This is a genomic window from Streptococcus sp. 2100 (assembly GCF_013276335.1).
Taxonomy (GTDB): domain Bacteria; phylum Bacillota; class Bacilli; order Lactobacillales; family Streptococcaceae; genus Streptococcus; species Streptococcus pseudopneumoniae.
In genome coordinates this window covers 1-42,905 of sequence record NZ_VMKV01000041.1, presented here as the reverse complement: position 1 = coordinate 42,905, position 42,905 = coordinate 1, and the positions used below count along the sequence as shown (strand labels likewise).

Sequence of the window (42,905 nt, the reverse complement as noted above, 5' to 3'; positions counted from 1 at the left end):
TGCTTTGAGCAGCCTGCAGATCGCTTCCTAGTTTGCTCTTTGATTTTTGTTGATAAAAAGAAATGCTCCTCCAAGACGGAAGAGCATTTTTTATTGTGATTTTGATTCGGTTTCAGCCGACTCTGGGTGGAGTTCTTGGTAACTTGGTGCCTTGAAAAGGTCAGTACTAGTTTTGCCTTGTCGTTGGCTAAAGAGGCTGGTTGACTGACTTCCTTTTTCTTGCTCAATCTTTTGCAGAATGGGCAAGGAATTGAGGTAAGAAATACTTTCTGTATCAACTTTTCCAAGATGATCTGCTTGGTAGAAACGGATCAAATCGCCAGTTTGAATCTGGTCGCTGATTTTCAGCTGTTGACTAGCTGCTTGACGAACAATTTCTAGTTCAGTCTGAGTTTGTTCATCAAGATTGCTGATTTCAAGACCACTTTCAGTGTAGTAGGTTCGTCCGTCGTAGCTGGTATATTTGGGTGTGACGAAGGAATTGGCAGTTCGAAAGGCAACGATTTCTTGATGGTCTGGAGACAGAAGGTCTTGCCCAACTTGAAGGAAGGAACTGGACTCAATACCAAGGAGGTGTTCGAGAGTCGGTAAGATATCGATTTGTCCACCGTAGGTATTGATGATTTGTCCTTTTTCATAGCCAGGCATGACCACCATAAAAGGCACTCGTTGCAACATGGCATTGTCGTAATTCGACCAGTTCTCAGAAGTCTTGCTAATCAAGGGTGCCAGGTCAGGATTGCGGGAGTTGGAAATACCATAATGGTCTCCGTAAATGACGATGATGGATTTTTCATAGAGGCCACTTTCTTTGAGATAGTCAAAGAAGGCTTTAATGGCACTGTCCAGATAGTTGGCTGTTTGGAAGTAGCCATTGATTGTTTCATCTTTGGTTTTAGCCAGTGGGAAACCAAGCTCATCGCCAGTCAGATTGCTAGCATAGGGATAGTGATTGGACACCGTGATATACTTGGCATAAAAAGGCTGCTGCAAATGCTCCAGATACTGAATAGAATCTTTCATCATGATTTTATCATTTAAACCATATTGGAAAGAATTGCTACTGTCTTGCTTGGTGAAGTAGGATGCATCAAAGAAGTATTGATAGCCCCATTGTTTGTAGGTCGTATTTCGGTTCCAGAAGGTCCCAATATTGCCGTGAAAGACAGCACTGGATTGGTAGCCATTTTTTGATAGGATAAAAGGCGCAGCTTGCTGGGTATTGGTACCTCCATAGTTGACCATAAAGGAACCTTGGTCAAGTCCAAACAAACCAGTCTCCAGCATGGTTTCTGCATCTGAGGTCTTACCAGCCTTGACTTGGTTAAAGATATTCGAAAAGGCTAGGGTTGATTGCGAATGGTAGAGGGAGTTGAGGAAGGGAGTGACTTCATGCTCAGTTCCATCTATGTTGAGTTTATAGTCCAGCAGGAACTGTTGGAAACTCTCCAAGTGGAGATAAATCACATTTTTCCCTTTGGCTAAGCCGAAATAGTCTGGATTAGGTTTAGCCGAATGTTCTTGAATATAATCTGTAATAGGTTGCAGGTCGGTCTCAGAGGCCTTGGCACGTTCCTTGTTGGCACTGTATGATTGGTTGGCACTATAGCCTAAAAAGGCGGGTAAACTAAGGGCGCGAACAACATAATAATTCGAAAATCCTCGCGATAGGAGATCGGGACGCTCAATTTCAGCCAAGAAAAGGTTAGCTGAAAAGAGCAGGGCAGAGAGAGCAGTGATGGCAACACTGGAGCGGAATTTGAAAGGTCTCCTATCCAGCTGGATGAATTTTTTATAGAAAAGGAAAGCCAGCAGTGGGAAATCCATAAAATAGATGAAATCCCAAAAGCGCAGTAACTCTAATTCTGCAGTACCAACAGACACCTTGCTGACCACCTTCATGGTATTAGCCGTGATAAAGTCACTAAATTCTCGATAGTAAAAGACGTTGGAATAAAGCCAAATGAATAACAGGCTATAAATAGCTATACTCAGACCATAAAAGATTTTGGTTGACCGAGCATAGAGGGCTAGAGCTAGCAGGAGTAATCCCAAGGGAAGGGGATTGAAAAAGGCGATAAAGGCAAGGTAATTTCCCTGCAACTTGCCCACTTGAATATCTAAATTAAAGTCAACGGCATAGGCTAATAAGGTTTTGAGCCAATAGAGGATTAAAAGGGTTAGGACAAAACCCAGTCTGGTACCCATGGCTTTTTGGATTTTGTTAAAATTAATTCTCACACATTTACTTCCTAAATTTTTATTAGTATTAGTATACCATTTTTTAAAAGAAGAGTAAAAAAGCAAGGGTAGTTTCTTTTTTGAGAATTGGCTAAAAGTTTGATATAATGGTAGTTATGAATAGAATAAGAGTTAGCAAAAGGGTTGAAAAGAAGCTTGCTAAGGGGCTAGTTTTACTAGAAGCCAGTGATCTTGAGAATGTCAATCTTAAGGATCAGGAAGTAGAAGTGCAGGGTCAAGAAGGAACCTTTCTTGGGACTGCCTACCTTTCTCAGCAAAACAAGGGCTTGGGCTGGTTTGTTAGTAAGGACAAGGTGGCCTTCAATCAAGCTTTCTTTGAAATGCTGTTTAGACAAGCCAAAGAAAAGAGAAGCGCCTACTATCAAGATGATTTGACAACTGCCTTTCGTCTCTTCAACCAAGAGGGAGATGGCTTTGGGGGTCTGACAGTGGACCTTTATGGCGACTATGCTGTCTTTTCTTGGTATAACTCTTATGTTTATCAGATTCGTCAGACCATCTCAGAAGCCTTTAGACAGGTTTTTCCTGAGGTTTTAGGGGCCTATGAGAAGATCCGCTTTAAGGGTTTGGACTATGAATCTACCCATGTTTATGGTCAAGAAGCACCTGACTTTTTCACTGTTTTGGAAAATGGTGTCTTGTATCAAGTCTTTATGAATGATGGCTTGATGACAGGGATTTTCCTAGACCAGCACGAGGTTCGTGGTAGCTTGGTGGATGGATTGGCTATGGGTAAATCCTTGCTCAATATGTTTTCTTATACAGCAGCTTTTTCAGTAGCTGCGGCCATGGGAGGAGCAAACCAGACAACTTCGGTTGATTTAGCCAAACGTTCACGAGAATTGTCTCAAGCGCATTTTCAGGCAAATGGAATCAGCACAGACGACCATCGTTTTGTGGTCATGGATGTCTTTGAATATTTCAAGTATGCCAAACGAAAAGGCTTGACCTACGATGTGATTGTCCTAGATCCGCCTAGCTTTGCTCGGAACAAAAAACAAACCTTCTCTGTGGCCAAGGATTATCACAAGTTGATTTCCCAGAGTCTTGAGATTTTAAATCCTGGAGGGATTATCATTGCCAGTACCAATGCTGCCAATGTTTCCCGTCAGAAATTTACAGAACAAATTGATAAAGGCTTTGCAGGAAGAAGTTACCAGATTTTAAATAAATACGGTCTTCCAGCAGACTTCGCCTATAATAAAAAAGATGAAAGTAGTAATTACCTCAAGGTGATTAGTATGAAGGTTAGTAAATGAAATTAATCGTTTCAGTAATGCCAAGAAGTTTAGAGGAGGCCCAGGCTCTGGATGCCACGAGGTACCTGGATGCCGACATCATTGAATGGCGTGCCGACTATCTGCCTAAAGAAGCGATTTTGCAGGTGGCTCCAGCTATTTTTGAAAAATTCGCAGGTCGTGAGTTGGTTTTCACGCTACGAACTCGCTCTGAAGGGGGAGAAATTGACCTTTCTTCAGAAGAATATATCCATTTAATCAAGGAAGTGGTGCAACTCTATCAACCAGACTATATTGATTTTGAGTACTATAGCTACAAGGATGTTTTTGAGGAAATGCTGGACTTCCCAAATCTCGTTTTGAGTTACCACAATTTCCAAGAAACACCTGAAAATATGATGGAAATCTTGTCAGAGTTGACGAGCCTAAATCCAAAACTTGTCAAGGTTGCGGTGATGGCTCATACGGAGCAGGATGTGCTAGACTTGATGAACTATACACGGGGCTTTAAAACTCTCAATCCTGAGCAGGAATATGTAACTATTTCTATGGGTAAGGTGGGCAAGGTTTCTCGTATCACTGCGGATGTGACTGGTTCGAGTTGGTCTTTTGCCAGTCTGGATGAGGCTAGTGCCCCTGGTCAGATTTCTCTAGCTAGCATGAAAAAAATCAGGGAGATTTTGGATGAAGCTTGATGGCTATACACGTTTAGCTGCAGTTGTTGCCAATCCTATTAAACATTCTATTTCTCCCTTCATCCACAATAGGGCCTTTGAGGCGACAGCTACCAATGGTGTTTATGTTGCTTGGGAGATTGAAGCGGGTGATTTGGCAGAAACAGTAGCCAATATTTGTCGCTACCAGATGTTTGGCATCAATCTGTCCATGCCCTATAAGGAGCAGGTGATTCCTTATTTGGACGGGCTGAGCGATGAGGTGCGCTTGATTGGTGCGGTCAATACGGTTGTCAATGAGAATGGGAATTTGATTGGATATAATACAGATGGCAAGGGATTCTTTAAGAGTTTGCCTTCTTTTACAATTACAGGTAAGAAGATGACCCTGCTGGGTGCAGGTGGTGCGGCCAAGTCCATTATAGCGCAAGCCATTTTGGATGGTGTCAGTCAGATTTCGGTCTTTGTTCGTTCCGTTTCTATGGAAAAAACAAGACCTCACCTAGACAAGTTACAGGAGCAGACAGGCTTTAAAGTGGACTTGTATGCTTTAGAAGATGTTTCGGAACTGCAAGCAAGGATTGCCGATTCGGGCTTACTGGTCAATGCGACTAGTGTGGGCATGGATGGTCAATCATCCCCAGTTCCAGAAAACATCAATCTGACAGAGACTCTCTTGGTCGCAGATATCATTTACCAACCCTTTGAAACGCCATTTTTGAAATGGGCTAGAAGTCAGGGCAATCCAGCAGTCAATGGTCTGGGAATGTTGCTCTATCAAGCTGCAGAAGCTTTTCAACTGTGGACAGGCAAGGAAATGCCGACAGAAGAGATTTGGCAGTCTTTAACAGAAAAATACCAATAAAGAAAGGGAGACTCTCCTATGAAAATCAGAATCGATATTCCTCATCATCCTTATGATATTCAGATTGAAAAAGGTTGTCTGGCTCAGGCTGGTCAATGGTTGCGAGAACTATGGCAACCACAAAAAGTGCTCATCGTAACAGACAACCATGTAGCTTCTCTTTATGCTGAGAAGGTCAAACTCAGCCTAGAAGATGCTGGTTTTCAGGTAGCTGTTTTTGACTTTTTAGAAGGGGAAGAAAGAAAGAATTTAACTACTGTTCAGAAAGTATATGAATTTCTAGTTAAGCAGGGGTTGACTCGTAGCGATGGAATCGTGGCTCTCGGCGGTGGTGTCGTTGGGGACCTGGCTGGTTTTGTAGCCTCTACCTATATGCGGGGTATTCACTTTGTTCAGATTCCGACCAGTTTAACTGCCCAGGTGGATTCGTCTATCGGTGGAAAGACAGGCGTTAACACTCCATTTGCTAAGAATATGGTGGGTACCTTTGCCCAACCAGATGGGGTTCTGATTGACCCGCTTGTCCTTGAAACGCTTGGAAAAAGAGAGTTGATTGAAGGGATGGGGGAGGTCATCAAGTATGGCTTGATTGAGGATCCAGAACTGTGGGCTCTTTTGACGGAGCTGGATGGTTCTGTTGAGAGCATTCTGGAACATGCAGAGACCTTGATTGAACATTCTTGTCAGGTCAAGCGCAAGATGGTAGTTGAGGATGAGTTGGACAATGGTGTTCGCCTTTACCTCAATTTTGGCCACACCATTGGTCATGCCATTGAAGCGACGGCTGGGTATGGGAAAGTCATGCATGGTGAAGCTGTTGCCATGGGAATGGTGCAGATTTCCAAGGTGGCTGAGGAAAAAGGCCTTATGCCAGAAGGAATAACTCAGTCCATTACAGCTATGTGTCAGAAATTTGGCTTGCCTGTTGACTATGAAAACTGGGATGTTGACAAGCTTTATCAGGCTTTGACTCATGACAAGAAAGCGCGTGGCAACATCTTGAAATTGGTCTTGGTGCCAGAGCTTGGTTCAGCGACCATTCACCCAGTTTCTCTGGAAGAGATGAAAGACTACTTGGTAAAATAAGGAGAGTGTATGAGATATTTAACTGCAGGAGAATCACACGGGCCCCGTCTGACAGCTATCATTGAAGGAATTCCAGCTGGACTTCCTTTGATAGCTAAGGATATCAATGGGGACCTTAAACGCCGTCAGGGTGGCTATGGTCGTGGTGGTCGTATGAAGATTGAGAGCGACCAAGTTGTCTTTACTTCGGGTGTTCGCCATGGGAAGACGACAGGGGCTCCTATTACCATGGATGTCGTCAATAAGGACCACCAAAAATGGCTGGATATTATGTCTGCGGAAGACATTGAAGATCGCCTTAAAAGTAAACGAAAAATCACCCATCCTCGCCCAGGTCATGCCGACTTAGTTGGGGGTATCAAGTACCGCTTTGATGATTTGCGAAATTCTTTAGAACGTTCATCAGCTCGTGAAACCACCATGCGGGTGGCAGTTGGGGCAGTAGCTAAACGCCTCTTGGCTGAGCTGGATATGGAGATTGCCAACCATGTCGTTGTCTTTGGTGGCAAGGAAATCAATGTTCCTGAGAATCTCACAGTTGCTGAGATTAAGGAAAGAGCTGCCCAGTCTGAAGTTTCTATTGTCAACCAAGAAAGAGAACAGGAAATCAAGGATTATATTGACCAAATCAAACGTGACGGTGATACCATCGGTGGGGTTGTGGAGACAGTCGTTGGAGGTGTTCCAGTTGGTCTTGGTTCCTATGTCCAATGGGACAGAAAATTAGATGCCAGACTTGCCCAAGCAGTTGTCTCTATCAATGCCTTTAAAGGGGTGGAATTTGGTCTTGGCTTTGAAGCTGGTTACCGTAAAGGTAGCCAGGTCATGGATGAAATTCTCTGGTCTAAAGAAGATGGTTATACTCGCCGCACCAATAATCTAGGTGGCTTTGAAGGTGGTATGACCAATGGGCAACCCATCGTTGTTCGTGGCGTCATGAAACCCATTCCTACTCTTTATAAACCTCTTATGAGTGTGGATATCGAAACCCACGAACCTTATAAGGCAACTGTGGAAAGAAGTGATCCGACCGCCCTTCCAGCTGCAGGAGTGGTTATGGAAGCTGTTGTGGCAACGGTTTTGGCACAAGAAATCCTCGAAAAATTCTCATCAGATAATCTTGAGGAACTAAAAGAAGCGGTGACCAAACACCGAGACTATACAAAGAACTATTAAGGAGTTCCTATGGCAAAAACAATCTATATCGCAGGTCTTGGTTTGATTGGTGCCTCTATGGCCCTTGGTATCAAACGCAATCATCCAGATTATGAAATTTTAGGTTATAATCGCAGTCAAGCTTCGAGAGATATCGCCTTGAAAGAAGGCATGATTGACCGTGCAACGGATGATTTTGCCAGTTTTGCTCCTTTGGCAGATATCATCATTCTCAGCTTGCCAATAAAGCAAACCATTTCCTTTATTAAGGAGTTGGCCAACTTGGACTTGAAAGAAGGCGTTATTATTTCAGATGCTGGTTCGACCAAGTCAGCCATTGTGGATGCGGCGGAGCAATATTTGGCTGGCAAACCTGTTCGCTTTGTCGGAGCCCATCCTATGGCTGGTAGTCACAAGACAGGGGCTGCTTCTGCGGATGTCAATCTTTTTGAAAATGCCTATTATATCTTCACGCCTTCGAGTCTGACAGGTCAGGATACGCTTGAGGAAATGAAGGATCTGCTTTCAGGTCTTCATGCGCGCTTTATCGAGATTGATGCCAAGGAGCATGACCGTGTCACTTCTCAGATTAGCCATTTTCCTCATATTCTGGCTTCTAGTCTCATGGAACAGACCGCGGTTTATGCTCAAGAACATGAGATGGCAAGGCGCTTTGCGGCAGGTGGTTTTCGAGATATGACTCGGATTGCGGAAAGCGAGCCGGGAATGTGGACCTCCATTCTCTTGTCCAATCGTGAGACAATCCTAGAGAGAATTGAGGATTTTAAGGAACGTTTGGATGAGGTTGGTCAGGCTATCAGCAAGGGAGATGAAAACCAAATCTGGAACTTTTTCAACCAAGCGCGTGAGCAACGTCAGGCTATGGAAATCCATAAGCGTGGTGGAGTGGATAGCTCTTATGACCTCTATGTCGACGTTCCCGATGAAGAAGATGTCATCCTGCGGATTTTGGAATTGCTGCGAGGAACTTCCTTGGTTAACATCCACATCAACGAGGAAAACCGTGAGGATATTCACGGGATCCTACAAATTTCATTTAAAAACGCTCAAGACTTGGAAAGAGCCGAGCACCTCATAACAGAAAATACCGACTACACAGTCGTTGTCAAATAAGGAGAAAATTATGCCTAAAATAGAGCTTAAATTCATATTTGGTGTTATCTTTATTTCTTTTATCTTACTTAGAGCTTACGCTGTTAAAAAAGATGTGAAAACTACTTCAGAAGCCAGTGTTGAGACAAAAAATGAACCATCCAACAAGGAAATAAGTTAAGAGAAAACCAATTCAAAGTATGTAGACGATAGAATTATTAATGAGTTTATCAATAGCTATAATCAAAATTCTAATAGCCCATTAGAAAATATCAAAAAAGGAAATATAAAAATAAAATATAAAAGTAAATATTTCGCATCAAGCTACGGATACTACTTGGAGCTTTTACATGCAAATGATACTGATAAAATCAATGTAACAATAAATCAGACAAATGAAAATAGTGAATCTGGTGTTGCAGGAATGAAAGAAGTATTTCATGATATTGTTAAATCGATTGAATCATCCTTATCTGATGATGAGATAGAGAACTATTTTGATAATCTTATGTCAAATGAAATAAAAACAGATTCTAATTTAGGAACTTTGAAGATAGAGTATATACCAGATAAGGAATTAAGCAATGGACATTCAAGAGGTCATATAAAAGTGATTGCACAATAATAAAGACCACAGAGTGACTAGTAATTTAAAAAGAAATGAATAAGGAGAAAATCATGTCAAATATTTACGATAGTGCAAACGAACTCAGTCGCGGTCTACGCGAATTACCAGAATACAAGGCTGTTAAAGCAGCTAAAGATGCGATTGCAGCAGATGCTGAGGCAAGTAAAATCTTTACAGAATATGTTGCCTTCCAAGAAGAAATTCAAAGACTAGCCCAGACAGGGCAAATGCCAGACGCATCCTTCCAAGCGAAAATGGAAGGCTTTGGTAAACAGATTCAAGGGAACAGCCTCTTGTCAGAATTCTTTACCAAGCAACAACAATTGGCCATTTACCTTTCTGACATTGAAAAAATTGTTTTCGAACCAGTTTCAGAATTGCTAAAATAAGAAAAGAACTATCCTAAAGTCAGAATTTTTAAGGAATTTCTGGCTTTTTATGATAAAATAGGTAAAAGTATTGCAAGTATGAGGTCCAGTATGAAACTAAAAACAAACATTCGCCACTTACATGGCAGTATCCGCGTTCCAGGTGACAAGTCTATCAGCCACCGTTCCATTATCTTTGGAAGTTTGGCTGAGGGTGAGACCAAGGTTTATGATATTCTGCGAGGTGAAGACGTTCTTTCGACCATGCAGGTTTTTCGTGACCTTGGTGTTGAAATTGAGGACAAAGATGGGGTTATTACCATTCAAGGTGTGGGTATGGAAGGCTTAAAAGCTCCGCAAAATGCCCTTGATATGGGAAATTCTGGTACCTCGATTCGCCTGATTTCAGGTGTCCTTGCAGGTGCAGATTTTGAAGTAGAAATGTTTGGAGACGACAGTCTTTCCAAACGTCCTATGGATCGTGTGACGATTCCTCTGAAAAAAATGGGCGTTAGCATTTCGGGACAAACTGAGCGAGACCTGCCTCCTCTTCACTTAAAAGGGACGAAAACCCTAAGACCTATTCAGTATGAGTTGCCAATTGCCTCTGCCCAAGTCAAGTCAGCCTTGATCTTTGCGGCCTTGCAGGCTCAGGGGGAGTCAGTGATTATCGAAAAAGAGTGCACCCGTAATCATACTGAAGATATGTTGCAACAATTTGGTGGCCATTTAAGTGTGGAGGGCAAGAAAATCACAGTCCAAGGGCCACAAAAATTGACAGGACAGAAGGTGGTCGTACCAGGAGATATTTCCAGTGCAGCCTTTTGGTTAGTCGCAGGTTTGATTGTTCCAAACTCTCGTCTAGTGCTGCAGAATGTGGGTATCAACGAAACGCGCACCGGTATTATTGATGTCATTCGCGCCATGGGTGGAAAATTGGAAATGACTGAAATTGACCCAGTCGCTAAATCTGCTACCTTGACTGTTGAGTCTTCAGACTTGAAAGGAACAGAGATTGGCGGTGCCTTGATTCCACGTTTGATTGATGAATTGCCCATTATCGCTCTACTTGCGACCCAAGCCCAAGGTGTAACAGTTATCAAGGATGCTGAGGAACTTAAGGTCAAGGAAACAGACCGCATTCAGGTGGTGGCAGACGCCCTGAATAGTATGGGAGCAGATATCACACCTACAGCAGATGGAATGATTATCAAAGGAAAATCCGCTCTTTACGGTGCTAGAGTCAATACGTTTGGAGACCACCGAATTGGCATGATGACAGCCATCGCAGCTCTCTTGGTTGCAGATGGAGAAGTGGAACTTGATCGGGCAGAAGCCATCAATACCAGCTATCCTAGCTTCTTTGATGATTTGGAGAACTTGACTCATGGCTAAGGTGTTACTAGGCTTTATGGGTGCTGGCAAATCGACTATTGCAAGAGGTTTAGACCCAGACTACCTTGATATGGATGCTCTGATAGAGAAGCGTTTAGGTATGTCCATTGCGGAATTTTTCGCGGAAAAGGGCGAAGCGGCCTTTCGTCAGGTAGAGTCAGAAGTCCTAGCTAATTTACTACAAACAGACCAAGTCGTGTCAACTGGAGGAGGAGTGGTTATTTCTCAGAGAAATCGTGACTTACTCAAGACTAATACAGATAACATCTACCTGAAAGCAGATTTTGAAACCCTCTACCAACGTATCGCAGCTGATAAGGATAATCAGCGCCCGCTTTTTCTAAATAATAGCAAGGAAGAACTTGCAGCTATTTTCCAAGAAAGACAGGTTTGGTATGAGGAAGTGGCTAGTCGGATTTTGGATGTGACCAAGCTAAGTCCGGAGGAAATTATAGAGGAACTAAGATGAAAATTGCTTATCTAGGTCCCAAGGGATCATTTTCACACCATGTTGTGCAGACAGCTTTTCCTAATGAGGAATTGCAGGCTTTTGCCAACATTACAGATGTCATCAAGGCTTATGAGCAAGGATTAGTGGACTATTCTGTGGTGCCAGTTGAAAACTCTATTGAGGGTAGTGTTCATGAAACCTTGGACTATCTTTTTCATCAGGCTCACATCCAAGCAGTAGCAGAAATCGTTCAGCCTATTCATCAGCAGTTGATGGTGGTTCCAGGCCATACTAAGATTGAAAAGATTTTTTCACATCCACAGGCCTTGGCTCAAGGAAAGAAATTCATCGATGAACAATATCCAGAGGCTCAAATCGAGGTAACAGCTAGTACAGCTTATGCGGCCCGTTTTATTTCCGAACATCCAGACCAGCCCTTTGCAGCAGTTGCACCTAGAAGTTCTGCTGAAGAATATGGATTGGAACTGATTGCCGAGGATATTCAGGAAATGGAAGCCAATTTCACACGTTTCTGGGTTCTAGGAGCTGAAAAGCCTTCTATTCCCTTGCAAGCACAAACTGAAAAGATGAGTTTGGCCTTGACATTACCTGACAACCTTCCAGGTGCACTTTATAAGGCCCTGTCGACCTTTGCTTGGCGAGGAATTGACTTGACAAAAATTGAAAGTCGTCCACTCAAGACAGCACTGGGTGAATACTTTTTCATTATCGATGTGGATTATACCGATAAGGACTTGGTCCACTTTGCCCAAAAAGAATTAGAAGCGATTGGAATCCAGTATAAAATTCTGGGTGCCTATCCTATTTATCCAATATCAGACCATGGAAAGGAGAGAAGATGAGTAAAGAAAATCCCTTAAGTCATCATGAGCAGTTGCGTTATGATTATTTGCTAAAAAATATTCATTATCTCAATGAGAGAGAAAAAAATGAGTTTGCCTATTTGCAAGAAAAGCTAACTCTTGCTAGGGGAAATAGTAGCTCTAGCTTGGAACAAGAAAGAGAAGAGCAGGTTGACTTACCAAGCTATGCGAACCGGAGTCGCTCACAATCCAAATCACAAGCACTCTCTTTCCCTCCAAAAAAGAAAAGACGGAAGCTCCGTCTTAAACGAATTTTTATGGTGATTTTTTCACTTTTGGTCTGTGTGGCTTTGGCCATGGTATTCATGTTTTTGCGTGGTTACCAAGATGCTAGCGCAAAGAAAACTGCTGATGCTAAGGCAGCACAGGTTCAAGTCTTTAATGGTCAGGACACTAGAGATGGAGTTAATATTTTGATCATGGGGACAGACGGTCGAATCGGTCAAAATAGTGTTGAGACACGAACTGACTCTATTATGGTATTAAATGTCGGGGGCTCAGATAAGAAAATGAAGCTAGTCAGTTTCATGCGTGATAATTTGGTCTATATAGATGGTTATAGTCAAGTGATTAATGGTAGAAAACAGACAGATAACAAGTTAAACGTAGCCTACGAGTTAGGAGAACAAGAGGGGCAAAAAGGGGCAGAAATGGTTCGCCAAGTCTTGAAAGATAATTTTGACTTGGACATTAAGTACTACGCCTTGGTTGATTTCCAGGCCTTTGCCACAGCGATTGACACGCTTTTCCCTGATGGGGTGACGATTGATGCTCAATTTTCAACATTGAATGGGCGTCCCCTAACAGAAGCTACAGTCGGAGATGATTTATATGCTACCGAGACTGAGTCTCCAACCCAAACCATTAAAGTCGGAAAACAGCAGATGAATGGCTCGACCCTGCTCAATTATGCTCGTTTCCGTGATGATGATGAGGCGGATTACGGCCGTACAAAAAGACAGCAACAAGTTTTAACAGCAATTTTAGAGCAAATTAAAGATCCCACTAAACTTTTCACTGGTTCTGAAGCTCTTGGAAAGGTTTTTGCTATGACCTCAACCAACGTACCCTATACTTTCCTCCTAACAAACGGTTTATCTGTTTTGGATGGAGCAAAAAATGGTATTGAAAAATTGACGATTCCAGAACTGGGTGACTGGGTAGATGCCTATGATGTTTATGGAGGCTTGGGCTTGCTGGTTGATCAAAACAAATATCAAACCAAGCTCGCTCAAATGGGCTTGAGATAAGATAATACTCAATGAAAATTAAAGTGCAAACTAGGAAGCTAGCCGCAGGCTGCTAAAAACACAGTTTTGAGGTTGNNATACCTACGGCAAGGTGAAGCTGACGTGGTTTGAAGAGATTTTCGAAGAGTATAAGACAGAAAAATCAAAGTTTGATAGCTATTTGGATAGCAGTCAGGCTTTGATTTTTTACAGTCTGCAATAGATTTTCACCCCTTGTTTGTGGTATAATGAAACGATACGATAGAAAGAATAATGAACAATATGACTGATTTAAAAGCAATTCAGGCTCGTAGTCTGGAGATGGCTGAATATTTTGTGGCCTTTTGTAAAGAACATGATTTGCTCTGTTATCTCTGTGGCGGAGGCGCTATTGGTACCCTTCGAAACAAGGGATTTATTCCTTGGGACGACGACCTAGACTTTTTTATGCCTCGTAAAGATTATGAGAAATTAGCAGAATTATGGCCTCGTTATGCAGATGAACGTTATTTCTTGTCAAAGAGTTACAAGGATTTTGTTGATCGTAATCTTTTTATTACCATTCGTGACAAGGAAACCACCTGTATCAAGCCTTATCAGCAGGATTTGGATTTGCCACATGGTCTGGCCTTGGATGTTTTGCCTTTGGATTATTATCCGAAAGATCCAGCTGAGCGGAAAAAACAGGTTCGTTGGGCCTTGATTTATTCACTCTTTTGTGCGCAAACTATTCCAGAAAAGCATGGTGCTCTCATGAAATGGGGAAGTCGCATTTTACTGGGTTTGACTCCAAAATCTCTCCGTTATCGCATCTGGAAAAAAGCTGAGAAAGAAATGACTAAGTATGATTTGGCTGAGAGCGATGGAATCACGGAACTATGCTCAGGTCCTGGCTACATGAGAAACAAGTACCTAATCGAATCTTTTGAAGATAATCTTTTCTTGCCATTTGAAGGAACAGAGATGCCTATTCCAGTTGGCTATGATGCTTATCTCAGCACTGCTTTTGGAGATTATATGACGCCTCCGCCAGCAGACAAGCAGCTACCGCATCATGATGCTGTCATCGCTGATATGGATAAGTCTTATACAGAATACAAGGGAGAATATGGTGGCTAAGAAAAAAATCTTATTTTTTATGTGGTCTTTTTCTCTCGGAGGCGGTGCAGAAAAGATTCTGTCTACCATTGTTTCAAATCTGGATCCAGAAAAGTATGATATTGATATTCTTGAAATGGAGCACTTTGACAAGGGATACGAATCTGTTCCCAAGCATGTAGGCATTTTAAAATCTCTTCAAGATTATCGCCAAGCTAGATGGTTACGAGCTTTTTTGTGGAGAATGAGAATTTATTTTCCAAGGCTGACTCGTCGCTTGCTTGTAAAAGATGACTATGATGTTGAAGTTTCCTTTACCATTATGAATCCACCACTGTTGTTCTCTAAAAGAAAAGAAGTCAAGAAAATCTCTTGGATTCATGGAAGTATCGAAGAATTTCTTAAGGATAGCTCCAAAAGAGAATCACATAGACGCCAGTTGGATGCTGCGAATACCATTGTAGGAATTTCAAAAAAGACCAGCAATTCTATCAAGGAAGTCTATCCAGATTATGCTTCTAAATTACAGACAGTCTACAATGGATATGATTTTAAGACTATTTTAGAAAAATCTCAAGAGAAGATCGATATCGAGATTGCTCCTCAAAGTATCTGTACCATCGGACGGATTGAGGAAAATAAGGGTTCTGACCGTGTGGTGGAAGTGATACGGTTATTGCACCAAGAGGGGAAAAACTATCATCTCTATTTTATCGGGGCTGGTGATATGGAAGAGGAACTGAAAAAACGAGTTAAAGAGTATGAGCTTGAAGACTATGTGCATTTCCTTGGTTATCAAAAAAATCCATACCAGTATTTGTCTCAGATGAAGATCCTCTTGTCTATGTCTAAACAAGAAGGTTTTCCTGGTGTTTATGTGGAATCCTTGAGCCTTGGAATCCCTTTTGTCTCTACGGATGTCGGAGGGGCTGAGGAATTATCCCAAGAAGGACGATTTGGACAAATCATTGAGAGCAATCAAGAGGCAGCTAAGGCAATTACGAACTACATGACCTCTACCTCAAACTTCGATGTCAATGAGGCTAGCCAATTCATTCAACAATTTACAATTGCCAAACAAATCGAACAAGTAGAAAAACTATTAGAGGAGTAGCATGGAAACTGCATTAATTAGTGTCATTGTGCCAGTCTATAATGTGGCGCAGTACCTAGAAAAATCGATAGCTTCCATTCAGAAGCAGACTTATCAAAATCTGGAAATCATTCTTGTTGATGATGGAGCAACGGATGAAAGTGGTCGCTTGTGTGATTCAATCGCTGAACTAGATGATAGGGTGTCAGTGCTTCATAAAAAGAATGAAGGTTTGTCACAAGCACGAAATGATGGAATGAAGCAGGCTCACGGAGATTATCTGATTTTTATTGACTCAGATGATTATATCCATCCAGAAATGATTCAGAGCTTATATGAGCAATTAATTCAAGAAGATGCGGATGTTTCAAGCTGTGGTGTCATGAATGTCTATGCTAATGATGAAAGTCCACAGTCAGCCAATCAGGATGATTATTTTGTCTGTGATTCCCAAACATTTCTGAGGGAATACCTCATAGGTGAAAAAATACCTGGAACAATCTGCAATAAGCTAATCAAGAGAGAGATTGCAACTGCCCTATCCTTTCCAAAGGGATTGATTTATGAAGATGCTTATTATCATTTTGATTTAATCAAGTTGGCTAAAAAGTACGTTGTTAATACCAAACCCTATTATTACTATTTCCATAGAGGGGATAGTATTACAACTAAACCCTATGCAGAGAAGGATTTAGCCTATATTGATATCTACCAAAAGTTTTACAATGAAGTTGTGAAAAACTATTCTGACTTGAAAGAGGTTGCTTTTTTCAGATTGGCCTATGCTAACTTCTTTATTCTGGATAAGATGTTGCTAGATGATCAGTATAAACAGTTTGAAGCCTATTCTCAGATTCATCGTTTTTTAAAAGGCCATGCCCTTGCTATTTCTAGGAATCCAATTTTCCGTAAGGGGAGAAGAATTAGTGCTTTGGCTCTATTCATAAATATTTCCTTATATCGATTCTTATTACTAAAAAATATTGAAAAATCTAAAAAATTACATTAGAACGGGGGTGAGCAAGTGATTGATGGAAAACGATTGTTATTTAGTTTGACCATAGTCAGCTATGCTTTGACGCTAGTAAGTGGAATTGTATATCTGTTTAATAATAACAATGTTAGCTTGCTTTCTACTTTATTGTTCTTACTGGTTAGTAGCTTAATTGCCTGCTGGAATAACATCAAGTATTACTTAATCCATTTTATTTTCTATTTAACCATTTTTGTATTTCTGGTATCAAGACCGACCATTGATTATTTTAGGGATGGTGCTTTGGATACCTATCATCCAATAGCCTATCGTTTTGCCTTTATAGTTGTCATGGTTTCGATTCTGGGCTTGACCATAGGAGGCATTCTGGCTCGTTACTTCATAGCTAGGAAGAAAATAAAAGTAGCAAATATAGGAAATTCTCTAAAAGAGGTTTATATCAAGCGGTTACGCTTTGTATCACTAGGAGTTTTTCTTCTAACCTATCCTTTCTATTTCATTCGGTTATTCGAACGGCTCCTGTATCGCTTGCAGACTTCCTACTATGCCTACTATGCAAACTTTGAAAGTAAACTGCCCTATTTTACCTATATCTTATCAACATTTACGGTCTATGCAATGTGTATGTATTTGGCAACCAAGCCAAAGAAATTGCAGGCAACAGCAGTGCTTGTCTCCTTTATTGCAGCTAATACTATTCATTTGGCAATTGGGACACGAAATCCCTTTATTTTAAGTATTTTATTTGCTTTTGTTTATTACTTTATGCGAGAGCAAACTGAAAAAGGAAAATGGATTGGGTTTAAAGAAAAGTTAGCGATTTTTGTAGGTTCTCCTATTCTCATGTTAGCAATGGGAGTGCTCAATTATGTACGGGATAATGTCCAGGTTTCCCATACAGGTTTCTGGGATATCTTGCTTGACTTTATCTATAAACAAGGAACCAGTTTTGGCGTTCTGGCTCGAGGTTTTCTATTTAACAGTAGCCTCCCTTACCGAGATTTCCGTAATTTTACATTTGGTCCTGTCCTTGATTATTTTGCAAGGGGAAGCTTGGGGGCTATTTTCGGAGGAAAAGCCTTTGAACATACAACCAATAGTGTGGAGCTAGCTATTGATAGTAATAGTTATGCCCACAATTTGTCCTATCTTGTTTTGAACAAGGAATATTTAAAAGGACATGGTATCGGAAGTAGTTATATCATGGAGTTGTATACAGACTATGGTATGATAGGAGTCTTTCTACTTAGTCTCTTACTCGGTATGCTATTTATAGCCATGCTGCAAGTAGCCTATCGTTCAAGAACAATCCTATTTGCCTTGTCTTTACTCATCTTGAATAATCTATTCTTTATGCCTAGAAGTAGCTTTTCAGAAAGTTTCTTCAATTTATTTACAATGCAATTCTGGGGAATTGTTCTTGTGATTATATTTGTAGCAAAAATGCTTACAAAAGAGAACCAGTATCTACTAAACAAAGGAGAAAAAAATCATGTTTGAACATTATTCAGTAGCTGATTTATTTGCAAATCTTTACAAAAAACGAAAAGCAAATATTTTAGCTCTCATCGCTTTATTTGCTCTCATTGCTGTACCATTTACAATTAAAGCAGTTAGGAATAAAAACACTGTCAAAGATACAACAAGTTATTCAACTTATCTTAGCTATAAAATCACTCCTCCAGAAGACTCAGCTAAAACAATTTTGAATCATCAAATTGGTGGTTATAGTGATTTTTATGGGAAATTGATTGATGGGAATTTGAATGGAGCTTATCTTTTCAATGATGTAGAACCCAGTGAGTTGAAAAAAATTGCCAGTGAATTAGACACGACAGAAACAACCTTGAAAAATTCAACGAATGATTATTGGTGGAAAAAATTGACCGTCTACTATATGATTGACGATGCAGGGGTTGGTGTGAAAATTTTGACATCAAGTAAAGATGCTAATGATTTGTTAGAGCGAAAAATTGATGGATTGATTGAGAAATTTAAACACACTTTTGCAAATGTAAAAATTGAAAAATTGGAAACCATCAACTCTAAAGAATTGAATGCAAATGGTGAGACAGCACTTGGATTGAATGTGAAAAACTTGATTCTCCGTTTAGCTGTTATTGGAGTAGTTTGTGTGATTTTGGTTGTGATGGGGAATGTATTGATTTATCTCTTTAATCCAACAATCAATAGAGCAGGTGATTTTTCTCAGTATCAAATTGATTTTGTAACAGAGATTACAACAATTGCTAACCTAGCAGATGTCTTGTCATACAAAAATGCTGGACAAGAATTAACAATCGTTAGCTCAAATAAAGCTATCCTAGATAAATTGAAACAGAGTCAAGAGGCTTTAAAAGGAATGCATTTTGTAGATTTACAGGATGTATCATCTCTTTTGGAAAGAGATACAGTCCTTCTTGTTGAAGAGTACGGAGTGACTCGTTATAAGAAATTTGAACAAAGTCTTCAAATTCTTAGAAACTTAAATCGTTCTATCCTCGGTGTAGCAACCTTTAAACTATAAGCTTTCTGATGTATTAGGTCTTCAAAGTCGAACAAGAAGTTTGATTTTGAAGGCTTTTTCTATCTGTCTGCAGAAATTTTCTCTTGGAGTCTCCTATAGAAAGACCCTAGGGAAAATCTATCCGTATAGAGGAGCCTTCTTTTGATAAAATCGTAAAAATCTAGTATAATAGATAGAACTGAAAGTATGAGGTTACTAGCAATGAAAATGAAACAAATTAGTGATACAACTTTGAAAATCACGATGTCTTTAGAGGATTTGATGGATCGTGGCATGGAGATTGCTGACTTTCTTGTCCCTCAAGAAAAAACAGAAGAGTTTTTTTATGCTATCTTGGATGAGTTAGAGATGCCTGATAGCTTTCTAGATACAGGTATGTTGAGCTTCCGTGTGACTCCAAAACCTGATAAGGTTGATGTCTTTGTAACCAAATCAAAGATTGACCAAAATCTAGATTTTGAAGATTTATCGGATTTACCAGATATGGAAGAATTGGCTCAAATGTCGCCAGATGAGTTTATTAAAACCTTAGAAAAGAGCATCGCAGACAAAACTAAGGATGATATCGAAGCGATTCAATCTTTAGAGCAAGTCGAAGCCAAGGAAGAAGAGCAGGAGCAGGCTGAACAAGAAGCTGAGAGTAAGAAAGAACCTTACATCTACTACATCCTTTCTTTTGCTAAGTTGGCTGACTTGGTGGCTTTTGCTAAGACAGTGACTTTTGAGATGGAAACTTCTGAACTCTACAAGATGAATGAGCGCTATTATTTGACCATTTTAGTGGATATTGAAAATCATCCAAGTCCATATCCAGCTTGGCTGTTGGCCCGTATGCGCGAGTTTGCGGACGATAGTGACATCAGTCGTTCAGTCTTGCAGGAGTATGGCCAAGTCTTGATGAATCACGATGCAGTGACCAATCTGCAAAAGATTGGATAATCACTTCTGGAAAATTATTTCTAGATTTTAGGAAGAGCGAATCATCAGATTCGTTTTTTTCTTTTCTAGACTGAAATAGTGATTTACTATGATAGGAATTTTCACAAAATTCTGTTATAATGGCTATATTAGAAAATTTCGAGGAGATAAAGATGACAGTTAAAATTGCTTTACTAGGATTTGGTACCGTTGCAAGTGGTGTGCCTTTCCTCCTAAAGGAAAATGGAGAAAAAATCAATCAATCAGCACATTCAGAGATTGAAGTTGCTAAGGTATTGGTCAAGGATGAAGATGAAAAGAATCGCTTACTTGCAGCAGGGAATGACTTTAACTTTGTAACCAATGTGGATGATATTTTATCAGATCAAGACATTACAATCGTAGTGGAATTGATGGGGCGTATCGAACCTGCTAAAACCTTTATCACTCGTGCCTTGGAAGCTGGAAAACACGTTGTTACTGCTAACAAGGACCTTTTGGCTGTCCATGGCGCAGAATTGCTAGAAATCGCTCAAGCTAACAAGGTAGCACTTTACTACGAAGCAGCAGTTGCTGGTGGGATTCCAATTCTTCGTACTTTAGCAAATTCCTTGGCTTCTGATAAAATTACGCGCGTGCTTGGAGTAGTCAACGGAACTTCCAACTTCATGGTGACCAAGATGGTGGAAGAAGGCTGGTCTTACGATGATGCTCTTGCGGAAGCACAACGTCTAGGATTTGCAGAAAGCGATCCGACGAATGACGTAGATGGGATTGATGCAGCCTACAAGATGGTTATTTTGAGCCAATTTGCCTTTGGCATGAAGATTGCCTTTGATGATGTAGCCCACAAGGGAATCCGCAATATCACACCAGAAGACGTAGCTGTAGCTCAAGAGCTTGGTTACGTAGTGAAATTGGTTGGTTCTATTGAGGAAACTTCTTCAGGTATTGCTGCAGAAGTGACTCCAACCTTCCTACCTAAAGCGCACCCACTTGCTAGTGTGAATGGCGTAATGAACGCTGTCTTTGTAGAATCTATCGGTATTGGTGAGTCTATGTACTACGGACCAGGTGCGGGTCAAAAACCAACTGCAACAAGTGTTGTAGCTGATATTGTCCGTATCGTTCGTCGTTTGAATGATGGTACTATTGGCAAAGACTTCAACGAATATAGCCGTGACTTGGTCTTGGCAAATCCTGAAGATGTCAAAGCAAACTACTATTTCTCAATCTTGGCTCCAGACTCAAAAGGTCAGGTCTTGAAGTTGGCTGAAATCTTCAATGCTCAAGATATTTCCTTTAAGCAAATCCTTCAAGATGGCAAAGAGGGTGACAAGGCGCGTGTCGTTATCATCACACACAAGATTAATAAAGCCCAGCTTGAAAATGTCTCAGCTGAATTGAAGAAGGTTTCAGAATTCGACCTCTTGAATACCTTCAAGGTGCTAGGAGAATAAGATGAAGATTATTGTACCTGCAACCAGTGCCAATATCGGGCCAGGTTTTGACTCGGTCGGTGTAGCTGTAACCAAGTATCTTCAAATTGAGGTCTGCGAAGAAGGAGATGAGTGGTTGATTGAACACCAGATTGGCAAATGGATTCCACATGATGAGCGTAATCTCTTGCTCAAAATCGCTTTGCAAATTGTACCAGATTTGAAACCTAGACGCTTGAAAATGACCAGTGATGTTCCCTTGGCGCGTGGTTTGGGTTCTTCCAGCTCAGTTATTGTGGCTGGGATTGAACTAGCCAACCAATTGGGGCAACTCGACTTGTCTGATCATGAAAAATTGCAGTTAGCGACCAAGATTGAAGGACACCCTGATAATGTGGCTCCAGCCATTTATGGTAATCTCGTTATTGCAAGTTCTGTTGAAGGGCAAGTCTCTGCTATCGTAGCAGACTTTCCAGAGTGTGATTTTCTAGCTTACATTCCAAACTATGAATTACGTACTCGCGACAGCCGTAGTGTCTTGCCTAAAAAATTGTCTTATAAGGAAGCTGTTGCTGCAAGTTCTATCGCCAATGTAGCGGTTGCTGCCTTGTTGGCAGGAGACATGGTGACCGCTGGGCAAGCAATCGAGGGAGACCTCTTCCATGAGCGCTATCGTCAGGACTTGGTAAGAGAATTTGCGATGATTAAGCAAGTGACCAAAGAAAATGGGGCCTATGCAACCTACCTTTCTGGTGCTGGGCCGACAGTTATGGTTCTGGCTTCTCATGACAAGATGCCAAGGATTAAGGCAGAATTGGAAAAGCAACCTTTCAAAGGAAAACTGCATGACTTGAGAGTTGATACCCAAGGTGTCCGTGTAGAAGCAAAATAAAGAATAGAAGATAGGATGGGGAAACTCTTGACCAGAGGGTTTCATATCCTTTTTGTGAAAAGAAGTTTATACTCAATGAAAATCAAAGAGCAAACTAGGAAGCTAGCCGCAGGCTGCTNNTGTGGATAGAACTGACGAAGTTAGCTCAAAATACTGTTTTGAGGTTGCAGATGTGAGCTGACGTGGTTTGAAGAGATTTTCGAAGAGTATTAGTTAAAAACGTGATAAAGGAGAAATAAAGATGGCAGAAATTTATCTAGCAGGTGGTTGTTTTTGGGGCCTAGAGGAATATTTTTCACGCATTTCTGGAGTGCTAGAAACCAGTGTTGGCTACGCTAATGGTCAAGTCGAAACGACCAATTACCAGTTGATCAAGGAAACAGACCATGCAGAAACGGTCCAAGTGATTTACGATGAGAAGGAAGTGTCACTCAGAGAGATTTTACTTTATTATTTCCGAGTTATCGATCCTCTATCTATCAATCAACAAGGGAATGACCGTGGTCGCCAATATCGAACTGGGATTTATTATCAGGATGAAGCAGATTTGCCAGCTATCTACACAGTGGTACAGGAGCAGGAACGCATGCTGGGTCGAAAGATTGCAGTAGAAGTGGAGCAATTACGCCACTACATTCTGGCTGAAGACTACCACCAAGATTATCTCAGGAAGAATCCTTCAGGTTACTGTCATATCGATGTGACCGATGCTGATAAGCCATTGATTGATGCAGCAAACTATGAAAAGCCTAGTCAAGAGGTGTTGAAGGCCAGTCTATCTGAAGAGTCTTATCGTGTCACACAAGAAGCTGCTACAGAGGCTCCATTTACCAATGCCTATGACCAAACCTTTGAAGAGGGGATTTATGTAGATATTACGACGGGTGAGCCACTCTTTTTTGCCAAGGATAAGTTTGCTTCAGGTTGTGGTTGGCCAAGTTTTAGCCGTCCGATTTCCAAAGAGTTGATTCATTATTACAAGGATCTGAGCCATGGAATGGAGCGAATTGAAGTTCGTTCTCGTTCAGGCAGCGCTCACTTGGGTCATGTTTTCACAGATGGACCGCGGGAGTTAGGCGGCCTCCGTTACTGTATCAATTCTGCTTCTTTACGCTTTGTGGCCAAGGATGAGATGGAAAAAGCAGGATATGGCTATCTATTGCCTTACTTAAACAAATAAAACAGAGAGTGGGGCTTCCCACTTTCTTCATTTCTAGAATATGAATAGAAGGGATTTATGAAACACCTATTATCTTACTTCAAACCCTACATCAAGGAATCAATTTTAGCCCCCTTGTTCAAGCTGTTAGAAGCTGTTTTTGAGCTCTTGGTTCCCATGGTGATTGCTGGGATTGTTGACCAATCTTTACCTCAGGGAGATCAAGGTCATCTCTGGATGCAGATTGGCCTGCTCCTTATCTTTGCAGTAATTGGCGTTTTAGTGGCCTTGATAGCTCAATTTTACTCAGCAAAGGCAGCAGTAGGCTTTGCTAAGGAATTGACAAACGATCTTTATCGTCATATTCTTTCCTTGTCCAAGGACAGCAGAGACCGTCTGACAACTTCTAGTTTGGTCACTCGCTTGACTTCGGATACCTACCAGATTCAGACTGGTATCAATCAATTCCTGCGTCTCTTTTTGCGAGCGCCCATTATCGTTTTTGGTGCCATTTTTATGGCTTATCGAATCTCAGCTGAGTTGACTTTCTGGTTCTTAGTCATGGTTGCCATTTTGACCATTGTCATTGTAGGGTTATCTCGATTGGTCAATCCTCTCTACAGTAGTCTCAGAAAGAAAACGGACCAACTGGTTCAGGAAACGCGCCAGCAATTGCAAGGGATGCGGGTTATTCGTGCTTTTGGTCAAGAAAAACGAGAGTTACAGATTTTTCAAACCCTTAACCAAGTTTATGCTAGATTACAAGAAAAGACAGGTTTCTGGTCTAGTTTATTAACACCTCTGACCTATCTGATTGTCAATGGAACTCTTCTCGTTATTATCTGGCAAGGCTATATTTCAATTCAAGGAGGAGTGCTCAGTCAAGGTGCTCTCATTGCTCTTATCAATTACCTCTTACAGATTTTGGTGGAATTGGTCAAGCTAGCCATGCTGATCAATTCCCTCAACCAGTCCTACATCTCAGCTAAGCGAATCGAGGAAGTTTTTGCTGAGGCTCCAGAAGATATTCATTCAGAATTAGAACAAAAGCAAGCTAGCAGTGATCAGGTTTTACAAGTTCAAGAACTGACCTTTACCTATCCTGATGCGGCCCAGCCTTCTCTGAGAGACATTTCCTTTAATATGAAGCAAGGGCAAATCCTTGGTATCATCGGAGGAACTGGTTCTGGTAAATCAAGCTTGGTGCAAGTCTTACTTGGACTTTATCCAGCAGACAAGGGGAGTATAGACCTTTATCGAAATGGACGTAGTCCTCTTAATTTGGAGCAGTGGCGGTCTTGGATTGCCTATGTGCCCCAAAAAGTCGAACTCTTTAAGGGAACCATTCGTTCTAACTTGACTCTAGGTTTACATCAAGAAGTATCTGACCAGGAACTCTGGCAGGCCTTGGAGATTGCGCAAGCTAAGGATTTTGTTAGTGAAAAGGAAGGGCTCTTGGATGCCACTGTTGAGGCAGGAGGTCGAAATTTCTCAGGTGGACAAAAACAAAGGCTGTCTATTGCTCGCGCAGTCTTGCGCCAAGCTCCATTTCTCATCCTAGATGATGCGACCTCGGCCCTCGACACCATTACCGAGTCTAAGCTCTTGAAAGCTATCCGAGAAAATTTGCTAAATACGAGCTTAATCTTGATCTCTCAACGAACCTCGACTTTACAGATGGCTGACCAGATTCTCCTCTTAGAAAAAGGAGAGCTCCTAGCTATCGGCAAGCACGAGAACTTGATGAAATCTAGTCAAGTTTATCGCGAAATCAATGCATCCCAACATGGAAAGGAGGACTAGCATGAGACGACAAACTGCAAACCAGACGCTCACACGCTTGGCAAAAGATTTAGCAAGCAATCCCTTCCTCCTTTTCCTAGCCTTTCTAGGAACTATTACCCAGGTTGGCTTATCAATCTACCTACCTATCTTGATTGGGCAGGTCATCGACCAAGTCCTAGTGGCTGGTTCTTCACCAGTTTTTTGGCAGATTTTTCTCCAGATGATCTTGGTAGTTATAGGAAATACTCTGGTACAATGGGCCAATCCTCTTCTTTATAATCGCCTAATCTTCTCTTATACCAGAGACTTGCGAGAGCGAATCATCTATAAGCTCCATCGTTTACCGATTGCTTTTGTGGAGCGGCAAGGAAGTGGAGAGATGGTCAGTCGGGTAACCACGGACATCGAACAGTTAGCAGCTGGCTTGACCATGATTTTTAACCAATTTTTCATTGGTGTCTTGATGATTTTGGTTAGCATTCTAGCCATGCTGCAAATTCACCTCCTCATGACTCTCTTAGTCTTGCTGTTGACGCCACTTTCCATGGTGGTTTCACGCTTTATTGCCAAACGCTCCTATCATCTCTTCCAGAAGCAAACAGAGACAAGGGGAATTCAGACTCAGTTGATTGAAGAATCGCTTAGCCAGCAGACTATTATTCAATCTTTTAATGCTCAGGTAGAGTTTATCAAAAGACTGTGTGAGGCTAATGACAACTACGCAGGCTATTCGCAGTCGGCCATCTTTTATTCTTCAACGGTCAATCCTTCGACTCGCTTTGTCAATGCGCTCATTTATGCGATTCTAGCTGGAGTAGGAGCTTATCGTATCATGATGGGGTCAACCTTGACCATTGGGCGTTTAGTGACTTTTTTGAACTATGTCCAACAGTATACCAAGCCCTTTAACGATATTTCTTCAGTGCTAGCTGAGTTGCAAAGTGCTCTGGCTTGCGCAGAGCGCGTCTATGCTGTCTTAGAAAGTCCTGAGGTTGCTGAAACAGGCAAGGAAGTCTTGACCAGTGACCAAGTTAAGGGAGCTATTTCCTTTAAACATGTCTCTTTTGGTTACCATCCTGAAAAGATTTTGATTAAGGATTTATCTATTGATATTCCAGCTGGTAGCAAGGTAGCCATCGTTGGTCCGACAGGTACAGGAAAATCAACCCTTATCAATCTTCTTATGCGTTTCTATCCTATTAACTCAGGAGATATCTTGCTGGATGGGCAATCCATTTATGATTATACCCTAGTATCATTGAGACAGCAGTTTGGCATGGTGCTCCAAGAAACCTGGCTCAAGCAAGGAACCATTCATGACAATATTGCTTTTGGAAATCCTGAAGCCAGTCGGGAGCAGGTGATTGCTGCTGCCAAAGCAGCCAATGCAGATTTTTTCATCCAACAGTTGCCACAGGGATACGATACCAAGTTAGAAAATGCAGGAGAATCTCTCTCTGTCGGTCAGACCCAGCTCTTGACTATAGCGCGAGTCTTTTTGGCTATTCCAAAGATTCTTATCTTAGACGAGGCAACTTCCTCCATCGATACACGGACAGAAGTGCTAGTACAGGATGCCTTTGCAAAACTCATGAAGGGGCGCACAAGCTTTATCATCGCCCACCGTTTGTCAACCATTCAGGATGCGGATTTGATTCTTGTCTTGGTAGATGGCGACATCGTGGAGCATGGCAATCATCAGGATCTCATGGCTAGAAAGGGTAAGTATTACCAAATGCAGCAAGCAGCAGCTTTTAGCTCTGAATAAGCCATTCTCTTTTGAAAGTTTATGGACGAAAAAAGTTGCCTTCGGGTGACTTTTTTGTTACAATAGCTAGAAAAATTGTTCACTGTAATACTTAATGAAAATCAAAGAGCAAACTAGGAAGCTAGCCGCAGGTTNNGTCAGTAACCACACCTACGGCAAAGTGAATCTGAAGTAGTTTGAAGAGAGTATAACTTGTCTTTTAGAAAAGGAGCCTATAATGAAAGTCTTTCAGAATGTAAATATCGTGACTTGTGATCAAGATTTCCATGTTTATCTTGATGGAATCTTAGCAGTCAAGGATTCTCAAATCGTCTATGTCGGTCAAGATAAGCCAGCGTTTTTAGAGCAAGCTGAGCAGATTATAGACTATCAGGGAGCTTGGATTATGCCTGGGTTGGTCAATTGCCACACCCATTCTGCTATGACAGGTTTGAGAGGAATTCGGGATGATAGCAATCTCCATGAATGGCTCAATGACTATATCTGGCCAGCAGAAGCTGAGTTTACTCCCGACATGACTACTAAGGCGGTCAAAGAAGCTCTGACAGAGATACTCCAGTCAGGAACAACAACCTTTAATGATATGTATAATCCCAATGGTGTGAATATTGAGCAGATTTATCAGGCAGTGAAAGATTCCAAGATGCGTTGTTATTTTTCTCCGACTCTTTTTTCTTCAGAGACAGAAACAACTGCTGAGACTATAAGCAGAACTCGATCCATCATAGACGAAATCTTAAAATATAAAAATCCAAATTTCAAGGTTATGGTAGCACCTCATTCTCCCTATAGCTGCAGTAGAGACTTGCTGGAAGCGAGTTTGGAAATGGCAAAAGAGCTTGCTATTCCAATCCATATCCATGTGGCGGAGACCAAGGAAGAATCAGGCATTATCCTGAAACGATACGGCAAACGCCCCCTCGCCTTTCTAGAAGAACTGGGTTACTTAGATCATCCGTCTGTCTTTGCTCATGGGGTCGAATTAAACGAGCGAGAAATTGAACGCTTGGCAACTTCTCAAGTGGCTATTGCTCACAATCCTATCAGTAATCTCAAACTGGCATCAGGAATTGCTCCAATTATCCAGCTCCAAAAAGCAGGAGTAGCAGTCGGAATTGCGACTGACTCGGTCGCTTCCAATAACAATCTTGATATGTTTGAGGAGGGACGGACTGCAGCCCTTCTTCAGAAGATGAAAAGTGGAGATGCCAGCCAATTTCCTATCGAAACAGCTCTAAAGGCACTGACAATCGAAGGGGCTAAGGTTCTAGGAATGGAAAATCAGATAGGAAGTCTAGAAGTCGGCAAGCAGGCAGATTTTCTCGTTATTCAACCACAAGGCAAAATCCATCTCCAACCTCAAGAAAATATGCTCTCTCACCTAGTTTATGCTGTCAAATCCAGTGATGTTGATGATGTCTATATTGCTGGAGAACAGGTTGTTAAGCAAGGTCAAGTTCTGACAGTAGAACTTTAGAAGAAAAATCACGAAAAATTTTAAAAAAAGTTTGTAAAAATCTTGCATTCTTTTTTTGACTATGCTATACTTATATACGGTTTGAAAAAACTGCCTAAGACAGTAGGGGAGCTCGACTCATAAATATCCTACCGAGGACAAAACGTATCATGTAAAAAGAAGCGTATTGTACTTTCGTGTCTAGGTTTGGGCGCGTTTTTCTTTTGGAAAAATTCCCCAAGCAAAATAATTACGGAGGTGAACACACTAATGAGTGAAGCAATTATTGCTAAAAAAGCGGAACTAGTTGACGTAGTAGCTGAAAAAATGAAAGCTGCTGCATCTATCGTCGTTGTAGACGCTCGTGGTTTGACAGTTGAGCAAGATACAGTTCTTCGTCGTGAGCTTCGTGGAAGCGAAGTTGAGTATAAAGTCATTAAAAACTCAATCTTGCGTCGTGCAGCTGAAAAAGCTGGTCTTGAAGATCTTGCATCAGTATTCGTTGGACCATCTGCAGTAGCATTTTCTAACGAAGATGTTATTGCACCAGCGAAAATCTTGAACGACTTTTCTAAAAACGCTGAAGCACTTGAAATCAAAGGTGGTGCAATCGAAGGCGCTGTCGCATCTAAAGAAGAGATTCTTGCACTTGCAACTCTTCCAAACCGCGAAGGACTTCTTTCTATGCTCCTTTCTGTACTTCAAGCGCCAGTGCGCAACGTTGCTCTTGCAGTCAAAGCGGTTGCAGAAAGCAAAGAAGACGCAGCTTAATCTTAAGCTACGTAGCGTAGCCTAGCTACGAAAATCTATTATAAATTTAAAACATATTTGGAGGAAATAACAATGGCATTGAACATTGAAAACATTATTGCTGAAATTAAAGAAGCTTCAATCCTTGAATTGAACGACCTTGTAAAAGCTATCGAAGAAGAATTTGGTGTAACTGCAGCTGCTCCTGTAGCTGTTGCTGCAGCTGGTGCTGCTGACGCTGGTGCTGCTAAAGATTCATTCGACGTTGAATTGACATCTGCAGGCGACAAAAAAGTTGGCGTTATCAAAGTTGTACGTGAAATCACAGGTCTTGGTCTTAAAGAAGCTAAAGAACTTGTTGACGGTGCACCAGCACTTGTTAAAGAAGGCGTTGCAACTGCAGAAGCTGAAGAAATCAAAGCTAAATTGGAAGAAGCTGGAGCTTCAGTTACTCTTAAATAATAGAGCGACTACATTAGTAGCTTAAAAACATGATTAAATCGCTATTCTTAGGAGTAGTGGTTTTTCTTTTTGTTTAAGAAGTTGGCGAGTAAGTAATACTCAATGAAAANNGACGAAGTCAGTAACATATCTACGGTAAGGCGACGCTGACGTGGTTTGAAGAGATTTTCGAAAAGTATAAAATAGATTGAATTTAGAATAGTCCACTGAGTTTTATAAAACATTGTTAGAAATTGGTTTGAATTCCGCAATCAATTTGTTCGGTTTTTATTTCATTTAATTTAATTAAATTAGAATTTCCCAACCGTTTAACTCAAGATAAAAATCCCCAATCGAAGCGATTGAGGATTAAGCAAATGAATCTTAAACAATACCTTGGGCAATCATAGCGTTTGCTACATTTTCAAATGCAGCAATGTTTGCTCCTGCAAGATAGTCTTTATCAAGACCATATGTTTCTGAAGTTGTTTTAGCTGTGTTGAAGATGTTTGTCATGATGTCTTTGAGACGTCCATCAACTTCCTCACGAGTCCATGAGAGGCGAAGACTGTTTTGGCTCATTTCAAGGGCTGAAACGGCTACACCACCAGCGTTGGCAGCTTTGGCAGGTCCGTAGAAGATACCATTTTCTTTGTAGATTTTGATGGCATCAAGGTCGCTCGGCATGTTGGCACCTTCAGATACACAGATAACGCCTTGAGCAACCAAACGTTTAGCTGCTTCACCGTTGATTTCGTTTTGAGTAGCACATGGAAGCGCAATATCATAGTTTCCAGCGTAAGTCCATACAGAACCTTCGTGATATGTTGCAGTTGCTTTCTCAGCTGCATACTCAGTCAAACGAGCACGACGTTTCTCTTTAACATCAACCAAAAGATCGAAGTCGATACCATTTTCATCGATGACATAACCGTTTGAGTCAGATACAGAGATGACAGTAGCGCCAAGTTCAGTCGCTTTTTGAAGAGCGTATTGAGCAACGTTCCCAGAACCTGAAATAACCACTTTCTTACCAGCAAAGCTATTACCGTTAGCTTTCAGCATTTCTTCAGTATAGTAAACCAAACCGTAACCAGTTGCTTCTGGACGAATCAAGCTACCACCAAATTCAAGAGGCTTACCAGTCAAGACACCAGCATCAAATTGGTTAAGACGCTTGTATTGACCATAAAGGTAACCAATTTCACGTCCACCTACGCCGATATCACCAGCAGGTACGTCAAGTGATGGTCCGATGTGTTTTTGCAACTCAGTCATGAAGCTTTGGCAGAAGCGCATCACTTCAGCATCTGTTTTACCTTTAGGATCGAAGTCTGATCCACCTTTACCTCCACCGATTGGAAGTCCAGTCAAGACGTTTTTGAAGATTTGTTCAAATCCGAGGAATTTCAAAATCCCTTGGTTTACAGTTGGGTGGAAACGAAGTCCTCCTTTGTATGGTCCAACAGCTGAGTTGAATTGAACACGGTAACCACGGTTTACTTGAATTTTTCCATCACGGTCAACCCAAGGAACACGGAAAGAAATTACGCGCTCAGGCTCAGTAATACGTGCCAAGATATTTTCTTCGATATACTCAGGGTGTTTTTCAAATACAGGTTCCAAAGTGTTGAAAAATTCTTCAACAGCTTGGAGGAATTCAGCCTCGTGCCCATTACGAGCTTTTACAGTTTCAAACACGCTTTGGATATATTCTTTAGCAGATGTCATATCGTTCTCCTTTTGTTGTCATATTTTATTACATGAGCTATTATAGCAGAATTTTTTTAAACTGTAAAGAGAAAAACAAAAATTTTCTAAAAATTCTTTCAATTTAGTTTTAAGACTTTTTGAAAATAGACAAAAAACGAACCTTTTTCTTGTAAATATCTTTCTCAAAGAGAAAATCTGAAAATATGCTATAAGAAAAGAAAATGTTTAGCAATTCAGAAATCACTTGTTAATTTATCCATGATATGTTAGATTTGCCAGCAAAACTATGACCATTTTGGAGGAAAGAAATATTTACATCTCCTTATTCAGGGCAGGATTTTCTATACAAGTATAGATGTCTTGCTGGAGTTGGATCATGGAACCCAAGCGGTTATTGAGATTTAGAACTATCATCAGAATTTTTTCATTAGACTTGTTCGGTAACCATAAAGTACTATACTATCTATGAACAAGACCCAGAAAAAGTAGCCTTATTTCTTAAGAATTTTAATAGTTTAAAGCACTTAGCACCTGTTTATATTGATGAAACAGGATTCGATACTTACTTTTATCGAGAATATGGTCGCTCATCAAAGGGTCAGTTAATAGGAGGTAAAGTCTCTGGAAGAAGATATCAGGGGATTTCTTTGGTTGCAGGTCTAACAAATGGTGACTTAATCGCTCCAATGACCTACGAAGAGACGATGACGAGCGACTTTTTTGAAGCATGGTTTCAGAAATTTCTCTTACCAACATTAACCACACCCTCAGTTATTATTATGGATAATGCAAGATTCCAATAGAATAGCTAGGATAGAATTCTTGTGTGAAGAGTTTGGGCATAAACTTTTACCCCTTCCTCCCTACTCACCTGAGTACAATCCTATTGAGAAGACATGTGCTCATATCAAAAAGCACCTCAAAAAGGTATTACCAAGTTGCAATACCTTTTACGAGGCTCTTTTGTCCCACTCTTGTTTCAGTTTGTTATAAACACCTAAGATAAGAGCTATACTAGGTAAATAAAAATCTCTATACTATTTGAAAGTGAAGACTACTCACTGTGAGATAGTATAGAGTATTTTTGTTGTAGTTAAACCATCCTACCCATTCCCCATTGTAATTAACACGGTAACCGTCTGGTGTAGTCGTATTGATTGCTAGAGCACCAGAGCTATAAGCATAGTACCATTTGCCAGATACCTTCATCCAGCCTGTTTTCATAGCACCTGAACCGTCGAGATAGTACCAAGTCTCACCGTCTTTCAACCAACCTGCTTGCATCCAGACTGAACTATCGAAGCGATACCAGATATTATCTAATTTTGCCCACTGATTGTAAGGGTAAGATCCCATCAAGTTGCATAAACTACCAACGCGAGCCAGCTTGTCGCCAAAAACCCATACTTTTACCTACTTCTTGCATTTGGTTAAAGAAATTGTAGGAATTATTCGTTGTACTCTTATTTTCATTTTTGATTTTATGAGTTCCGATAGCCTTCAAATTTTTGTCAAAAAGATTCGCCTTAGTCGCAAATGTTTGAATCTGAGAAGAGTAGGCTTCTATGTATTGAATGGCTTTTCCATAACCACCAGCTAATTCTTCAGAGCCACCAGATGATGTTCCGAAACTTTGTGCAACGGTAATCCATCCATTTTGAGTAACAGGGTTTTCAAAGGCTGCCAAACCCATATAGGTCAATTCTGGATTGATTAAGGATTCGTAGTGTCCAGTTTGATCAGAGACATTTGCTCCGCTACGAGATTTATAGAATATATTTCTCAATGGTACGCGCAACACCGTCTTCTTCGTTGCTTGCTGTAACGGCATCCGCAAGAGATTTGACATAATCGCTTGCATTTCCCATTGCAATGCCCATCCCTGCAAACTGGAGCATTTCGATATCGTTATTAGCATCGCCCATGGCCATAATCTCTGAGGAATCAATCTTCAAAATCTCTGCTAATCGTGAAAGAGCGGTAGCCTTGGTCGTTCCAAGTGGCATAGCTTCATAAATGACAGGCTGCGAACGAACTCCACTGAATCGTTGGCAGAGTTCCTCAGCAAAACGCTGCTCAAAATCGTCTGTTTGTTCTTCGTTGCCCAAAAACATGCCTTGGAACATACGATATTTACCACTAGTCGCTTCCTCAAGGGAAATTTCAGTCAAGTCTGAAAAGACTAGGTCGGCATCATTCTGGATGACTTGATTAGGCTTGCCACCGAGGACGAAATAATGTTTCTCATCAAAAAGAGTCAACTGAACATCACTTTTTTCAGCTAGATCATAGAGGTATTCGATGTCTGCTGGACTAAGTTCTTGCCAGTCAACTAGTCCCCAGTCACTTGTCTGGTGAGTTGAGCAACCATTGTTAACAATCACATACTCATTCTGGAGGCCAAGCCCCAGTTTTTTGTAGTAGGGGAGGACACCGAAAAGCGGGCGACCCGTACAAAGAACCAATTTGACACCTTTTTCAATAGCTTGGTGAATAGCAGTAATGTGAGCTTGTGGAATTTCCTTGGCTTCATCGAGGAGGGTTCCGTCCATATCCAAGGCTAGTAGTTTAATCATAGGTCTTCCTTCTTTATCTTTTGGTATTATTATAACATATTTTGGAGAAGATGACGGTCAAAGGGACAGGAGCTAATTGATTTTGCAGTTTAGGACGTTTTGATGACAATTCATGATTTGAAGAGGATATTTGGCCAAGATATGTTATACTAAACTTGTCAACGTTGCAACTAGACAAATTAAAAAACCAACTTAATATAATAGTTTTTTGTAAGTAGGTATGAGTATCAGATTACTCAACTAATCTAAACAATAACGGAGGAAATATATCATGATTTTAATGACAAAAAATATAAATCTAACAAATGAAGAATTAGAGCTGATACAAGGTGGAGCAGATCCCTATGGAAAAGAACCTAATGGTTATTTTCCTTGGCAAATAGAGCCGGTATTAACTATGCCGGTTCATGGATTTTGTCCCAGAGGAACCTATGATTTAGGATATATTGGAGGAGGCAATCATCTTTGCAAAGGAAGTCCTGCGAGATTTTAAGTAAAATTTATTAGGAATATGGAGAAAACAGAGGATTTAATATGAAAAAACGGATTATTCAGATTTTACTAGCATTATCCTTAATTTTTTACAAATCAACTTGGTTTTGGGGAATTTTCAATCACCTCGCAAAGCCCTATCTACCAGCAAGTCGTGAATTTTTTCAGATTCTGCTTTGGATGGAGAGTGGAGGTCTTTTATTAGCGGTCATCTATCTACTAGTTTTTGCAGGAAAGAAGACTTTTCATTTCAAATGGCAGCTGAGGCACTTTATCTACCTTTTACTGGGTTACATCATTTTGTATATGTCTGACGTCCTCTTGTCTTATTTCATACCCTCGTCTTCAAATCAAATTTCTTTGAATGAAACGATAGAAATGATAGGGAGACAGGAATTACCCTATTTCTTGCTCATGGCTTGCTTCATCGGCCCTATTGCTGAGGAATTGATTTATCGCGGTGTGCTTATGACAACCTTTTTCAAAAACTCGCCTTGGTACGGAGATGTCTTGCTTTCTGCTATTATTTTCGGTTATATTCATATCAATTTTGCTTTAACTCCTCTTGCTTTTTTCATTTATGCTAGTGGAGGTCTCATTTTAGCTCTACTGTATCGCATGACAAAAAATCTCTACTATCCAATACTAGTTCATATTCTCATCAATATCACTGCCTTCTGGAATGTATGGTTACTCCTATTTTCAGGAAGTTAGCTTACTAAAAAAATGTCGGAACTTTCCGGCATTTTCTTTTTTCACAAATAGTCAACGTTTTTCTTTTCGATATTGGAGTGGTGTGTATCCAGTTATTTTTTGAATTGATTTTGAAAATAAGGTTGGCTTGAGAAAGGCAGATAGTGAAGATAGTTAAGAAGGTTAAGAAGAATAGGATGTTCTTTTTTCCTTTTTGGAAAACTTCTAAAATATGGTATAATGAAAAGATAAAGAAGTTGGAGGTAGAAGATGAACATTCAACAATTACGCTATGTTGTGGCCATTGCCAATAGCGGTACTTTTCGTGAAGCTGCTGAAAAGATGTATGTTAGTCAGCCGAGTCTGTCTATTTCTGTTCGTGATTTGGAAAAAGAATTGGGTTTTAAGATTTTCCGTCGGACCAGCTCAGGGACTTTCTTGACTCGTCGTGGTATGGAATTCTATGAAAAAGCGCAAGAATTGGTTAAAGGATTTGATATTTTTCAAAATCAGTATGCCCATCCTGAGGAAGAAAAGGATGAATTTTCCATTGCCAGTCAGCACTATGACTTCTTGCCACCAACCATTACGGCCTTTTCAGAGCGCTATCCTGATTATAAGAACTTCCGTATTTTTGAATCAACTACTGTTCAAATTTTAGACGAAGTAGCGCAAGGTCACAGTGAGATTGGGATTATCTACCTCAATAATCAAAATAAAAAAGGGATTATGCAACGGGTTGAAAAGTTAGGCCTAGAGGTTATTGAACTAATTCCCTTCCATACCCATATTTATCTCCGTGAGGGGCATCCTTTAGCTCAGAAAGAGGAATTGGTCATGGAGGATTTAGCGGATCTACCAACGGTTCGTTTCACGCAAGAGAAAGACGAGTATCTTTATTATTCAGAGAACTTTGTTGATACCAGCGCGAGCTCGCAGATGTTTAATGTGACAGACCGTGCTACTTTGAATGGTATTTTGGAGCGGACGGACGCTTATGCGACAGGTTCTGGATTTTTAGATAGTGACAGTGTGAATGGCATCACAGTTATTCGTCTCAAGGATAACCTAGATAACCGCATGGTCTATGTTAAACGTGAAGAAGTGGAGCTGAGTCAAGCTGGAACTCTTTTCGTAGAAGTCATGCAAGAATATTTTAATCAGAAGAGGAAATCATGAAAAAAAGAGGAATAGTGGCAGTCATTGTACTGCTTTTGATTGCGCTGGATCAGTTAGTTAAATCCTATATCGTCCAACAGATTCCACTGGGTGAAGTGCGCTCCTGGATTCCCAATTTCGTTAGCTTGACCTACCTGCAAAATCGAGGGGCAGCCTTTTCTATCTTACAAGATCAGCAGTTGTTATTCGCTGTCATTACCCTGGTCGTCGTGGTAGGTGCCATTTGGTATCTACATAAGCACATGGAGGACTCATTCTGGATGGTCTTGGGTTTGACTCTGATAATCGCGGGTGGTCTTGGAAACTTTATTGACAGGGTCAGTCAGGGCTTTGTTGTGGATATGTTTCACCTTGACTTTATCAATTTTGCAATTTTCAATGTGGCAGATAGCTATCTGACTGTTGGAGTGATTATTTTATTGATTGCAATGCTAAAAGAGGAAATAAATGGAAATTAAAATTGAAACTGGTGGCCTGCGTTTAGATAAGGCTTTGTCAGATTTGACAGAATTATCACGTAGTCTCGCGAATGAACAAATCAAATCAGGCCAGGTCTTGGTCAATGGCCAAGTCAAGAAAGCTAAATACACTGTCCAAGAGAGCGATGTCGTCACTTACCATGTGCCAGAACCAGAGGTTTTAGAGTATGTGGCTGAGGATCTTCCGCTAGAAATCATCTACCAAGATGAGGATGTGGCTGTTGTCAACAAACCTCAGGGAATGGTTGTGCATCCGAGTGCTGGTCATACTAGTGGAACCCTAGTAAATGCCCTTATGTATCATATTAAGGACTTGTCGGGTATCAATGGGGTTCTGCGTCCAGGAATTGTTCATCGTATTGATAAGGATACGTCAGGTCTTCTTATGATTGCTAAAAATGATGAGGCGCATCTAGCACTTGCCCAAGAACTCAAGGATAAAAAGTCTCTCCGCAAATATTGGGCGATTGTTCATGGAAATTTGCCCAATGATCGCGGTGTGATTGAAGCACCGATTGGCCGGAGTGAAAAAGATCGTAAGAAACAGGCTGTGACTGCTAAAGGGAAACCTGCAGTAACTCGTTTCCACGTCTTGGAACGCTTTGGCGATTATAGCTTAGTGGAGTTGCAACTAGAGACAGGGCGTACCCATCAGATTCGTGTCCACATGGCTTATATCGGTCATCCAGTTGCTGGGGATGAAGTCTATGGTCCTCGTAAGACACTTAAGGGGCATGGACAATTTCTTCATGCCAAGACTCTAGGTTTTACTCATCCGAGAACAGGTGAGACCTTAGAATTTACAGCAGATATCCCAGCAATTTTTAAGGAAACATTGGAGAGATTGAGGAAGTAAGAATGAAAAAGAAATTAACTAGTTTAGCACTTGCAGGCGCTTTTTTAGGCTTGTCATGGTATGGAAATGTTCAAGCTCAAGAAAGTTCAGGAAATAAAATCCACTTTATAAATGTTCATGAAGGTGGCAGTGATGCGATTATTCTTGAAAGCAATGGACATTTTGCCATGGTGGATACAGGAGAAGATTATGATTTCCCAGATGGAAGTGATTCTCGTTATCCATGGAGACAGGGTATCAATACAACTTATAAGCATGTTCTAACAGACCGTGTCTTTCGTCGTTTGAAGGAATTGGGTGTCCAAAAACTTGATTTTATTTTGGTAACCCATACCCACAGTGACCATATTGGAAATGTTGATGAATTACTGTCTACCTATCCAGTTGACCGAGTCTATCTTAAGAAATATAGTGATAATCGTATTACTAAGCCTGAACGTCTTTGGGATAATCTGTATGGCTATGATAAGGTTTTAAAGACTGCTGCTGAAAAAGGTGTTTCAGTTATTCAAAATATCACACAAGGAGATGCTCATTTTCAGTTTGGAGACATGGATATTCAACTATATAATTATGAAAATGAAACAGATTCATCAGGTGAATTAAAGAAAATTTGGGATGATAATTCCAATTCCTTGATTAGCGTAGTAAAAGTCAATGGTAAGAAAATTTACCTTGGGGGCGACTTAGATAATGTGCATGGAGCGGAAGATAAGTATGGACCTCTCATTGGAAAAGTTGATTTGATGAAGTTTAATCATCACCATGATACCAACAAATCAAATACCAAGGATTTTATTAAAAATTTGAGTCCGAGTTTGATTGTTCAAACTTCGGATAGTCTACCTTGGAAAAATGGTGTTGATAGTGAGTATGTTAATTGGCTCAAAGAACGAGGAATTGAGAGAATCAACGCAGCCAGCAAAGACTATGATGCAACAGTTTTTGATATTCGACAAGACGGTTTAGTAAACATTTCAACTTCCTACAAGCCTATTCCAAGTTTTCAAGCTGGTTGGCATAAGAGTTCATATGGAAACTGGTGGTATCAAGCGCCTGATTCTACAGGAGAATATGCTGTCGGTTGGAATGAAATTAAGGGTGAATGGTATTACTTTAACCAAACGGGTATCTTATTACAGAATCAATGGAAAAAATGGAACAATCGTTGGTTCTATTTGACAAACTCTGGTGTTGCTGCTAAAAATTGGAAGAAAATCGCTGGAATCTGGTATTATTTTAACAAAGAAAACCAGATGGAAATTGGTTGGATTCAAGATAAAGAGCAGTGGTATTATTTGGATGTTGATGGCTCTATGAAGACAGGTTGGCTTCAATATAAGGGGCAATGGTATTACTTTGCTCCATCAGGGGAAATGAAAACGGGCTGGGTAAAAGATAAAGAAGCCTGGTACTATATGGATTCTACTGGTATCATGAAGACAGGTGAGATAGAAGTTGCTGGACATCATTACTATCTAGAAGAATCAGGAGCTATGAAGCAAGGCTGGCTTAAAAAGGCAAATGATTGGTATTTCTACAAGACAGATGGTTCACGAGCTATAGGTTGGATTAAAGACAAGGATAAATGGTACTTCTTGAAAGAAAATGGTCAATTACTTGTGAATGGTAAGACACCAGAAGGCTATACTGTGGATTCAAGTGGTGCCTGGTTAGTGGATGTTCCGATCGAGAAATCTGCTACAATTAAAACTACAAGTCATTCAGAAATAAAAGAATCCAAAGAAGTAGTGAAAAAGGATCTTGAAAATAAAGAAACGAGTCAACATGAAAGTGTTACAAATTCTTCAACTAGTCAAGATTTGACATCCTCAACTTCACAAAGCTCTGAAACGAGTGTAAACAAATCGGAATCAGAACAGTAGTAGAAAAGAAGGTTTTAGGGCCTTCTTTTTCCTATCAACTCTTTTCTATTTCCTGTTATTCATGTTATAATGGATAAATATGAATAATCGGAGTGAGACTATGAAATACAAACGGATTGTCTTTAAGGTGGGTACTTCTTCTCTGACAAATGAGGATGGAAGTTTATCACGTAGTAAGGTAAAGGATATTACCCAGCAGTTGGCTATGCTGCACGAGGCTGGTCATGAGTTGATTTTGGTGTCTTCAGGTGCCATTGCGGCTGGTTTTGGAGCCTTAGGATTTAAAAAGCGTCCGACTAAAATTGCTGATAAACAGGCTTCAGCAGCGGTAGGACAAGGGCTTTTGTTGGAAGAATACACGACCAATCTTCTCTTGCGCCAAATCGTTTCTGCACAAATCTTGCTAACCCAGGATGACTTTGTAGATAAGCGTCGTTATAAAAATGCCCATCAGGCTTTGTCGGTTTTACTTAGCCGTGGGGCGATTCCTATCATCAATGAGAATGATAGTGTTGTTATTGATGAGCTCAAGGTTGGGGACAATGATACTCTGAGTGCACAGGTGGCGGCCATGGTCCAAGCAGACCTTTTGATCCTCTTGACAGACGTAGATGGTCTCTATACAGGAAATCCTAATTCAGATCCAAGAGCCAAACGTTTGGAGCAAATCGAGACTATCAATCGTGAGATTATCGATATGGCCGGTGGAGCTGGTTCGTCAAACGGAACTGGGGGCATGTTAACCAAAATCAAAGCTGCAACTATTGCGACAGAATCGGGTGTTCCTGTTTATATCTGCTCATCCTTGAAGTCAGATGCCATGATTGAAGCGGCTGAGGAGACCAAGGATGGTTCCTACTTTGTTGCGCAAGAGAAGGGGCTTCGTACCCAGAAACAATGGCTGGCCTTTTATGCTCAGAGTCAAGGTTCTATTTGGGTTGATAAAGGGGCTGCGGAAGCTCTCTCTCAACATGGAAAGAGTCTTCTCTTATCTGGTATCGTTGAAGCAGAAGGAGCCTTTTCTTACGGTGATATCGTGACAGTATTTGATAAGGAAAGTGGAAAATCACTTGGAAAAGGACGCGTGCAATTTGGAGCATCTGCTTTGGAGGATATGTTGCGTTCTCAAAAAGCCAAGGGTGTCTTGATTTACCGTGACGACTGGATTTCCATTACTCCTGAAATCCAACTACTTTTTACAGAATTTTAGAGGTAAACTATGGTGAGTAGACAAGAACAATTTGAACAGGTACAGGCTGTTAAAAAATCGATTAACACAGCTAGTGAAGAAGTGAAAAACCAAGCCTTGCTAGCCATGGCTGATCACTTAGTGGCTGCTACTGAGGAAATTTTAGCGGCTAATGCCCTCGATATGGCAGCGGCTAAGGGGAAAATCTCAGATGTGATGTTGGATCGTCTTTATTTGGATGCAGATCGTATAGAAGCGATGGCAAGAGGAATTCGTGAAGTGGTTGCCTTCCCAGATCCAATCGGTGAAGTTTTAGAAACAAGTCAGCTTGAAAATGGTTTGGTTATCACAAAAAAACGTGTAGCTATGGGTGTCATCGGTATTATCTATGAAAGCCGTCCAAATGTGACGTCTGATGCGGCTGCTTTGACTCTTAAGAGTGGAAATGCGGTTGTTCTTCGTAGTGGTAAGGATGCCTATCAAACAACCCATGCCATTGTCACAGCCTTGAAGAAGGGCTTGGAGACGACTACTATTCACCCAAATGTGATTCAACTGGTGGAAGATACTAGCCATGAAAGTAGTTATGCTATGATGAAGGCCAAGGGCTATCTAGACCTCCTCATTCCTCGTGGAGGAGCTGGCTTGATCAATGCAGTGGTTGAGAATGCGATTGTACCTGTTATCGAGACAGGGACTGGGATTGTCCATGTCTATGTGGATAAGGATGCAGACGAAGACAAGGCGCTGTCTATCATCAACAATGCTAAAACCAGTCGTCCCTCTGTTTGCAATGCCATGGAGGTTCTGCTGGTTCATGAAGACAAGGCAGCAAGCTTCCTTCCTCGCTTGGAGCAAGTTCTAGTTGCAGAGCGTAAAGAAGTTGGGTTGGAACCAATTCAATTCCGCTTGGATGAGAAAGCCAGTCAGTTTCTTTCAGGTCAAGCAGCTGAGGCACAAGACTTTGACACCGAGTTTTTAGACTATGTCTTAGCTGTTAAGGTTGTGAGCAGTTTAGAAGAAGCGGTTGCCCATATTGAAGCCCATAGTACCCATCATTCGGATGCCATTGTAACGGAAAATGCTGAAGCTGCAGCTTACTTTACAGATCAAGTGGACTCTGCAGCTGTCTATGTCAATGCCTCAACTCGTTTTACCGATGGTGGACAATTTGGTCTTGGATGTGAGATGGGAATTTCTACTCAGAAATTGCACGCGCGTGGTCCCATGGGCTTGAAAGAGTTGACTAGCTACAAGTATGTGGTTACTGGTGATGGACAGATAAGGGAGTAAGAGATGAAGATTGGATTTATCGGTTTGGGGAATATGGGTGCTAGCTTGGCAAAATCTGTCTTGCAGACTAGGACGTCAGATGAGATTCTCCTTGCCAATCGTAGTCAAGCTAAGGTAGATGCTTTCATTGCAGACTTTGGTGGTCAGGCTTCCAGCAATGAAGAAATGTTTGCAGAAGCAGATGTGATTTTTCTAGGAGTGAAGCCTGCTCAGTTCTCAGACTTGCTTTCTCAATACCAGACTATCCTTGAAAAACGAGAGAGTCTTCTTTTGATTTCGATGGCAGCTGGATTGACCTTGGGAAAACTCGCTAGTCTTCTTCCAAGTCAGCACAGAATTATTCGTATGATGCCCAATACCCCTGCTTCTATCGGACAAGGAGTGATTAGTTATGCCTTGTCTTCTAATTGCAGGGCTGAGGACAGTGAGCTCTTTTGTCAGCTTTTAGCCAAGGCTGGTCTTTTGGTTGAACTTGGAGAAAGCTTAATAGATGCAGCGACAGGTCTTGCAGGTTGTGGACCAGCCTTTGTCTATCTTTTTATCGAGGCCTTGGCAGATGCAGGTGTTCAGACTGGATTGCCACGAGAAACAGCATTGAAAATGGCAGCTCAAACTGTGGTAGGAGCTGGACAATTGGTCCTTGAAAGTCAGCAACATCCTGGAGTTTTGAAAGACCAAGTTTGCAGCCCAGGCGGTTCGACTATCGCTGGTGTAGCGAGCCTAGAAGCGCATGCTTTTCGAGGAACGGTCATGGATGCAGTTGGTCAAGCCTACAAACGAACACAAGAACTAGGTAAATAAGAGGTGGATTTGTCTGCCTCTTTTATGGTGGTTGATACTCTTCGAAAATCTCTTCAAACTGCGTCAGCTTCCATCTGCAA

39 protein-coding genes, 4 pseudogenes and 1 other annotated feature are annotated in these 42,905 nt (G+C 41.0%); of the genes and pseudogenes, 38 read left to right on the top strand and 5 right to left on the bottom strand.

Features of this window, described 5'->3' with window-relative positions; translation table 11 throughout:
• Positions 1-90: 90 nt before the first annotated feature.
• On the bottom strand, positions 91-2,208 hold the full coding sequence (locus HT669_RS06730) for an LTA synthase family protein (protein WP_050207694.1): 2,118 nt from the start codon (positions 2,206-2,208) through the stop codon (positions 91-93).
• A gap of 149 nt (positions 2,209-2,357) precedes the next feature.
• Here HT669_RS06730 and HT669_RS06725 point away from each other — a divergent pair, with 149 nt between their 5' ends.
• The 27 genes from HT669_RS06725 (at position 2,358) to rplL (ending at position 29,689) form a co-directional block, all read left to right on the top strand.
• Complete coding sequence (locus HT669_RS06725; RefSeq protein ID WP_031233545.1) at positions 2,358-3,521, top strand: class I SAM-dependent rRNA methyltransferase; 1,164 nt, start codon at positions 2,358-2,360, stop codon at positions 3,519-3,521.
• Positions 3,518-4,195 (top strand): type I 3-dehydroquinate dehydratase, encoded by a 678-nt coding sequence (gene aroD / locus HT669_RS06720; RefSeq protein ID WP_000767767.1) that lies wholly within the window; start codon positions 3,518-3,520, stop codon positions 4,193-4,195. Before HT669_RS06725 ends, aroD begins: the two co-directional genes overlap by 4 nt.
• Positions 4,185-5,039: a shikimate dehydrogenase gene (locus HT669_RS06715; protein WP_023932792.1), complete on the top strand. Its 855-nt coding sequence runs from the start codon at positions 4,185-4,187 to the stop codon at positions 5,037-5,039. The genes aroD and HT669_RS06715 overlap by 11 nt, the downstream gene beginning before the upstream one ends.
• Positions 5,040-5,057: 18 nt before the next feature.
• Positions 5,058-6,125, top strand: coding sequence for a 3-dehydroquinate synthase (aroB, locus tag HT669_RS06710; RefSeq protein WP_000702126.1), 1,068 nt, complete (start codon positions 5,058-5,060; stop codon positions 6,123-6,125).
• A 9-nt stretch (positions 6,126-6,134) separates the two neighbouring features.
• The gene (gene aroC / locus HT669_RS06705; RefSeq protein WP_050207660.1) at positions 6,135-7,301 is read left to right on the top strand and encodes a chorismate synthase; all 1,167 of its coding nucleotides are present in this window, start codon (positions 6,135-6,137) and stop codon (positions 7,299-7,301) included.
• Positions 7,302-7,310: 9 nt separating this feature from the next.
• Positions 7,311-8,414 (top strand): prephenate dehydrogenase, encoded by a 1,104-nt coding sequence (locus HT669_RS06700; RefSeq protein ID WP_050111729.1) that lies wholly within the window; start codon positions 7,311-7,313, stop codon positions 8,412-8,414.
• A gap of 10 nt (positions 8,415-8,424) precedes the next feature.
• Positions 8,425-8,574: a hypothetical protein gene (locus HT669_RS06695; RefSeq protein ID WP_001124152.1), complete on the top strand. Its 150-nt coding sequence runs from the start codon at positions 8,425-8,427 to the stop codon at positions 8,572-8,574.
• A 156-nt stretch (positions 8,575-8,730) separates the two neighbouring features.
• Positions 8,731-9,018 (top strand): hypothetical protein, encoded by a 288-nt coding sequence (locus HT669_RS06690; protein WP_172922035.1) that lies wholly within the window; start codon positions 8,731-8,733, stop codon positions 9,016-9,018.
• Positions 9,019-9,071: 53 nt separating this feature from the next.
• Positions 9,072-9,410, top strand: a complete 339-nt coding sequence (locus HT669_RS06685; protein WP_000065969.1) for a YlbF/YmcA family competence regulator — start codon at positions 9,072-9,074, stop codon at positions 9,408-9,410.
• Positions 9,411-9,500: 90 nt separating this feature from the next.
• Positions 9,501-10,784, top strand: coding sequence for a 3-phosphoshikimate 1-carboxyvinyltransferase (gene aroA, locus HT669_RS06680; RefSeq protein WP_000769893.1), 1,284 nt, complete (start codon positions 9,501-9,503; stop codon positions 10,782-10,784).
• A complete protein-coding gene (locus tag HT669_RS06675; protein ID WP_001151365.1) occupies positions 10,777-11,253 on the top strand; it encodes a shikimate kinase in 477 nt (158 codons plus the stop codon). Before aroA ends, HT669_RS06675 begins: the two co-directional genes overlap by 8 nt.
• Positions 11,250-12,098 (top strand): prephenate dehydratase, encoded by an 849-nt coding sequence (pheA, locus tag HT669_RS06670; RefSeq protein ID WP_000686437.1) that lies wholly within the window; start codon positions 11,250-11,252, stop codon positions 12,096-12,098. The genes HT669_RS06675 and pheA overlap by 4 nt, the downstream gene beginning before the upstream one ends.
• A complete protein-coding gene (gene psr, locus HT669_RS06665; RefSeq protein ID WP_000032344.1) occupies positions 12,095-13,369 on the top strand; it encodes a polyisoprenyl-teichoic acid--peptidoglycan teichoic acid transferase Psr in 1,275 nt (424 codons plus the stop codon). The genes pheA and psr overlap by 4 nt, the downstream gene beginning before the upstream one ends.
• A 252-nt stretch (positions 13,370-13,621) precedes the next feature.
• Complete coding sequence (locus HT669_RS06660) at positions 13,622-14,467, top strand: phosphorylcholine transferase LicD (protein ID WP_078374283.1); 846 nt, start codon at positions 13,622-13,624, stop codon at positions 14,465-14,467.
• Entirely contained in the window at positions 14,457-15,560 is a 1,104-nt protein-coding gene (locus tag HT669_RS06655) for a glycosyltransferase (RefSeq protein WP_078800192.1), read from the top strand. The genes HT669_RS06660 and HT669_RS06655 overlap by 11 nt, the downstream gene beginning before the upstream one ends.
• Before the next feature lies 1 nt (position 15,561).
• Positions 15,562-16,548 carry a glycosyltransferase family 2 protein gene (locus HT669_RS06650; protein ID WP_050207661.1) on the top strand — a complete coding sequence of 329 codons (987 nt, stop codon included), beginning with the start codon at positions 15,562-15,564 and terminating at the stop codon, positions 16,546-16,548.
• 15 nt (positions 16,549-16,563) lie between these two features.
• Positions 16,564-18,033, top strand: a complete 1,470-nt coding sequence (locus tag HT669_RS06645) for an O-antigen polysaccharide polymerase Wzy family protein (protein ID WP_050207662.1) — start codon at positions 16,564-16,566, stop codon at positions 18,031-18,033.
• Positions 18,026-19,060: a hypothetical protein gene (locus HT669_RS06640; protein WP_000461506.1), complete on the top strand. Its 1,035-nt coding sequence runs from the start codon at positions 18,026-18,028 to the stop codon at positions 19,058-19,060. Before HT669_RS06645 ends, HT669_RS06640 begins: the two co-directional genes overlap by 8 nt.
• Positions 19,061-19,261: 201 nt before the next feature.
• Positions 19,262-19,999 (top strand): adaptor protein MecA, encoded by a 738-nt coding sequence (mecA, locus tag HT669_RS06635; protein WP_000782675.1) that lies wholly within the window; start codon positions 19,262-19,264, stop codon positions 19,997-19,999.
• A gap of 152 nt (positions 20,000-20,151) precedes the next feature.
• Positions 20,152-21,438 carry a homoserine dehydrogenase gene (locus tag HT669_RS06630; RefSeq protein WP_023936093.1) on the top strand — a complete coding sequence of 429 codons (1,287 nt, stop codon included), beginning with the start codon at positions 20,152-20,154 and terminating at the stop codon, positions 21,436-21,438.
• Position 21,439: 1 nt separating this feature from the next.
• Positions 21,440-22,309 carry a homoserine kinase gene (thrB, locus tag HT669_RS06625; RefSeq protein WP_050207664.1) on the top strand — a complete coding sequence of 290 codons (870 nt, stop codon included), beginning with the start codon at positions 21,440-21,442 and terminating at the stop codon, positions 22,307-22,309.
• A gap of 241 nt (positions 22,310-22,550) precedes the next feature.
• Complete coding sequence (msrB, locus tag HT669_RS06620) at positions 22,551-23,489, top strand: peptide-methionine (R)-S-oxide reductase MsrB (RefSeq protein ID WP_000818203.1); 939 nt, start codon at positions 22,551-22,553, stop codon at positions 23,487-23,489.
• 57 nt (positions 23,490-23,546) lie between these two features.
• Entirely contained in the window at positions 23,547-25,271 is a 1,725-nt protein-coding gene (locus tag HT669_RS06615) for an ABC transporter ATP-binding protein (protein WP_023936095.1), read from the top strand.
• Between the two features lies 1 nt (position 25,272).
• Positions 25,273-27,021 (top strand): ABC transporter ATP-binding protein, encoded by a 1,749-nt coding sequence (locus HT669_RS06610; RefSeq protein ID WP_172933663.1) that lies wholly within the window; start codon positions 25,273-25,275, stop codon positions 27,019-27,021.
• Between the two features lie 217 nt (positions 27,022-27,238).
• The gene (locus HT669_RS06605) at positions 27,239-28,498 is read left to right on the top strand and encodes a TRZ/ATZ family protein (protein WP_000862496.1); all 1,260 of its coding nucleotides are present in this window, start codon (positions 27,239-27,241) and stop codon (positions 28,496-28,498) included.
• Positions 28,499-28,573: 75 nt separating this feature from the next.
• Positions 28,574-28,709, top strand: a sequence feature (ribosomal protein L10 leader region).
• 38 nt (positions 28,710-28,747) lie between these two features.
• A complete protein-coding gene (rplJ, locus tag HT669_RS06600) occupies positions 28,748-29,248 on the top strand; it encodes a 50S ribosomal protein L10 (RefSeq protein WP_001287278.1) in 501 nt (166 codons plus the stop codon).
• A 72-nt stretch (positions 29,249-29,320) separates the two neighbouring features.
• Entirely contained in the window at positions 29,321-29,689 is a 369-nt protein-coding gene (gene rplL / locus HT669_RS06595; protein ID WP_001196965.1) for a 50S ribosomal protein L7/L12, read from the top strand.
• A gap of 363 nt (positions 29,690-30,052) precedes the next feature.
• Here the strand turns inward: rplL and gdhA are convergent, their stop codons facing one another.
• Entirely contained in the window at positions 30,053-31,399 is a 1,347-nt protein-coding gene (gdhA, locus tag HT669_RS06590) for an NADP-specific glutamate dehydrogenase (protein ID WP_000199528.1), read from the bottom strand.
• Positions 31,400-31,602: 203 nt separating this feature from the next.
• On the opposite strand from gdhA, the pseudogene HT669_RS11190 reads away from it, so the two are divergent.
• Both HT669_RS11190 and HT669_RS06585 read left to right on the top strand, forming a co-directional pair.
• Positions 31,603-31,783 (top strand): annotated as a pseudogene (locus HT669_RS11190) (hypothetical protein); the annotation flags it as partial.
• Positions 31,784-31,839: 56 nt separating this feature from the next.
• Positions 31,840-32,374: pseudogene (locus tag HT669_RS06585) on the top strand (transposase); the annotation flags it as partial.
• A gap of 111 nt (positions 32,375-32,485) precedes the next feature.
• Here HT669_RS06585 and HT669_RS11540 read toward each other — a convergent pair.
• A pseudogene (locus HT669_RS11540) lies at positions 32,486-33,149 on the bottom strand (choline-binding protein C); the annotation flags it as partial.
• On the bottom strand, positions 33,148-33,957 hold the full coding sequence (locus HT669_RS06570; RefSeq protein WP_000593560.1) for an HAD family hydrolase: 810 nt from the start codon (positions 33,955-33,957) through the stop codon (positions 33,148-33,150). The pseudogene HT669_RS11540 and the gene HT669_RS06570, both read right to left, overlap by 2 nt.
• A gap of 271 nt (positions 33,958-34,228) precedes the next feature.
• Here HT669_RS06570 and HT669_RS06565 point away from each other — a divergent pair, with 271 nt between their 5' ends.
• Together HT669_RS06565 and HT669_RS06560 are read left to right on the top strand one after the other, a co-directional pair.
• Positions 34,229-34,450, top strand: a complete 222-nt coding sequence (locus HT669_RS06565; RefSeq protein WP_000602445.1) for an SP_0924 family bacteriocin-like peptide — start codon at positions 34,229-34,231, stop codon at positions 34,448-34,450.
• A gap of 41 nt (positions 34,451-34,491) precedes the next feature.
• Positions 34,492-35,163: a CPBP family intramembrane glutamic endopeptidase gene (locus tag HT669_RS06560; RefSeq protein ID WP_000746011.1), complete on the top strand. Its 672-nt coding sequence runs from the start codon at positions 34,492-34,494 to the stop codon at positions 35,161-35,163.
• A gap of 51 nt (positions 35,164-35,214) precedes the next feature.
• On the opposite strand, the pseudogene HT669_RS06555 reads toward HT669_RS06560, so the two are convergent.
• Positions 35,215-35,420, bottom strand: a pseudogene (locus HT669_RS06555) (AraC family transcriptional regulator).
• On the opposite strand from HT669_RS06555, the gene HT669_RS06550 reads away from it, so the two are divergent.
• The 7 genes from HT669_RS06550 to proC all read left to right on the top strand — a co-directional run bounded on the left by HT669_RS06550 (position 35,413) and on the right by proC (position 42,825).
• The gene (locus tag HT669_RS06550; protein ID WP_001025687.1) at positions 35,413-36,321 is read left to right on the top strand and encodes a LysR family transcriptional regulator; all 909 of its coding nucleotides are present in this window, start codon (positions 35,413-35,415) and stop codon (positions 36,319-36,321) included. The pseudogene HT669_RS06555 and the gene HT669_RS06550 sit on opposite strands and share 8 nt — an antisense overlap.
• Positions 36,318-36,779, top strand: coding sequence for a signal peptidase II (lspA, locus tag HT669_RS06545; protein ID WP_000745672.1), 462 nt, complete (start codon positions 36,318-36,320; stop codon positions 36,777-36,779). Before HT669_RS06550 ends, lspA begins: the two co-directional genes overlap by 4 nt.
• Complete coding sequence (locus tag HT669_RS06540) at positions 36,769-37,656, top strand: RluA family pseudouridine synthase (RefSeq protein WP_166730969.1); 888 nt, start codon at positions 36,769-36,771, stop codon at positions 37,654-37,656. Before lspA ends, HT669_RS06540 begins: the two co-directional genes overlap by 11 nt.
• Before the next feature lie 2 nt (positions 37,657-37,658).
• Positions 37,659-39,542: a phosphorylcholine esterase CbpE gene (gene cbpE, locus HT669_RS06535; RefSeq protein WP_000728244.1), complete on the top strand. Its 1,884-nt coding sequence runs from the start codon at positions 37,659-37,661 to the stop codon at positions 39,540-39,542.
• 100 nt (positions 39,543-39,642) lie between these two features.
• Entirely contained in the window at positions 39,643-40,752 is a 1,110-nt protein-coding gene (proB, locus tag HT669_RS06530; protein ID WP_000875755.1) for a glutamate 5-kinase, read from the top strand.
• Between the two features lie 9 nt (positions 40,753-40,761).
• Positions 40,762-42,024 carry a glutamate-5-semialdehyde dehydrogenase gene (locus HT669_RS06525; protein WP_000254672.1) on the top strand — a complete coding sequence of 421 codons (1,263 nt, stop codon included), beginning with the start codon at positions 40,762-40,764 and terminating at the stop codon, positions 42,022-42,024.
• A gap of 3 nt (positions 42,025-42,027) precedes the next feature.
• The gene (gene proC / locus HT669_RS06520) at positions 42,028-42,825 is read left to right on the top strand and encodes a pyrroline-5-carboxylate reductase (protein ID WP_000689703.1); all 798 of its coding nucleotides are present in this window, start codon (positions 42,028-42,030) and stop codon (positions 42,823-42,825) included.
• The last annotated feature ends 80 nt before the right edge of the window (positions 42,826-42,905 follow it).

What these genes read in the sequence shown, in the direction of transcription:
- HT669_RS06730 (WP_050207694.1), bottom strand. Translation starts at nt 2,208, where the DNA reads ATGGGTACCAGACTGGGTTTTGTCCTAACCCTTTTAATCCTCTATTGG.
- HT669_RS06725 (WP_031233545.1), top strand. Translation starts at nt 2,358, where the DNA reads ATGAATAGAATAAGAGTTAGCAAAAGGGTTGAAAAGAAGCTTGCTAAG.
- aroD (WP_000767767.1), top strand. Translation starts at nt 3,518, where the DNA reads ATGAAATTAATCGTTTCAGTAATGCCAAGAAGTTTAGAGGAGGCCCAG.
- HT669_RS06715 (WP_023932792.1), top strand. Translation starts at nt 4,185, where the DNA reads ATGAAGCTTGATGGCTATACACGTTTAGCTGCAGTTGTTGCCAATCCT.
- aroB (WP_000702126.1), top strand. Translation starts at nt 5,058, where the DNA reads ATGAAAATCAGAATCGATATTCCTCATCATCCTTATGATATTCAGATT.
- aroC (WP_050207660.1), top strand. Translation starts at nt 6,135, where the DNA reads ATGAGATATTTAACTGCAGGAGAATCACACGGGCCCCGTCTGACAGCT.
- HT669_RS06700 (WP_050111729.1), top strand. Translation starts at nt 7,311, where the DNA reads ATGGCAAAAACAATCTATATCGCAGGTCTTGGTTTGATTGGTGCCTCT.
- HT669_RS06695 (WP_001124152.1), top strand. Translation starts at nt 8,425, where the DNA reads ATGCCTAAAATAGAGCTTAAATTCATATTTGGTGTTATCTTTATTTCT.
- HT669_RS06685 (WP_000065969.1), top strand. Translation starts at nt 9,072, where the DNA reads ATGTCAAATATTTACGATAGTGCAAACGAACTCAGTCGCGGTCTACGC.
- aroA (WP_000769893.1), top strand. Translation starts at nt 9,501, where the DNA reads ATGAAACTAAAAACAAACATTCGCCACTTACATGGCAGTATCCGCGTT.
- HT669_RS06675 (WP_001151365.1), top strand. Translation starts at nt 10,777, where the DNA reads ATGGCTAAGGTGTTACTAGGCTTTATGGGTGCTGGCAAATCGACTATT.
- pheA (WP_000686437.1), top strand. Translation starts at nt 11,250, where the DNA reads ATGAAAATTGCTTATCTAGGTCCCAAGGGATCATTTTCACACCATGTT.
- psr (WP_000032344.1), top strand. Translation starts at nt 12,095, where the DNA reads ATGAGTAAAGAAAATCCCTTAAGTCATCATGAGCAGTTGCGTTATGAT.
- HT669_RS06660 (WP_078374283.1), top strand. Translation starts at nt 13,622, where the DNA reads ATGAACAATATGACTGATTTAAAAGCAATTCAGGCTCGTAGTCTGGAG.
- HT669_RS06655 (WP_078800192.1), top strand. Translation starts at nt 14,457, where the DNA reads ATGGTGGCTAAGAAAAAAATCTTATTTTTTATGTGGTCTTTTTCTCTC.
- HT669_RS06650 (WP_050207661.1), top strand. Translation starts at nt 15,562, where the DNA reads ATGGAAACTGCATTAATTAGTGTCATTGTGCCAGTCTATAATGTGGCG.
- HT669_RS06640 (WP_000461506.1), top strand. Translation starts at nt 18,026, where the DNA reads ATGTTTGAACATTATTCAGTAGCTGATTTATTTGCAAATCTTTACAAA.
- mecA (WP_000782675.1), top strand. Translation starts at nt 19,262, where the DNA reads ATGAAAATGAAACAAATTAGTGATACAACTTTGAAAATCACGATGTCT.
- HT669_RS06630 (WP_023936093.1), top strand. Translation starts at nt 20,152, where the DNA reads ATGACAGTTAAAATTGCTTTACTAGGATTTGGTACCGTTGCAAGTGGT.
- thrB (WP_050207664.1), top strand. Translation starts at nt 21,440, where the DNA reads ATGAAGATTATTGTACCTGCAACCAGTGCCAATATCGGGCCAGGTTTT.
- msrB (WP_000818203.1), top strand. Translation starts at nt 22,551, where the DNA reads ATGGCAGAAATTTATCTAGCAGGTGGTTGTTTTTGGGGCCTAGAGGAA.
- HT669_RS06615 (WP_023936095.1), top strand. Translation starts at nt 23,547, where the DNA reads ATGAAACACCTATTATCTTACTTCAAACCCTACATCAAGGAATCAATT.
- HT669_RS06610 (WP_172933663.1), top strand. Translation starts at nt 25,273, where the DNA reads ATGAGACGACAAACTGCAAACCAGACGCTCACACGCTTGGCAAAAGAT.
- HT669_RS06605 (WP_000862496.1), top strand. Translation starts at nt 27,239, where the DNA reads ATGAAAGTCTTTCAGAATGTAAATATCGTGACTTGTGATCAAGATTTC.
- rplJ (WP_001287278.1), top strand. Translation starts at nt 28,748, where the DNA reads ATGAGTGAAGCAATTATTGCTAAAAAAGCGGAACTAGTTGACGTAGTA.
- rplL (WP_001196965.1), top strand. Translation starts at nt 29,321, where the DNA reads ATGGCATTGAACATTGAAAACATTATTGCTGAAATTAAAGAAGCTTCA.
- gdhA (WP_000199528.1), bottom strand. Translation starts at nt 31,399, where the DNA reads ATGACATCTGCTAAAGAATATATCCAAAGCGTGTTTGAAACTGTAAAA.
- HT669_RS06570 (WP_000593560.1), bottom strand. Translation starts at nt 33,957, where the DNA reads ATGATTAAACTACTAGCCTTGGATATGGACGGAACCCTCCTCGATGAA.
- HT669_RS06565 (WP_000602445.1), top strand. Translation starts at nt 34,229, where the DNA reads ATGATTTTAATGACAAAAAATATAAATCTAACAAATGAAGAATTAGAG.
- HT669_RS06560 (WP_000746011.1), top strand. Translation starts at nt 34,492, where the DNA reads ATGAAAAAACGGATTATTCAGATTTTACTAGCATTATCCTTAATTTTT.
- HT669_RS06550 (WP_001025687.1), top strand. Translation starts at nt 35,413, where the DNA reads ATGAACATTCAACAATTACGCTATGTTGTGGCCATTGCCAATAGCGGT.
- lspA (WP_000745672.1), top strand. Translation starts at nt 36,318, where the DNA reads ATGAAAAAAAGAGGAATAGTGGCAGTCATTGTACTGCTTTTGATTGCG.
- HT669_RS06540 (WP_166730969.1), top strand. Translation starts at nt 36,769, where the DNA reads ATGGAAATTAAAATTGAAACTGGTGGCCTGCGTTTAGATAAGGCTTTG.
- cbpE (WP_000728244.1), top strand. Translation starts at nt 37,659, where the DNA reads ATGAAAAAGAAATTAACTAGTTTAGCACTTGCAGGCGCTTTTTTAGGC.
- proB (WP_000875755.1), top strand. Translation starts at nt 39,643, where the DNA reads ATGAAATACAAACGGATTGTCTTTAAGGTGGGTACTTCTTCTCTGACA.
- HT669_RS06525 (WP_000254672.1), top strand. Translation starts at nt 40,762, where the DNA reads ATGGTGAGTAGACAAGAACAATTTGAACAGGTACAGGCTGTTAAAAAA.
- proC (WP_000689703.1), top strand. Translation starts at nt 42,028, where the DNA reads ATGAAGATTGGATTTATCGGTTTGGGGAATATGGGTGCTAGCTTGGCA.